Genomic DNA, 57,671 nt, shown 5'->3' with positions numbered 1-57,671 from the left:
AGCGGAGCAAGCCAGAGTGCGACATCAATCACACCAACCCCCAGCAATCGGCCCATAAACCGTATGTGACCCTACGGTATCACACGGTTGCACTTTACCACAATTCAAGCACTGCTCAAAAAATTAACGAAAGCTGACCAGGCCGCGTCTTGGGTGCCGAAACCCTCGGCTAGATTGCCGACCCAGTATGTGAAATGCATTACACGGAGGCGGGCAATTACGTGGTTGTTTGCAGCCGATGGTGCGGTACTTTCCACAAATGGAAGGGCGCTGTCCACCACGCGCTTTGTCAAGTGGCGGCTTATGTGGCAGGTTATCGACTGGCAGATTGCAGGAGCACGTTCGATGGAACAGCGCCGGTCATCGCAGACCTTCAAACGCAAGGAACTGGTCGGCAAGCTCAATCCTGTCGGTGTGTGCGCCTTCAAGGCCGCAGCCGACACCGCCAAACTGCGCGGCAATCCTTACGTCGAACTCGTCCACTTCATCGAGCAACTGGTGCTTTCCGACCGTTCGGATGTGCAAATGATAATCGCCGATGCGGGCGTGGATGCGAGCCGGCTCACGGCCGATATGACCCGCGCCGTCGACAAGCTGCCTTACGGCGCAACATCGATCGAGGAATTTTCCGACCATATCTTCCATGCCATCCAGGAAGCCTGGAACCTGGCAACGCTCGAGTTCGGCGTCGAGGAAGTCCGCAGCGCCCATATTCTCCTTGCCTGCCTGAAGACGCCGGTGCTGGAAGGCCTGCTATCGAAGATCAGCGGCGAGTTTGACAAGATCGACGCCGGCGCGGTCATCACGCGGTTCGCCGATGTGATGGAGGGCTCGCTCGAAGCCGGCGCAGGCATAGCGGTTGCCGCAGCCGAAACGCCGAAGCGGTCTCCGGGCGGGGATTCGGCGCTGGCGAAATACGCCACCGACCTGACCCAGCGCGCCCGCGACGGCAAGATCGATCCGGTCGTCGGCCGCGATCCGGAGATCAGGCAAATCGTCGATATCCTGATGCGACGCCGGCAAAACAACCCGATCCTGACCGGCGAGGCCGGCGTCGGCAAGACCGCGGTCGTCGAGGGCTTTGCCTTGCGCATTGCCGCGGACGACGTGCCGCCCACGCTGCAAGGCGTCAGTGTGCGCATGCTCGATGTCGGATTGATGCAGGCGGGTGCAAGCGTAAAGGGTGAGTTCGAAAAGCGGCTGAAGGCTGTCATCGATGAGGTGCAGTCTTCCGAAACACCGGTCATCCTGTTCATCGATGAGGCCCACACCTTGATTGGCGCAGGCGGCGCGGCTGGAACCGGCGACGCGGCCAATCTCTTGAAGCCGGCGCTGGCGCGCGGCGAACTGCGTACGATCGCGGCAACGACCTGGGCCGAATACAAGCAGCACATCGAGAAAGACCCGGCCCTGACCCGCCGTTTCCAGGTGGTCAAGATCGACGAGCCTTCGGAGGCGGTGGCCGTTCTCATGTTGCGCGGCGTGGCCGGCGTTCTGGAGCAGCACCATAAGGTGCAGATACTGGATGAGGCTATCGAGGCGGCGGTCGGCCTCTCGCATCGCTACATCCCGGCGCGGCAACTGCCTGACAAGGCGGTGAGCCTTCTCGACACCGCTTGCGCCCGTGTCGCCATATCACAGCACGCCACGCCGGCCGAGGTCGAGGATATCATGCGCCGCCGCCAGGCGCTGGAGGTCGAGCGCGGCATCATCGGTCGCGAGGCCGCGATCGGCATCGAGGTGAACGACCGGCAGGCACGGGTCGACACCGGGCTAGCCGAAACCGAAGTTGCGCTGGCCGCCGCGCAGCAGCGTTGGGACCGGGAAAAGGCACTCGTTGCCGAAATACTCGAACTGCGCGCCAGGCTGCGCGGCGAAGGTGTCCCGCTCGATGCGGTGGAGACGCCGGAGACCAATAGCGAAACGGCTGGCGCGGGCGCGGCTGAGACTCAGCCGCCCAAGAGCGAAACGCCCAAGACCAAACCGGCCAAGACCAAAACAGCCAAGGCCGATGTGGAGGGACAGGCGGCGACCGATGCCCCTCCACCCGATCCGGCCGCCGATCTCACCCGGCTGCGCGAACTGATGGCCGAACTGGCCGAGGCGCAAGGTGAGACGCCGCTGATCCTGCCGTCGGTCGACCGCAACGCCGTGGCGGCGGTGGTTCAGGATTGGACCGGCATCCCGACGGGGCGGATGCTGTCGAGCCAGACCGAAAAGGCTTTGCGGCTGGCCAGCACTCTGTCCGAACGCGTGGTCGGCCAGGATCACGCCATGGAAATGATCGCCAGGCGGGTGCAGACCAGCCGCGCCGGGCTCGGCGCGCCGGAAAAGCCGGTGGGCGTGTTCCTGCTCTGCGGCCCCTCGGGTGTCGGCAAGACCGAAACCGCATTGGCCTTGGCCGAGACGCTCTACGGCGGCGAGCAGAACCTGATCTCGATCAACATGTCCGAATTCCAGGAGGCGCATACGGTCTCTACCTTGAAAGGGGCGCCGCCTGGATATGTTGGCTACGGCAAGGGCGGCATCCTGACCGAGGCGGTCCGCCGCAAGCCTTATTCGGTGATCCTGCTCGACGAGGTCGAGAAGGCGCATCCGGACGTGCACGAAATCTTCTTCCAGGTCTTCGACAAGGGGATGATGGACGACAGCGAGGGCCGGCGCATCGATTTCAAGAACACGCTGATCCTGCTCACCTCGAATGTCGGCTCCGAAGTCATCATGGATCGGACCAGGAATGGCACGCTACGGGCAGGGCTCGACGATCTGGACACCGCGCTGCGCAGCCCGTTGCTGAAGGTCTTTCCAGCGGCCTTTCTCGGCCGGGTGGTGACCATTCCTTATTACCCGCTCTCGGATTCGATGATCGAAGCGATCACCCGCCACCAGTTCGCCAAGATCGCTCGCCGGCTGCGCGCGACCAACGACGCGGAATTGGTGATCGGCGATGGGGTCATGGACCTGGTCAAGGCCCGCTGCACCGAGATCGAATCCGGCGGACGGATGATCGATGCCATCCTGACCAACACGCTTCTGCCGGAATTGAGCCGTGGCGTGCTGAACCGGTCGCTCGAGGGCGAAAAGATGACGAAGGTGACGGTCGGCGCCTCCAAGGAGGGCTTTACCTACCACTTCGAGTAGCTTCAGGCGAATGTGGGGCCTCTAAAGGCTTCCTTGCAACCAGATCGCTCCTCGGAGGTTCTTGCTTTGATTCTAAGCAAGGGCGGCTTTCGATCGCCGCCAACAGGTAGCCAATTTATGGATGTCTCCATCGCCCAAGCAAAGGACGACAATATCAAGGCCGGCAAGAGCGGCTTGCTGCTCATCTCGGACAATTATGATGCCTTCGCCACGCGCGTTTTGGCGGCACGAAGCGCGGTTCGCACCCTAGACCTCATGTACTACCTCTGGCATGATGACCACACTGGGCGCCTGCTTCTGCAGGAAGTTTTCCGCGCCGCTCAGCGGGGTGTTCACGTGCGAATGCTCCTCGATGATGTGAACCCGCGGACGAACGATTCTGCGTATCTAGCGTTGAGCAGCCACCCAAATATCGATCTGAAGCTGTTCAATCCGAGCGGAGTCAGATCACGCGGCATCGCGCGCAGTATAGAAGTTCTCCTGCGGCTTTTTGCACTGACTCGCAGAATGCACAACAAGGCGTGGATCGCGGACGACAACCTCGCCATCGTCGGCGGGCGCAACGTTGGCGATGCCTACTTTGATGCTGCAGAAACCAATTTCCGCGACCTCGACGTGCTGATGCTAGGTCCCGCCGTGCAGCAAACCGCCCAAATATTCGAGGCCTTTTGGAATTGCGAAGACGCAAAATCAATTGCTGAGCTCGGCTCGGCCACGCAGATTACGAATGCCAATCTATTTGAAGGAAGTGAAGCTGATACAGAGTCACCGCTCTTGATCGGAATTGGTGATCGAGGGTCCATCGCAGAGTTCATCGCGGCCAGCAACGACGTCCATTGGGTGGAACGCGTTCGGGTGATTTCTGACCCTCCAGAGAAGGTTCGTGGCTGGAGACGTCGCAGTTGGCTGATGAAGGAGTTGCTCCCCATCATTCAGTCGGCGCGTTTTTGCCTGGAAATCGTCTCCCCCTATTTCATCCCCGGCAAAAGAGGGTCCGCGACCCTGTCGGATCTTGTCGGCAACGGTGTGGACGTCGCGGTTTTGACCAATTCCCTAGCAGCCACGGATGTCGCCGCAGTGCATGGAGCTTATGCGAACTATCGCAAGCGATTGCTCAGGAACGGCGTCAAACTTTTCGAGCTTCAGCCCTTCAGCCGGCAACCAAAGATCTCGGTATTCGGGTCCAAGGGTGCCAGTCTGCACACCAAGGCTTTCAGCGTTGACGACAAGACGGGCTTCGTCGGCTCCTTCAATTTTGACCCGCGGTCTGTATCTTTGAACTCGGAAATGGGCGTGCTTTTCGAGGATGAGAAGATGGTCGCTGAACTGCGGCACCGCTTCCAGTCAGAGATATCACCGGAAGCGAGCTATAGGCTCGAGCTGAGAAACAATGTGCTACACTGGCATGGCTGCGACGAAGGCAGACTCCAGAACTATATCCACGAACCCGAAGCGGGAATTCTTCGCCGTATCATGGCGACTTTGGTTCGCTGCCTTCCGATCGAGTCTCAACTCTAGAGGAAGCGCCCCGCGCCTTCGTCAGCCACTTCCACACGCAACTAACCTTTGACAGGAAGCAGGGGGCTTCGGCGAAGCCGCCCTTGGTTTTCGGAACATTTCCGGCACCGGTCCGAAGGGCTGCCGGACTTTTGCTCCCCAGCATCGAGCTGGTTGGTCTGGCGTGGCGATGGCCAAGCGCCAAAACATCGCGGTGCCTTTCGGTTCTATCGTGTCCGCAGGCTGAATGAACGCCTTGAATGGGATATTTTAGTTGCGGAAAATATCAATAAAATTAGTTAGTTTGATATAGTGACATCTCTGACGGCAGGCAAATTTTTATCGATGCCAACATCATTGTCGCACATATTGACGTTAAATTAACAGCGCGATATGGTTCGTTTGATCCGCAGGTACCCACTGCACTTGTATCACCGTTGCTCGTCGATCGTCGCTATGTCTGTCACCCTTGCCCCAGCCTGCAGGATTGCCTTGCAGTGCGCATCGCCAGTCGCTGAAAGAGGCGGTGACCATGCCCAGTCTGCTTGGAATCGATAACGGTCTCACGGTCACCAAGGCGGTGATCTTCGATGCCGATGGCACGCAGCTCTCCGTGGCGCGTCGGCGGGTGCCGCAGTCGATGCCCCATGCCCGCTGGGTGGAGCGCGACATGGCCGGCCTCTGGCAAGCGACCGCCGACGCAATCAAGGAGGCGATCGCCCTGTGTGGCCGCCCGGCAGACGACATCAGGGCGGTGGCCGCGACCGCGCATGGCGACGGTCTCTATCTGCTCGACAAGGGTCGCCGGCCGCTGGGTCCTGGGATCCTGTCGCTCGACAGCCGTGCCGGCGAGATCGTCGAACGATGGTCGGCGGACCGGGCCTTCGAAGACGCGTTGGCGCGCACCGGCCAGGCACCGCACGTCTCGGCGCCGTCGGCGCTGCTGGCCTGGATCAGGAAGAACCAACCCGACCGCTATGGCTGCATCGGGCATATACTGGCCTGCAAGGACTGGCTGCGCTTTTGCCTGTCGGGCACGATCGGCACCGACCGTACCGAGGCCAGCACCTCATTCACGGATTTCCGCACGCAGGACTACGCGCCGGAAGCGATGCGCATCTTCGGACTGGACGATCTCTTCGACGCGCTGCCACCGATGGCGCATTCGGCTGAAATCGTCGGCCACGTCACCGCCGAGGCCGCCGAAATGACCGGCCTTGCCAAGGGAACACCGGTTGCGTGCGGACTGCATGACGTGACCGCCTCGGCGCTTGGCATGGGCGGCCATGAGGAGGGCGTGCTCGCCATCGTCGCCGGGACCTATTCCATCAACGAAGTGGTCTCCCCGGAACCGCGCGTCGACCCGCGCTGGCTCTGCCGCAACGCCATCGACGCTGGTCGCTGGAACAACATGGCGATCTCGCCCGCCTCGACCGCAAACTACGACTGGTTTCTCGACACGTTCTGCCGCTCGGAGCAGGAAAAGACATCGGTCGATGTTGGCTCCATTCACGACTTGCTGGCGGCGGAGATCGACGCGGCGCTGAAGAAGTCCTCAACCATCCTGTTTCACCCCTATCTGTTCGGCTCCCCCTTTGGCGATGTCGCCAGCGGCAGCTTTGTCGGCCTGCATGGCTGGCACAATCGCGGCGATATGCTCAAGGCGGTTCTGGAGGGCATTGCCTTCAACCATCGCACCCATGTCGAAGCCTTGCGCGAAGGCTTTGCTATCAGCGAGATCCGCCTGACCGGCGGCGGCTCGCGCAATCCGGCCTTCGTCCAGATGTTTGCCGATGTGCTGAACGCCCCGGTTATCGTCACCTCGACCGACGAGGCGGCGGCCTTTGGCGCTGCCCTTTGCGCGGGTGCCGCGGTCGGCATGTTCGCGACGCCGCAACAGGGCTCCAGGCAGGTCGGAATGACGGCGCGCCAATACGAGCCAGTGCCGGCCTCGAGTGCTGTGTTCAACGAGCGTTTTTCCCTCTATGGCCGCATAGCCGGTGCGCTCAAGCCGCATTGGCCGGAGATCGAGAAGCTGGCGCGGCCAGACACTGGGGGAACCGCATGATCAAGGCCGACGAACGACGCGAAGAGATCGCCGACTATGTGATCAAGCTCGGCCAGGTGCGCATCGACGATCTGGTCGAGCATTTCGGCGTATCGCGCATGACCATCCACCGACACATCGACCGGTTGGCGCAGCAGGGTGTGCTGCGCAAGCTGCACGGTGCGGTGACGGTTCAGCCTTCCGGCCTCTATGAAAGCGCCTTCCGCTACCGGGTGACGGTCAACCGGGCCGAGAAGGATGCGCTGGCGCGGGCAGCACTCGATTATGTCGAGGCTGGCCAGGTGGTGATGCTGGACGATTCCTCGACGGCAAACGCCGTCGCCACGCTGCTGCTCGACGTCAAGCCGCTGACCGTCATCACCAACTCCGTGGCGACGGCGTCACTGCTGACCAATGTCGACGAACTCGATTTCATCTGTCTCGGGGGCCAGTACCACAGCACCTACAGCGCCTATATCGGTATCGTCTGCGAGAACGCCGTGGCGCAGCTGCGCGCCAATGTGCTGATCTGTTCGGCTTCGGCCATCACCGGAACCACGGCCTTCATCCAGGACCCCAATGTCGTGCGGGTCAAGCAGGCGATGATGGCCGCATCGGTCAAGCGCATTCTGCTGGTCGACCATGCCAAGTTCGACAGGATCGCCCTGCATGTCTTCGACGATCTGACCAGCTTCGACGTCGTGCTGGCGACCGAAGGCCTGGGGGATGCGCGGGCGCAAGCCCTCGAACGGGCCGGCGTAAGGCTGCGCATCGTCAAGACGAAAGCGCCATGAGCCCAGTTGAAGGAACATTTACGGAAAACCCCGCCGGGCGTTTGGCCGCCATGGCCGGGACCGGCGAGGTCGACGTCGTCATCTTTGGCGCCGGCATCAACGGAGCGGGGCTGTTTCGCGATCTGTGCGAGCAAGGCGTCAGCTGCCTGATCGTCGACAAGGCGGATTTCGGCTCAGGCACCAGTGCCGCGCCATCGCGGCTCATTCACGGTGGTTTGAAATATCTCGAAACCGGCGAGTTCGGGCTGGTGGCGCAGTCGACGCTCGAACGCAATCTGCTTTTGAAGAACGCGCCGCACTATGTCAGCCCGCTGCCGACCGTCATCCCGATCTTCTCCTGGAGCAAGGGCATGCTGGCGGCGCTGCGGACGCTGTTCGGCTCGACCAGCGCGCCGCGCAGCCGCGGCGCCATCCTGATCAAGGTCGGCCTGATGATCTATGATTTCTATGGCTCGCGAAACCAGGTCATGCCGCGCCACCGCATGGTCGGGCGGCGCCAGGCGCTCAGCGAGATGCCGGCGCTCAACCCCTCGATCGTCGCCACCGGCACCTATTACGACGCCAAGATAAGCCACCCCGAAAGGCTGGTGCTCGAACTGATCCTCGATGGGCTGGAGGCAAACGCGGCCTCGGCCAGCGCGAACTACACGGCGCTGGTGAAGTCCGCCAATGGCGTGCTGACCTTCCAGCCGGAAAACGGCGGGGCCTTTTCGGTGCGGCCGAAGCTGGTGGTCAATGCCGCTGGTCCCTGGATCGATGATGTCAACGATTTGCTTGGCGCGCCATCGAAGATGATCGGCGGCACCAAGGGCTCGCACATCCTGTTGAAAAACGACGAACTGGTCAAAAGCCTTGCCGGGCGCATGCTTTATTTCGAGGCCGATGACGGCCGTATCTGCCTTGTCTACGACTATCTCGGCCTAGCGCTGGTCGGCTCCACCGACATCAAGGCCGACAATCCCGACGAGGTGCGCTGCGGGCCTGACGAAGTCGAATACCTGCTCGACAGCGTCCGGACGCTGCTGCCGGGAATGGCGTTCAAGCGTGACCAGATCGTCTATGCCTATAGCGGCATCCGGCCGCTGCCGGCCTCGGATGCATCGCTGCCCGGGTTGATCAGCCGCGATCACTCGGCGCCGGTCGCCGAGCCGGACCGGAACAGACCTTTCGCGGTCATCTCGCTGGTCGGTGGCAAATGGACGACTTTTCGCGGCTTCGCCGAAGAAGTCGCCGACACCGTGCTCGGCCGTCTCCAGCGCAGCCGCAAGGTGACGACGCAGATGATGCCGATCGGTGGCGGCAGGAATTTCCCCGCCGATGCGGCAGCGCGAGCAGCCTGGCTGGCGCTGGCTTACTCGCAGACGGCTGCTGAGGAACGGCGTCTCGACGAGCTGCTGTCGCGATATGGCACCAGAGCCACGCAGATCGCCGGGCATGGGTCGGGCGATGAGGGTCGGCTGCCGGATTCGGCAAGCTACAGTTGGTCGGAAATTGACTACATCGTCCGCAACGAGTTCGTCGAACATCTGGCTGACATCGTCATGCGCCGCAGCACTCTGGCGATATCAGGTTCGCTGACAGGCCGGGATCTGCAGGAGATTGCGGCGATTGCCGGGCGGGCGCTGGGCTGGAGCGCCCAGCGCCTTGCAGAGGAAGTCGAGGCCGCAACTGTGGAGCTCGAGGGCCGGAACCTGATGCGGCTGGACTGATCACTCCGTCGCCGATGCTCTCCCCAAGGCAATTCGATCGGTTTGCCCATGGATTTCACGGCATCCACAAGTCACAGACAGATTGGGATTTTTCTTGTGGCCGATATTATCCATCAAAAACAAACATTTGATGCAAAGTAAGATGGTGATGATCTGTGCAATTCCGCTGGTGTCAGCAGGAGGTAACACAGATTGACGTTAAGTTAACACAACAGTATGATCGAGCAACATACCTACCTCCAAATAGGTCGATGTTGCCTGCCGAACGCCGGCAGGCCGGCATATCGGGGAGGGGCGAGGCCTGTGAATTCCCCGCAGGCGTATGCGCCAAATCCGGCGAGGGATTGACAGCGATGCAGAGATGTGAAAATTTTTGCACACAAAGATAATAATATCATCTCAGGGAGGAGATGGCTTGAAATCCGGCGGAACCGCTAACCGCGACCATGAATCCAGCCTCGCCACGCGCGCGGCCTGGCTTCACTATGCCGGGGGTCTCACACAGGCCCAGGTGGCCAAGCGGCTCGGCCTGACCAGCCTCAAGGCGCACCGGCTCATCACCAAGGCCAACCAGGACGGCCTGGTCAGGGTCTTTATCGATGGCGACGTCGCCGAGTGCGTGGAGCTGGAGCAGCGCCTGACCGCCGCATACGGGCTCGACTATTGCGAGGTGGTTCCGGATCTCGACCAGGAAGACCTGCCGCTGAAGGGACTGGGCATCGCCGGCGCGCAGTTCCTGAAGCGGGAGATCGATCGCGGCGAGGACATGCTGATCGGCGTCGGCCATGGCCGCACCCTTGCCGCAAGCGTCGAGTATCTGACGCGCACCGCCGCCGCCCATATCCGTTTCGTCTCGCTGCTTGGCGGTGTGACGCGCAAATTCGCGGCCAACCCGCATGACGTTATGCATCGGCTGGCCGAGCGGACCGGCGCACAGGCCTATGTGATGCCCGTGCCCTTCGTCGCCAACACTGCCGAGGACCGCGAGGTGCTGCTTGGCCAGCGCGGCATCAGCGATGTCTTCGACCTCGCAAGCCGGTCCGACCTGATGTTCGTGGGCATAGGGACCGCCGAGCGAGAAGCCTCGCTGGTCGCCACGGGCATGATCGAACATTCCGAAATCGATGAGGTCAAACGCGATGGCGGTGTCGGTGAGCTGCTCGCCCACTTCTTCGATGACAAGGGGCGCCCTGTGGAAACGGCGCTGTCGGAAAGAATTCTGGCGCTGCCGCGGGACCAGTTGAAAGGCCGCAGGATCGTCGCCGTCGCCGGCGGCAAGGTGAAAGTGCTCGCCATCAAGGCGGTGCTCGAAAGTCGTTATCTGAGCGGCCTGATCACTGATGAAAGCACCGCCCGTGCCCTTGTCGAACAAAACCAATCCAATGGTGCGAAGCGCCATGTGAACGGAGGATCGTCAAATGTGTGACAACGGCAGATCTGCCTCGCTGGCGGTTGCGTCATGAGCGCGAAGGCCGCCACCGCATCGACAAGGCCGGCATCGCCCGGCTTGCGCCGGGCATTTGCCGGCGCCGCGGTTGTCGTCCTGCTCGGCGCCATGGCGCTCGACACCAAGGTGGTCAGGATCGGCTCCGCCGGCGATGTCCGCAGTGCCGTGTTTTCCGCCGCTGACTACGGCAAGTCGGAATTTCCCAAGGTTCAGGCCGATGTCGAGGCGCGCGCCGTCGACGCGGTGACGGTGGCGACGGCGATCGCCAAGGACAGGGCAACGGCCGAGAAGGAATACGGCGTGCCTGCGGGCGTCGGACCGGTCATCTCGGTCAAGTTCACCGGCGTCGTCGGACAAGGAAAATCGGGCATCTACAAGGTCGCCGTCGAGGGCGTGCCCGACACGCTGATGATCCGCGTCCAGACGGGGCCGGCGATCAACGGCACCGAGCTTCGTGACGCCACCGGCAAGATCACATTCGGCCAGTTCACCAACCAGATCGAATACCAGGACGCCGGTTCCGCGCTTAACAACGAGATGAAGAAGGAAGTCCTGGCAAAGCTCGATACGAGCGCCTTGACCGGCAAGACCATATCGGTGGTCGGCGCGTTTAAGCTGGTCAACCCGAAGAGTTGGCTGGTCACTCCCGTGAGGCTGGATATCAAATGAAAGCGGCGTCCGGCACCGAGCCCGCGACTGGCGAAGCCGTGCTTTCGGCGCGCAACATCGTCATGTCGTATGGCGGCGTTCATGCACTCAAGGGCGTCAATTTCGACATCCATCGCGGCAAGGTCACAACGCTGTTCGGAGAGAATGGCGCCGGCAAGTCGACGCTGATGAAGATCTTGTCCGGCGTGGTCACGCCGACATCCGGCGACATCGTGCTCGACGGCAATCTCGTCAGTTTTTCATCATCCTCGGACGCGCGCGATCGCGGCATCTCGATCATCCACCAGGAACTCAGCCTGGCTCCGAATCTCAGCGTGCGCGACAACATCTTCATGGGCCGTGAACTGCGCACCAGGACCGGCCTCGACTTCGCCGAAGAATCGCGCCAGGCGCGCGCGCTGATGGCCGATCTCGAAGAGGACATCGACCCGATGACCCTGGTCGAGGATCTGCGCCTGGGCCAGCAGCAGATCGTGGAGATCGCCCGGGCGCTGTCGGTCGATTCGCGCATCCTCATCATGGACGAACCGACCTCGGCGCTTAGCGCAACAGAGGTTGAGGTGCTGTTCAAGGTGATCCGCGACCTGACCAGTCGCGGCGTCTCCATCGTCTATATTTCGCATCACCTCGAAGAAGCCCTGCAGATCACCGACTATGCGGTCGTCCTGCGCGACGGCGCGATAACGGCAACGGCCGAAGCCAAGGATATCGATCTCGAGTGGATCGTGCGCAACATGGTCGGCGAGAATTTCGATCTCGGCTCGCCACCGACCGGCCATGCGTTCGGCGGGGTCGCCTTGTCGATCGAGGATGTCAGCGTCGTCGACACCTCAGGCTCAGGCTATTCCGTCGTCGACCACCTGTCGCTGGACGTTCGGGCAGGCGAGATCGTCTGCATCTACGGGCTGATGGGCGCCGGGCGCACGGAATTGCTGGAAGCCATCGCCGGACGGGTGCCGATGGCGGGCGGGCGCGCGCTGCTGGAAGGCGAGGACGTCTCGGCCTTGAGCATAGCCCAGCGCATCGCCAGAGGGCTCGTGCTCGTCCCCGAGGACCGCCAACGCGACGGGTTGGTGCAGACGATGACCGTCGGCCGCAATCTGTCGCTCGCCAGCATCGAAGCGTTCGCCAGAGGGCTGTTTCTGTCCCGCTCCAGGGAGCGAGAGCTGGTCGAAGACTCGATCCGCAAGGTGACCGTCAAGACCGCTGGCGGCAACGCCATGATCGGATCGCTGTCGGGCGGCAATCAGCAGAAGGTGGTCATCGGCAAGATGCTGACGACCAATCCCAAGGTCATCCTCCTCGACGAGCCGAGTCGCGGCATCGATGTCGGCGCCAAGGCCGAGGTCTTCCGCTTGCTGAGCGAACGCGCCGCGCAGGGCCTGGCGGTCGTCTTCTCGACCTCGGAGGTCAACGAGTGCCTCAGCATTGCCCACCGCATCGTCGTCATGCGGCGCGGCAGGATTTCAGCCGAATTCGGCGCCAACGCCACCAAAGAGCAGATCATGGCCGCCTCCGGCGAAGCCGTGGTCGCCTGATCACCAGGAATTTCGGAGCCCAGACCATGACCGATGTCAGCCAGGCCAGAAAACAGTCCAGTCCAAGCGCGAGCGAAGGCTTCGATCTCGCCAAGTTGCTGCTCGAGGGCCGGGCCTTCTTTGCCCTGATCGTCATCATCGTCGTCTTCTCGATCCTGTCGCCCTACTACCTCTCGGTGGCGAATTTCCTGACCATGGCCTCGCATGTCGCCATCTTCGGAATTCTCGCGGTCGGCATGCTGCTCGTCATCCTCAATGGCGGCATCGACCTGTCGGTAGGGTCGACGCTGGGCTTGGCCGGCGTCGTCGCCGGCTTCCTGATGCAAGGCGTGACGCTGACCTGGCTGGGCATCGTTCTCTACCCGCCGGTCTGGGTGGTCGCGGTGATTGCCTGCCTGCTGGGCGCTGCTGTCGGGCTGATCAACGGCGTGCTCATCGCGCGCTTCAAGGTTCCGGCCTTCGTGGCGACGCTCGGCGTCATGTACATGGCGCGCGGCCTGGCGTTGCTGATGACTAGCGGCCTGACCTACAACAATCTCGGCGGCAAGCCGGAGCTGGGAAACACCGGCTTCGATGCGCTTGGCTTCAACCGCCTGTTCGGCGTGCCGACCGGCGTCGTGGTTCTCGCGGTCATCGCGCTGATCGGCAGCATCGTCCTGAACCGCACCGCTTTCGGGCGCTGGCTCTACGCCTCGGGCGGCAATGAACGCGCGGCCGAGCTGTCCGGTGTCCCGGTCAAGACCGTGCAGATTTCCGTCTATGTGCTGTCAGGCATCTGCGCCGCCATTGCCGGCCTGATTCTATCCTCGCAGCTGACGTCGGCGGGGCCGACCGCCGGCACCACCTACGAATTGACGGCCATCGCGGCCGTCGTCATCGGCGGCGCGGCGCTGACCGGCGGGCGCGGCAACATCCGCGGAACCCTGCTCGGGGCCTTCGTCATCGGCTTCCTGTCCGATGGTCTGGTGATCATCGGCATCTCATCCTACTGGCAGACAGTGTTCACCGGCGCCGTCATTGTGCTCGCCGTGCTCCTCAATGCCGTTCAGTATCGCCGCCGTAGCAAGCTCTCGGCTTCGACGGGCGGCCAACCGACTTCTCAGAAACGGGGGAAGGCCGAAACGGCCAATCCTGCCCAAGGGAAGACTGCCAGGTGACTGGCAGCAACACCGCGTAATCATTGGAGGAATGTACATGAAAACAATGCTGAAAAGTCTGCTCGCCGCCGCGATGGTCGTCGGGTTCACGGCCGCCGCGTCGGCCGCGGGCCTGATTTCGATCATCGTCAACGATCCGGCCAATCCGTACTGGCTGACCGAGGGCAACGTCGCCAAGGCCGAAGCCGAGAAGCTTGGCTATACGGCCAATGTCGCCGCCCACAAGGGCGACACCAACACGGAAAGCAATTTGATCGACACCGCCATCACCAATAAGTCGGTGGCGATCATTCTCGATCCGGCCAACGCCGACGGCTCTGTCGGCGCGGTGAAGAAGGCGATTGCCGCCAACATCCCGGTTTTCCTCGTCAACGCCGAGATCAACCAGGAAGGCCTCGCCAAGGGTCAGCTCGTCTCCAACAACGCGCAAGGTGCCGCTCTCGGCGCCCAGCAGTGGGTGCAGGCAGTCGGTGAAAAGGGCAAATATGTCGAACTGCTCGGCGCCCCGTCGGACAACAACGCCGCCACGCGCTCGAACGGTTACGCGACCGTGCTGAGCCAGTATCCGGATCTCGAAAAGGTTGCTTCGCAGGTCGCCAACTGGGATCGCACCCAGGGCCACGACAAGATGCAGAGCATGCTGCAGGCCAATCCCGACATCATCGCCGTGATCAGCGGCAATGACGAAATGGCTCTCGGCGCGGTTGCGGCACTGAAGGAAGCAGGCAAGCTGGCTGGCATCAAGGTCGGCGGCTTCGACGGCTCCCCGGACGCGGTTGCGGCGATCAAGTCCGGTGAACTGCAGTACACCGTGCTTCAGCCGGTCGCCATCTTCTCGGCCAAGGCCGTGCAGCAGGCGGACTCGTTTATCAAGACGGGCGCCACCGGTGCGGCGACCGAGAAGCAGCTGTTCGACTGCCTTCTCATCACCAAGGACAATGTCGACAAGTACACCGCACCCTTCGTGCTGTCGGAATGAAACCTGCACAGGGGGTGTCCTTGCGGACACTCCCTGCCTCTTCTACGAGATTGCCCTAGTGAACTGCCTTCGTAACCAACCGGAATTTGCGGCATGAAAGACCTGCTGATCGGCATCGACGCGGGAACGTCGGTGATCAAATCGGTCGCTTTCGATCTGTCCGGGCAGCAGCTCGCCATGACGTCGGTGCCCAACAGCTTCGTCACGCTGGAAGGCGGCGGCGCCGAGCAGGACCTCGATCAGACCTGGCACGACATGGCGCGGACCGTTCGCGATCTCGCGGCCAAGGTCCCCGACCTCGCACAACGAACCGCGGCGATTGCCATCACCGGGCAGGGCGACGGAACCTGGCTGATCGATGGCGACGGCTTGCCTGTCTCGCGCGCCTGGCTGTGGCTCGACGCCCGCGCCGGACACCTGGTGGACGAGATGCGCGCCGATCCCCGGGATCGCAGGCGATTCGAGCTGACCGGCACGGGGCTTAATTCCTGCCAGCAGGGTGCCCAGCTTGCCTTCATGAAAAAGAACAATCCGGACATGCTGGAGCGGGCGGCGACCGCACTGCATTGCAAGGATTGGCTCTACTTCAAGATGACGGGCGAACGCGCCACGGATCCGTCCGAAGGAACCTTCACCTTCGGTGATTTTCGGTCGCGCAGCTATTCCGACGAGGTCCTCGACAGTCTGGATCTGACGACGCACCGCCGCCTGCTGCCGCCCATGCTCGAAGGCACCACCGACCAGCATCCGCTGTCGCGATCGGCGGCAGCAGAGACCGGCCTGCTCGAAGGCACGCCGGTGGTGTTGGGTTACGTGGATATGGTCATGACGGCTCTCGGAGCCGGCCTCTATGATCCCTCAGGCAATGTCGGCTGCACGGTCATCGGCTCGACCGGCATACACACACGCTTTGCCGCCACTCCCGACGATGTCGTGCTGAACGGCGATGGCTCCGGCTACACGATCGCCATGCCTGTTCCGGGTGGCTATGCGCAACTGCAGTCCAACATGGCGGCGACGCTCAACATCGACTGGCTGCTTGGTCTGGCGCGCGACGTGCTCGCCACGGGTGGCGGCAAACCTTCTCATGACGAGTTGCTGAAGGCACTTGATGTCTGGGTGGAGGCGTCGGAGCCGGGATCGCTGATTTACCAGCCTTATATATCGATGGCCGGCGAAAGAGGGCCGTTCGTCGATCCTGATGCACGCGCGGGCTTTATCGGCCTTTCGGTCAAGCACGGCTTTGGCGATCTGGCGCGTGCCGTGCTCGAAGGGTTGGCCTTCGCCGCACGCGATTGCTACCAGGCGATGGGCACCGTGCCGAGCGAGATCCGGCTGTCGGGCGGCGCCGCGCGCAGCCCGTCTCTACGCCGCATCATCGCGGCGGCGACCCGGGCGCAGGTGCGCACCAGCAGCCGCCAGGAAGCCGGCGCTGCGGGCGCCGCGATGATGGCCGCGGTCGGGCTCGGCGTCTATGGCTCCATGGAGGACTGCGCGGCCGAGTGGGTGACGCCGCTTCTCGGCGACTGCGATGCCTATGACGAGGCGCTGTCGCAAACCTACGATGCGCTCTTCCCTTCCTTCGTCGCGGCGCACCGGGCGCTTCGGCCGGTGTGGAAGGGCATGGCGCACCGCACAGGAGCAAGATCTTGAGCAATACAACAGATGTCGTCGATCTCTTCGTGATCGGCGGCGGCGTCAATGGGGCCGGCATAGCGCGTGATGCGGCAGGTCGCGGGCTGTCCGTCATCCTGTGCGAAAAGGACGATCTCGCGCAAGGCACCAGTTCGCGCTCCGGCAAGCTGGTGCATGGCGGCCTGCGCTACCTCGAATATTATGAATTCAGGCTGGTTCGCGAAGCATTGATCGAGCGCGAGGTGCTGCTCGAGGCGGCGCCGCACATCATCTGGCCGATGCGCTTCGTCCTTCCGCACAGCCCGCAAGACAGGCCGGCATGGCTGGTCCGGCTCGGACTGTTTCTCTACGACCACCTTGGCGGCCGCAAGCGGTTGCCGGGGACAAGAACGCTGAACCTGGCGACAGCGCCGGAGGGGGCGCCAATCAAGGATGAATTCAAGCGCGGTTTCGAATATTCCGATTGCTGGGTCGACGATGCGCGCCTGGTGCTGCTCAACGCTCTGGACGCCAAGCAGCGCGGCGCAAGGGTGCTCACGCGCACAGCCTGTGTCGCGGCGCGCCGCGAAGACGGATTATGGTCGATCGACATGCAAGACGGTCGCACGGGTGCGGTAACGAAAGTCCGCGCGCGTGCGCTGGTCAACGCAGCCGGCCCCTGGGTCAACGACATTGTCGGCCGCGTCGCCGGGCAGAATTCCACCCGCAATGTTCGTCTGGTGAAAGGCAGCCATATCGTCGTGCCCAAATTCTGGGAGGGGCGGCAGGCCTATCTCATTCAGAACAACGACAAGCGGGTGATTTTCGTCAACCCGTATGAGAACGATCTGGCGCTGATCGGCACCACCGACATTCCCTACGAAGGCAGGCCCGAGGAAGTGGCGGCCGAGGCAAGCGAAGTCGACTATCTGATCAAGGTGGTCAATCGCTATTTCAAGCGGCAGCTGACGCCACAGGACGTGGTCTACAGTTTCTCGGGCGTGCGTCCGCTCTATGACGACAATGCCGACAATCCAAGCGCGGTGACGCGCGACTATATTTTCGAACTCGACGCCTCCAATGGCAACGCGCCGCTGCTTTCGGTGTTCGGTGGCAAGATCACCACCTTCCGCAAGCTGTCCGAACATGCGCTGGAAAAGATCCAACCGTTCTTTCCGACGATGAAGAAAGCCTGGACGGCCAAAATTCCCTTGCCGGGGGGCGACCTGCCCAATGCGGACTTCGAGCAGTTCCTGAGCGACTTACATGCCGAGTTTTCGTGGCTCGGCTCGTCGCTGGTGAAACACTACGCTCGAAGCTATGGCACCCGCGCCAGACAATTGCTGGCCGGCGCGCATAGCGAGGCGGATCTCGGCCGCCGCTTCGGGCCCGATCTGTATGAACGGGAGGCTAGGTTCCTGGTTGAAACCGAATGGGCCGGCACATCAGCCGATATACTGGAACGCCGCACCAAACATGGCCTGCATATCAATGCAGCCGAGCGCGAAATTTTCGAAGACTGGTTCGGTAACATCATGGCGACGGCAGACTGATGGCCTTCACGCTCTCCCTCAACACCAATCCACTGGTCAATCGCTTCGCCGATCCAGACGATTTGATCGATGCGATCGCCTATGGCATCGGCATCCGCGACGTGCAGCTGACGCATGAATTCGTCAATCCGGGTTGGCCGGCGGCGACGATTGCCAAATTCCTGCGCCGGTTCAACAGCGCCCTGGCGCGGACCGGCGTGCGGATCACCTCCGGCATGACCGGACCCTATGGCCGGCTCAACCATTTCGGCCACCCGGATGCCGATGTCCGGCGCTACTATGTCGACTGGTTCAAGACGTTTGCCGATATTTCCGCCGAACTTGGCGCGTCGGGCATGGGCACGCAGTTCGCCATCTTCACCTACAAGGATTTTGACGATCCGCAACGGCGGGCGGCATTGCTCGACACCGCGCTCGAATGCTGGCGCGAGGTGGCCGAGCACGCCAGGGCGGCGGGCCTGACCTACCTGTTCTGGGAGCCGATGTCGGTCGGCCGCGAGTTCGGCCACACGATCGAAAGCTGCATCACGCTGCAAGGCGCCATCGATGCTGCGAAGCTGCCCCTACCGATGAAGATGATGGTGGATATCGATCATGGCGACGTGACCTCGCCCGATCCCGCCGATACCGATCCCTATGCTTGGGCGAAAGCGTTTCCATTGCAGTCGCCGATCATCCACATCAAGCAGTCGTCCATGAACAAGGGCGGCCACTGGCCGTTCACGGCTGCTTACAACAAGGATGGCCGTATACTTCCGCAAAAGCTGCTGGATGCGGTTCGCCAGGGCGGCGGAACCGACAACGAAATTTGCCTTGAACTTTCCTTCAGGGAGAGGGAACCGGTGGATCATCAGGTTATCGAGATGATCCGCGAGTCGGTGGATTTCTGGGCGCCTCACATCGACAGTGGCCGCGACAGTCTCAAGCCTCGAGCCTGAGCGAATACGTCGCCCGAGAGCCGGCTTCGATGTCGGCCGCGAAAGTATCGAAGGAGAAAATGAATGGCCCCATATTGGGTCGGCACGAGCTGGAAGATGAACAAGACGCTGGCGGAGGCGTTGCAGTTCGCGGATGCGCTGGCGGCCTTCGTGCCTGACTTCGATCAGGCGATACAGCCTTTCGTCATTCCGCCATTCACCTCAGCGCGCCAGGTCAAGGCGGCGCTGGCCAAGACCCGCGTGAAAGTCGGCGCCCAGAACATGCATTGGGCCGACGCCGGCGCCTGGACGGGCGAGGTCTCGCCGGTGATGTTGAAGGATTGCGGGGTCGACCTGATCGAACTCGGCCATAGCGAGCGCCGCGAGCATTTCAGCGAAACGGATGCGACTGTCGGACTGAAGACGGCGGCCGCAGTCAGGCACGGCTTCGTGCCGCTGATTTGCGTCGGCGAGACGCTGGCTGAGCGTGAATCCGGCCGCGCCGAGGCGGTGTTGACGGCGCAGGTTCTCGGTGCGCTGCAAGAGCTGAGCGGCGATCAACTGAAGTCAGAAATCCTCTTTGCCTACGAGCCGGTCTGGGCAATCGGCGAGAAGGGCATTCCCGCAAGCGCCGACTATGCCGACAAGCGGCAGGCACTGATCAAGAAGGTCGCCGCCGACCGGTTGCCGGTTACCCCACCTGTGCTTTACGGCGGCAGCGTCAATCCCGGCAATGCGGCTGAGCTGATCGGTCAGCCGCATATCGATGGCCTGTTCATTGGCCGCTCGGCGTGGCAAGCGGAAGGCTATATCGACATTCTGAAAAAGGCGTCGGCCGCCATCGCGCGCTGACCCAGAGCAATTCCAGGAAAAGTGTAAAGCGGTTTTCCGTCCGGAATTGCGTCAAATCAAAGAGATAGAGACAAAAGCAAAGGAGTTTATTGTCATGAAGATCGCACTCGGAGCCGACAGTGCCGGCAAGCCGCTGCTCGACGTCATCGCCAAGCATCTCGCCAGCAAGCCGGAGCTGCAGGTCGTCGACCTCAGCCAGGCCGGATTCTACGCCGATATCGCCGCCAAGGTCGGTCACGAAATTCTCGACGGCAATTACGACCGGGCCATCCTGTTTTGCGGCACCGGCATCGGCGTCAGCATCTCCGCCAACAAGGTGCCGGGCATTCGCGCCGCGTTGACCCACGATACCTATTCCGCGGAGCGCGCCGCCAAGTCCAACAACGCCCAGATCATCACCATGGGTGCCCGCGTCATCGGTCCCGAACTGGCGAAATCGATCGCCGACGCGTGGCTGGCCTCGGAGTTCGATCCGAACGGCCCCTCTGCCGCAAACGTGCAGGCCGTCGACAAGCTCGACGCCAAGCGCTGAAAGGCGCAAGCGATCCGCTACGGAGCTAACTGGTCAAGGCGATCCGCATCGCCTCGATCACGGTGACGGCGGACGCGGCGCCCGGGTCCATATGGCCAAGCGAGCGCTCGCCGAGGCGCGATGCCCGGCCCTTGGTGGCAACCATCGCCTTGGTCGCTTCCGCGCCCGCCTTTGCAGCCTGCCCCGCAGCCTCGAGACTGCCCGCCAAACCCTTGCCGGAGGCCAGCGCTTCGCCCGCCGCATGCGCTGCCGGCGCCCATGCATCGATCATCGTCTTTTCGCCTGATACGGACTTGCCGCGATCCTGAATGCCCTTGGCCATGGCCTGGAACAGGGCAACCACGTCCGCGTCGTCAAGCGTCGTCTTGCCCTTGACGGCCGCCGCGCCACGCATGAAGGCGGTGGCATAGAGCGGGCCGGAGGAGGCGCCGACGGCGTTCAGGAACGACTTTGCCGCTGTGTTGAGCAAAGTGGTCGGATCGGTCGCGCCAGCATCCAGTGCGGCTACCGCATCGCGTGCCGCGGAGAATCCAAGCTCCATCGCAATGCCGTGGTCGGCGTCGCCGATAACCCCGTCAAGCGCGCACAGCCGGTCCCTGTCGGCTGACATGGCGGTTGCGATCGCTGCGAACATCGCAACAAGGCGGGCGGTGTCGATTGTCGTCATGCTATTGTCCCTTGACGAGGAGCAGATTTAGCCGGCGCGAAACATGGCGCAGTCGCAAGGGTGGTCCAGCATCGTCTGCAACTCGCCGTCCAGCCGATGCAGAGTGAGCGAGGCCCCGGCCATCTCGAGCGAGGTGCAGTAATTGCCGACCCAGCTTGCGTGGATGGACACACCTATGTCATCGAGCCTCTGCTTCACCCGCCGGTTCATAATGTAGAGTTCCATCAGCGGCGTCGAGCCCAGCGAGTTGACGAGCACCGCGACCTTGTCACCGCGCGTCGGCGCCATCTCGTCGAGGATCCTGTCCAGCATCTCGTCGGTGATCTCGTCGGCTGTTTTCAACTTTTCGCGCGCGATGCCGGGCTCGCCATGGATGCCCATGCCGATCTCCATCTCGTCCGACCCGATCTCGAAATTCGGCCGGCGGGTCTGCGGCAGCGAACAAGGCGACAGGGCCACGCCCATGGTGAAGGTATGGTCGTTGGCCTTGCCAGCGATGCGCTCGCATTCGTCGAAGGACAGCATCCGGTCGCAGGCGGCGCCAGCCGCCTTGAAGATGAAGAAATTGCCGGCGACGCCGCGCCTCTTGTGCCTGTCGCCAAGGGGCGCCGAGGCCACATCGTCGGTGCTCAGCACCGTGCGCACCTCGATGTCATCCATCGCAGCCATCTCGGCGGCCATGTCGAAATTCATCACGTCGCCGGCATAGTTGCCGTACATGAACAGGACGCCGGCGCCGCCGCTGACCGCCTTGGCGCATTCGAGGATCGGGTCTGGCGGCGGCGAGGCGAAGACGTTGCCGATGGCCGCCGCGTCAGCCAACCCCTTGCCGACGAAGCCGAGAAAGCTCGGCTCGTGGCCCGAGCCGCCGCCAATCACGAGGCCTACCTTGCCCAGGCGCGGTCCGTCGCGGGCGATGATGGAGCGTGGACTGCCGTCCACGCTCTTGAGATGGCGGGGATGCGCTGCCAGGATGCCTTCCAGCATCTCGTCGACGGCGCGGTTGCCGTCGTTGATGATCTTCTTGGTCTGCACCCGCATCCTCCCGATTTCGGTATTTTCGCAGATAATACCGGGTGTTACCGGGATTTCCACCCGGCAAGGAGCATTTCGTGCACAGAGGCGTTCCCGCCCGTCAGCACCTGGACGCAGGCACCGGCTGTTTCAGCCGCCGAGGCCGTCGCGGATGGCTGAGAAATAGCGATCGGTTCCGACCTGGCCGCCCTTGAGCGCAACCTCCAGTCCGTCGATCGCCTTGACGCGCGAATGGGCAACGCAAAGTGGGGAACCCGGCGAAGAGGGCAGCGGCATGCGAATTGTCAGGGCATCGACACCCATCTCGCCGAGTGCATGGCTCGACGTGTCGCCGCCGGCGATGACCACGCGCCGCAGGCTCTGTTCGATCGTCAGACCGCGAAGGATTTTGCCGAGGCCGCGGCCAAGCTTGTGGCGGGCGCCTTCCTGCCGGTCGATTTCGGCGCCCCTGTCGGCAGTGGGACCAAGCGCGGTGTAGAGGATGACGCTGTGCCCGGCTTGCAGACTGGCACGGCCGCTTGCCGTCGCGCGCGCGATCGCCTGCCCCGAAGCCTCCGAAACCAGTTCGACCGGATCGATTTCGATGCCGTCGAAGCCGTCGGTCAGGGCATGCCGGATCTGTCGTTCGGTGGTCGGCGAGCAACTGCCCGACATGACGGCTATCCGGTCGGCAACGCCCGGCGGCGTGAAGCCTGGTCCAGCGCTGACGATGTCATTCGACGCCCATTCGGCCAGCAACGCATACTCGACCCCGGACGAGCCGACGACAAAAGAACCGCCTGGCTTGCGGATGCGCCACAGCTCCTTGCCGGCCAGGGCCTGCGTTTCCAGATTGTCGACATCGACAAGCACGATGGCGGTGCCGTTTCCGGTCAGGCGATCGAACGCCGCCGACCGCGACGCGGACTGTAGCGTTGCGATGTCGACCAGCTCGGAGCTCAGGGCAGTCTGCCGCGACAGATGGATCAGCAGATCGGACTCATCCATCGGCGTTGTCGGATGGCGGCTCATCACCGGGTGGCGGTCGATGCGAAAATATTGGTCGCGATAGGCGGCGAACAGATGGCCGAAGGCGGTGTAGCGCTTGAGCTGCGGCGCGCCGACCAGCAGCGGCACGCTGTCCTGCGCGAAGACCGAGCGACCGATCTCGATGGCCCGGCCGATGCTGCCGATCGTCGGGCTGGAATCGAAGGTCGAGCAGACCTTGTAGTGGCAGATCGCGGCGTTGAACGTTTTCAGCCAGGCAAAGGCTTCGCGCAGATGCGTGTCCATCCATTGCGGCGTCTCGCTGCGGCTGGTGCCGGCCAGTCCGATCGCCTGGCAGTGCGCGAATCGCGACAGCAAGGCTGCGTCCGGCTGGCGCATGAACAGCACGGTCGGCACACCGCCGAGTTCGAGCGCCTCCATGACGTCGGTCGAGCCGGTCAGGTCGTCGCCATAATAGCTGAGAAGCAGGTCTTGCATGGCTTCAGGCTGCCTTGCCGTCGCCGAATTTTTCGATCGATCGCGCCAGTTCGGAATGGGTCAGGGCGAAGTCCGCTAGCGGAATGCCGTCGACGGCCGCTTGCCAGGCTTGCTGCACGGCACGCACGCCGGCCCCCGGGCCGTCCGGATGGCTGACGATGCCGCCGCCGCAGAGGTAAAGAAGATCGACCGTCCGGCCGGTCCGCCCATATGTCTCCGGCGCTTGGCCGCCCCACTGGCCGGAGCCCGCCACTGGCAAGGCGCAGTCCTCAGGCGAGAAGATCGGTGTCGTCACGGCCTTGAAGGATTCGACGAAAGAGTCATCCGGCTCCCAGTATTTCGAGGCGATGCCGTTGATCTGGAATTGGTCGACGCCGAGCAGCCGCCAGAACTGCTGCCAGACCTTGAAGTCCATGCCAAGACCCGGGTGACGGGTGAGGATGTCCCAGCCATTGCGATGGGCATGCAGCACCAGGCTGGAGCGCTTCCTCAGGAACGCCATGCCGCTGAACCCGATCGAATTGATGTTGATAACCGCGCAATTGCCGCCGGCCTTCGCCACCAGATCATGGTTGCGCATCATCTCGTCGGGGTCGGCGTGCGAGATGCCGAAGGCGTACATCACCTTCTTGCCGGTCTTCTGCTCGTGGTCGAGGATCAGCGGCATGATCGCCTTCACCCGTTCCGACAGGGGAGAATAGGCCGGGCTCATCAGCTTTTCATCATCCTTGATGAAATCGACGCCGGCGGCGATCAGTTCCGTCACCATTGCCGCCGTCTCGTGCGGCCGCAATCCGAGCGCCGGCTTGACGATCGTGCCGATGATCGGGCGGTCCGTCACATTGGTCAGCCGGCGGCTGCCGGCGACCCCGAACTGTGGGCCGGGATGTGCGCCGCGAAAATCCTCCGGCAGCTTCAGGTCGACGACGCGGATGCCTGTGAGGTCCTTGATCGAATAGGTGCCGCCGATGGCAATCGTCATCAGCGCTGCAAGGTCGGTGCCGATGGCATCGAACGGAAAGGCGATGTCGACATCCGCACGCCTGAACGGCCCGTTGCCGCCATCGGGGAGTGACGACCGCTCGGCGTCGGGCAGAGGCCGGATCGCCAGCACGCGTGCCGCCACCCGGGCCTTCAGCTCTTCGGTCTCGCCGGGCAGCGCGACGAAGGTTCCGGTCGACTGGTCGCTGGCGATCTTGGCCGCCAGCGCTTCGATGCTTCCAGGCGTTTCGATGCGATAGGTGAGGGTGATCATGGTCTGCTGTCTCAGGCCGAATGCATTCGAATAAAGTTCCCCGATCTCGAAATCTGGTATAATGAGTACATAAGTATTGCAAGCGATATCCTGCTCGCCAAACAAGGCTGGTTGACGGACAATCATTCCGGGAACCGCGTCAGCAATGCTAAATAGGGGCCGGTCAAGGGAGTGATTCGCGACGATGAACCGTTCGGAACCGATTGTCCGACGCAAGCTTTCCGACGAGGTCTTCTTGCGGCTGAAGCGTCTGATCACCAGCGGCGAGTTGATGCCGGGCGACGACATGCCTTCTGAGCGCGAACTGATGGAGCGCTTCGAGGTCGGCAGGCCGGCGATTCGCGAGGCGATGCAGGCGCTGAGCAATATGGGTCTGGTCGCGATCTCGCATGGCGAACGCGCCAAGGTGCTGCAACTGACCGCCAAGTCGATCATCAGGCAGGTCGATGGCGCCGCCAAGATCATCCTGTCGTCGTCGAAGGACACGCTTGAGCACCTGAAGACCGCGCGCATCTTCTTCGAGCGCGGCATGGTCAGGGAAGCCGCCGAAAAGGCTACCGCCGAGGATGTGCAGCGGCTCAGGGCAACCGTTGCCGAACAGCGGGGCTTTCGCGGCGACTCCGAGGCCTTCATATCCGCCGACATGAAATTCCATACCCAGATCGCGGCGATATCGGGCAACCCGATCTATGTCGCCGTCAGCGAGGCCATGCTTGGCTGGCTGAAGGAATATCACACCGAAATGCTAATCTGGACCGGCAAGGAACAGTTCACGCTGACCGAGCACGAAGAGATCATTGGCCGCATCGAGAAGAAGGATGCCGACGGCGCCGAGAAGGCGATGATCAAGCATCTCGAACGCTCGCGCGCCCTCTATGTGATGAATTCCGAAAAGTAACTTCAACCGATCCGGACGATCGCGTAAGGCGTCATCACGAGATGGTCCCGGCCAAAAGCTGAAATGTCGACCGGCACGTCGTCCGCCGTCAGGTTCGCCAGCCACACGACAGTTTCGCCCGAGGCCGAGCGCCCGGCCAGCGCCAGCACCTTGGTCTCATCGCTCGTCCTCGCCGTCACATGCGCAAGGCCGGCCAGTTCGCAAAGCCCCTTGATGGCCCTGAAGATCGGCCGGAGCGATCCTTCCGTGACGGGTTCCCCGGCTGACGCCAGCACGCCGAACGGTCCAGTGAAGCTGGAGAGCGTGAGCTGTTCCAGTCCGGCGGGCGCGACGCGTGCGGCATAGCCGATCGTCCATGCCGCCGCGAACAGGCCGGCATGGCGCGGATCCCGATCGGCCATGGCGATACGTTGTCCGCTTGGATTGGGTTTGGTCGCTCCGCCATAGGGGTTCTGGCGCATGGCAATCGTCGACGGACCGATCCGGTAGGGCTTTGCCCCGAAGATCGCCCGTGCCGATTGGGTGATGAAAGGCAGCGCCTCCAGCGATTGCATAATGCTGAGATCGTCGGCGGCATGCACGATCGGGCAGGTGCAATGGGTGACGAAATCGAGCTCCTCTGCCGGCACTCGCTTGCGGTTCAGCTCGGTGAAATAGCTGAACATGCCGCCACCGAGGCGGATATCGGGAAAGGCGCGCCGCGCGGCGGCGTAGACGTCTTCGAGCGGCGGGCATTCAGGCCACGTGCTGCCCGGCGGGGTCGACTGCCGGTCGACCGAAGGCGAGACGGCGATGGCCGAGAGTTTCAGCCCTGCTTGGCGCACCATGCCGGCGACGGCTGAAAGTTCAGCGTCGAGGTCGCCCGCGCCGGCAACGACGCATTCGAGGGTGGTTTCGGCCGTGTAGGCAGTTTCAAGTCGGGCGAAAGCGCACAAGGCGTCGAGCCTGTGGCCGCGCGTCGGATCGTAGTGAAACAGCAGCTGTTGCGGGCCAAGCGTCGACAGCAGCGGCAGGTTCGCCAGCGCCGTCTCGATATCGTCCGGATAGATGATCACGCCGACATCGGGCAGTGCCGGACCGAGCTCGCCGAGTTCAACGCGAACCGACTCGCCGGCCCCGGCGGCAGCCGGCGCTTTGCCTTCACCCGTGATACGCAGGCTGATCGTTTGGCGATTGGGCTCGCCGCCCCGCAGCACATAGGGCCACGGCAATGCCAGCGGCCGCACATAGGTCTTGTAGGAGGCGTCGGACCAGTTGCGCTGGTCCTCCATCTCGAACGTGTCGCCCTCCATCCGGCATTCGGCGCTGACGCCGGGCCGTACCCCGTGGGTGATCGCGCGTAAATCCTTGAAAGGCTGCCAGGGGTCGATCAGCATCGGAAGCTTGGTCGCCGCCACGCTGCCATCGGTGTGCTCGACCGTCACCGGGCTTCCAGCGAGGCCGGAGATCGGATGCAGGATGCAGAAGCCGCAGCGATTGGTTTCGAAATCGCTTTCGGGAAGGGCGTTGACGTCGAAGACCAGTCGGCCATCGGCGAAGCCTTTGATCGCAGCGTGGAAGCCGAGGCGCCTTCCGCCGGGTCCAATACAGCTTGCCGAATAGCTGACCGAGAAGGCGTCAGCGCCCTGGTCGATGACCAGACCGGTCAGTTCAGGCTCGTAGGTGCCCCAGTCGCGGTCGCGCACGATATAGGCAATGGCGCGCAGCACTTCGGTGCCGTCATGGCGGATGGTGCGCAGATTGCCGTTGACGAAGTCCGCGCTGAGCGCACCTGCGCTGAGCCTGACCGGCTCGGCCTCGTCGGAGCGCGTACCACAGAGGAGGAAGGCGTCGGCGGTCATTTCAGCAGCGCGTCGAGCTGCACCGGTTCGCGGCTCGCCGCCCCGGCATAGGCCGCCTCGACCAGCGCGAACGTTTTGAGGTTGTCGGCGCCCGAGGTTGCCGGTTCGACCCCCTTCGCCAGGCAGTCGACCCAGTGCTGCTGGATGGCGACGACGCTTTCCTGGATGTTGTGCCAGGGCCGCGACGCCCACGGCAGCAGCGACGGCGAAATGTCGGTGACCTTCGTACCGCTCTTGCCGGTGACGGTGAGCCGGTAACCCTGCGCCAAGCGGATCGTGCCGTCGCTGCCGTCGATCTCGATCAGCGTCTCCGGAAACGGCTCGGTGGCGAGTTTCGTCGCGTAGCTGCAGTCGACCACAGAGGTGGCACCGCTGTTGTGATCCATCAGCATCGTCGCGACGTCCTCGCCTGATATGCCGGGGTTGATGCGCGCCGTTCGCGTGGTGATGACAGACACGTCGCCGAGCAGAAAGCGGGCGATGTCGAGGATGTGGATGCCGAGGTCTTCGATGATGAAGCGCTTTCCCGTCGCCAGATAGGGCTGGCCGGAAAACACGTCATAGGCGGAGCGAAAGGAGATGCGCCCGAAGAAAGGCGTGCCGATCTCGACGCTGTCGAGCACGGCGCGCACCGCCTGGATCGGCGACTGCCAGCGAAAATTCTCATGCACCATCAGCGGCACGCCGGCTTCCACGCATGCCTTCACCATAGCCTTCGCATCGGCAAGCGTCGGCGCGAATGGCTTTTGGCAGATCGCCGGCACGCGATGGGCGGCCGCCATTTCGACAAGCGGACGATGGCTGGGCGCGGTGGTGGCGATATCGACGAAGTCGAGGCTTTCGCCGGCAAAAAGTTCCGCCGCATCGGTATAGCGCTTCGCAATGCCGAACTGGTCGCCGACGACCTTGAGCCGCTCCGGATCACGGTCGCAGATGGCGACGATAGAGGCGCCTGCTATGTCGCGCCAGGCATGCATCTGGTTGACGGCAAAGAAGCCGCAGCCGATCAGGGCTCCTCGCAATTCCGTCATGGTCAGCCCGCCTTCGCCATCTGCATCAGTGTCACCCGACTTTGCAGCCGGCGCTGCGCCTGGTCGACGACGACGGCAACGATGATGACGAGGCCCTTGATCACCATTTGCCAGAACGAGCTCACACCCATCATCACCAACCCGTCCGAAAGAATGCCGATGACGAAGGCGCCGACGATGGTGCCGCCGATCGTGCCGCGGCCGCCCGACATCGACGTGCCGCCGAGCACTGCTGCCGCAATGGCGTTGAGCTCGAAACTTTCGCCTGTCGCCGGATGCGAGGCCATCAGCTCGGACGAGATGATCAGGCCGACGATCGCCGCGCAGAAACCGGAGAACATATAGACGAACATTTTCACCATGTTGACACGGACGCCCGAAATCCGCGACGCCCGTTCATTGCCGCCGACGGCGAAGATGTGACGGCCGAGCGGTGTGTACTTAGCGAGATAGGCGGCTCCCAGTGCAACGACGATCAGGATCCAGATCGCCACCGGCAGGCCAAGCAGCCGGCCGGCACCGAGGAAACCGAAGCCGGTGGTGCCAAGCTCCGGCTTGCCGACGAGGTTGGGGAAGGTGCGGCCATCCGACGACAGCAGCGCCAGGCCGCGCGCGACATAGAGCACGCCGAGCGTGGCGATGAACGGCGCGACGTTCAGCCTGGTGATCAGCAATCCGTTGACGGCGCCGATCAATATGCCGACCGCCAGCGTGATCAGCGCGATCTCGAGGACGTTGAAATAGATGGTGTAGCCGATCTGCAGATCGATGCCGTTGAGCACGAGATAGCCGGCCACCATGCCGCACAGGCCGACGATCGAACCGACCGAAAGGTCGATGCCGCCGGTGATGATGACGAAGGTCATGCCCATTGCCAGGAACGCGTTCAGCGCCACGTGTTTCGACATCAGGATCAAATTGGCGGTCGACAGGAAATTAGGCGCCGCGATCGAAAAGAAGATCAGGACGGCGATGAGCGCGATGAAGGTCCTGAGCTTCATCAGAGTCAGCAGCACGGAGCCGCTGGAAGCGGAGGGAGTGACCGCCTTGGCTGGGATGTCAGTCATGCGCGGTGTTCTCCGTGTGTGGGGCCGGTCCGTGGCCAAGCGCCGATGCAGCGACGAGTGCCGCCTCTGTCGCCTCGGCGCGATCGAACATGCCGGTCAGTTTTCCGTTGCTCATCACCGCGATGCGGTCGGACAGCGCCATCACCTCATCGAGATCCGAGGTGGCGAACAATATCCCCAAACCGTCACGGGACAGTTTGCGCATGGTGCGGAAGACGTCGGCCTTGGCGCCGACATCGATGCCGCGGCTGGGCTCGTCCATCAACAGCACCTTGGGTTCGGTAAGCAGCGCCTTGCCGATCACCACCTTCTGCTGATTGCCGCCCGACAGCGAAGACACTTCCTGCGCCGGGTCGGCGACCTTGATCGCCAGTTCCCGCACCATCTGCGTCACCGCCTGCCTTTCGTCGGCGCCATGGATATGGTACAGGCGGGCAAATCGCGACAGACTGGCAAGCGTCAGGTTGCTGGCTACCGATAGGATCGACACCAGCCCTTCGCGCTGGCGGTCTTCGGGGATCAGCGCCAGGCCGCGCCGGATGCGCCGCGTCGTGTCGCGCTCCTTGACCTTAATGCCGCCAATGAAGATCGCGCCCGTCGAATGGCCGTGGCGGCCCATGATGCAGTCAAACAATTCGCTGCGACCGGCACCCATCAGGCCGTAGATGCCGAGGATCTCGCCGGCGCGCAACGACAGCGAGACATGGTCGACGGCAAGCCCGCCAGTGGCACGCGGCAGGCAGATCTCCTCGGCGCGGAATATCTCCTCGCCCGGAAGATGGCCGTCGGCCTTGGCGAAGTCCTTGGCGTCGGAGCCGATCATCTGGCGAACGATCCACTGCGTGTCGACGTTTTTCATCTCTTCCTGGCCGGTGATGCGGCCGTCGCGCAGCACGGTGATGTAGTCGCCAATGCGGATCAGTTCTTCCAGCCGGTGCGAAATGTAGACGATCGCCACACCGCGCGCCTTGAGGTCGGCAATCACCTTGAACAGGATCTCGACCTCCGCAGCACTCAGCGCCGAAGTCGGCTCGTCCATGATGAGGATGCGCGCGTCGAGCGAAACGGCCTTGGCGATCTCGACCAGCTGCTGCTGTCCGATGCGCAGATCCTCGACCAGCATGTCGGGCCGTATGCCCGCTTGCAGTCGTTCTAGCAATTCCGCCGCGCGGTTTTCTTGTTCCTTGCGGTCGATCTTGCCAAACCGGTTGGTGATCTCCCGGGTTGCGAAAATGTTCTCGGCAACGCTCATGTTGCCGAACAGGTTTAGCTCCTGGAACACCATGCCGATGCCGCGGTTTACCGCATCGCCGGATGACGAGAAGGAAACCTCTTCGCCCTCGAGCAGGATGCGACCGGCTGTCGGTCGTTCGACACCGGCGATGATCTTCATCAGCGTCGACTTGCCGGCACCGTTTTCGCCGACCAGCACGTTGACCGAGCCCTTGCGCACCTCGAAATTGGCGCGCTTAACCGCGACGGTGCCGGAGTAGACCTTGGAGACGTCCTCCAGCTTCAGGATGATTTCGCGCTCCCTGGCCGCGCTCATGGTTTCGGCCCGATCTCTGCCTCCGCAGGCGTCACCAGCGGCAGATCCTGGCCGCTGCCCAGCGTATAGGCGCCCACCACCTTGGCGCTGCGGCCTTCCAGCGCTTCGCGCGGCAGCTTGGCCAGCACGGTCTTGTCGACGTAGCTGTTGAACGCCTTGCCGAACTGGGCGAAGTCGATCTGGTTGGTGAAGTCGTTGAACTGGATGAAGTCCAGGCTGTCGCGCAGCGCCGTCCCGCGCACCGCCGGTCCGATCTGTACCCGCGCATCAGCCTTGCCGTCGCCGTCCACATCGACATCGATCGTCGCCGCGCGGGACTGCGTGTTCGCCGCGACGATCATGCCTTCCAGGCGAACCGCGAAAGTCCACGGCGAGTTCGCCTGCTTGTTCGGATTGCCGTATTTGGCGCCGGCGGCCGCGGCATCGGTCGTTGCCAACGCGTGAACCTCTGGAAACGGTCCGGCCTTCTGCTGGAGATAGGGCACGACCTTTGCCGCCCAGATCTCCTCGACCATCTTGTCAGGATTGAAGGCGGGCGCGTTGCCGGCGTCTCCCGATTTCGTAGGCAGAATCTTGCAGGCGGTCAGGCTGATGCCGACCATCACGGCTAGGATCGGCCAGTTCGGCTTGGTGTTCAGCATGGCGGCCTGTCGGTCAGCATCGTGGGCGGCCCACGGAAAATGGCGGCGAGGGGCGACCCCAGGGTTCGCCCCTCGCTATTCGTCTCACGCTAGCTCAGTTCGTCAGCGCGAAGGTCTCCAGCTTGGCGGCATTGTCGCCATTGACCAGAACGCAGTCCATCAACTGCTTTTCCTTGGCCGGCGATTTCTTGTTCTTGATGAAGTCGTTGGCCTGCTCGACCGCCATCTGCGCCTGCGCGAAGGCCGGCTGCAGCACGGTTGCCTTGATGCCGCCCGACGTGATGGAGTCGCGCACGTCGTTCGATCCGTCGAAGCCGACGACGATGACATCCTTGCGGTTCGCCGCGGCAAGTGCCGCATAGGCGCCCATCGCCATCGTGTCGTTGCCGGAGATGACGCCCTTGATGTCGGGGTTGGCCTGAAGGATCGATTCCATCTTGGAATAGGCTTCCGTCTGGCTCCAGTTGGCCGACTGCTGGGCGACCATCTTCAGGTCCGGATAGTCGTCGATGACGTCGTGATACCCCTTGGAGCGAATGCCGGCATTGGTGTCGGATTCCTTGCCGACCAGCTCGACGAAATTGCCTTTCTCGCCCATCAGCTTGACGAATTCCTGCGCGCCGAGCTGGGCGCCCTGGTAGTTGTTGGAAACGATCTGCGCGACGGCGACGCCGGTGGCGTTGATCTCGCGGTCGATGAGGAAGGACGGAATGCCTGCGTCCTTGGCCTTCTGCACAGCGGCGACGGTAGCGTCGGCGCCGGCATTGTCGAGGATGATCGCCTTGGCCCCACGGCCGATCGCCGTGTCGATCAGCTCGGACTGCTTGTTGGCGTCGTCGTCATGGACCAGCACCAGCGCCTCGTAGCCGAGTTCCTTGGCCTTGGCCTCGGCGCCGACGGCTTCCGCCTTGAAGAACGGATTGTCGTGCGAGGGCGTGATGATGGCGATGAGATCCGCCGCGTAGGCGGGAACGGCCGTGCCAAGCGCCAGCATGCCGGCGAAAGCCGCAAGCGTCATTCTGCGTGTGAGTTTCATGAAGTCCTCCCGTTTGAAAATTGCCTTGGTCAACCAAGGCCTCTGTCGGCATCCGAATTCGTCAGGCAGCGCGGGCGGCGGATCGCCCTCGGGCTAAAGAGCCGTTTGCCGGCTTCCCCTCCACGGGTCGTTGCTCCCCAGCCATCTCCCATTCGCCCAGGCTTGGAACTCCCTGCGAAACCCTGTCGATCCGAGCCAATGAACAGCTAAGCCAACTGGTATGATGAGTCAACAACAAATTCAGGTGATATGTACCTGATGAGCGGCGACAACCGACCGTCGGCAACGGTACGCCGACGCGTCGAGGCGCTGCGGCAAGCGCCTGTCGTTTCTTCAGGTGATGCGCTGAATGCTGGCGGCGATCTCTTCCGGCTCGAACACGCGTTTCCAGTCGTCACGCATCAGCACCGGCTTGCCGAACTCGATCGCCTTGTTGCAGGCGTCCGAGAAAACGCCCTTGGTCTCGCCGAAGATGACGGCGCCGAGCACGTTCATATGGCCGAGCAGGAAGTCGAGCGCCGCCTGCTTGTCGACGCCGCGTGCCACGACCTCGTCGACGGCTTCCTTCATGACCACCAGCAGCGAGGCGCACACAGTCTCCGAAAGGCCGGGTTCCAGCAGCGCCATCTGGTCGACGGTGACGCGGTGCGAACGCATGACCGGCGCCCAGATGATTTTCGCGATCGCCTCACCCTTTGTGTAATCCTCTTCCGGTCCCTGCATCAAGGCGCTGACCATATGCTGCTTGGCCTTGACGCCGCCGAAATAGTCCTTCTTGGCCGCCATGTCTGTCTCGTCATTGAAGATCGGTGGATGGCAGGGGTGAGTGACGAAATAGGTGAGGTCCGGCCGCTTCGGCAGATGGCCGGCGAAGGGTGCCGCCGCGTCGAGCACCACCACCATCGTGCCTGATACCAGCTTGCTCTCGATACTGGTCGCCACCTTGCCGATATGCGTGTCGGGAACGGCCAGGATCACCACATCGGCACCCTTGAGCGCTTCGTCGGCACTGACCGTATCGAACCCAAGTCCGGTTTTCAGCCGTTCGCGGCCGGCATCGCTGACCTCGACATGGCGTATCGTGTAGGGCGATCCGCGAAAATTGGTCGACAGGCGGTAGCCCATTTTTCCGCCGGCACCGAACAGCGCAATCGTTGTCATCTGGTCACTACTCCTGATCTCAATCGACGGTGTCGCCCGTCGTCAACTTATTAAGTGGTATAATCACACTACCAGATTTTGGCAATCCGATAATGGGTGAATGCGTGCAAGTCATGGCTGCCGGTCTCCCGCCGGCACCGCGGCGTCGCCGCCTGTCGGCTCGACCGGCGCTCGCCGTATCATCGCCTGTCGTCCGGCAAGTGCCAGCACGAAGATGACGACGATGCCCTGCACGATGTCCTGGGCGCCCGGAGGCAGGCCGATGATCTGCATGGTGGTGACGATCAGGATCAGCAAGATGCTGGCGAACAATGTGCCGACGGCGGTTGCAGAGCCGCCGAAGATCAATGTTCCGCCGAGCACCACCGCTGCGATCGACTGCAAGAGGTAGGGCTGGCCCATTTCGAGGAAGGCCCCGCCGATATAGGCGCCGAGCAGCAGTCCGTTGAGCGACGCCAGCACCGACGAGATGATGAAGGCCGATGCGATCACTGGGCCGGTCCTGATGGCGGCGAGCCGCGCGGCAGTGCGGTTCTGGCCGACCGCCGACAACAGCTGGCCGAACACCGTGTAGCGCAGCACGAAGGAGGTTGCCGCCACACCTGATATGGCGATGACGGCCATGACCGGCACGCCGGAAATGCGGCCCGATGCCAGGTATTTCAGTGCCGGGCTGACGGTGAAGCCCGAGATCGCACGGTTCGACAGCAACGTCGCGGTGGCCAGCACATAGCCGGTCGCCAGCGTAGCGATGATGGCCGGGATGCCGAGCCCGACGACTAGCAGCGAATTGAGCGCCCCGACCGCAAGGCCGAGCAGGATCGCGGCGGCAACGCCGATGGCGAGATTGGCATCCTCGCCCTTGATGGTGAGCAGCGCGACGAAGGCGCTAAGCGTGATCACCGAGGCAACCGACAGGTCGATGTTGCCGCGGCCGGTCGTCACCACGAACATCTGGCCGATGCCGACGATCGTCAGGAAGGACGCCGACAAGATGATGCCCGACAGGCTGGACAGACTGAAGCGATTGGTGACGATCGACAGCACCAGCCACAGAAGCAGCACGCCGATCGCCGCCCAGATCCAGCGGTTTCTCTGCGACCAGAGGCTAAAGGCGGTCAGGGCGTTCATTGTTCGCTCCTGCGGTCGGCGGTCAGGCTGTGCAACGTCAAAAGGGCGATCAGGATCAGGCCTTGCGTCGCGGCGTTGAAATCGCTGCTGACGTTCAGCGTGCCGAGCAGCGCGCCGATCAGCGACAGCGTCACCGCCCCGGCAACGGCGCCGACCGGCGAGATGATGCCCCCCAGCAGCGAGCAGCCGCCCATCACAGCGGCGGCGACGCTGAGCAGCGTGAACGAATTGCCGGAGTTGATGTCGCTCGCAGTGTTGATCGCCGTCAGCGACAGACCGGCTGCACTCGCAAACAGCCCTGCAATCAGATAGCGCACTAGCGCGTAGCGTGTTGGCGACCATCCCGAACGGATCATCGCCGTCGGGTTGTTGCCGAACCCGCGCAGCACCACGCCGAGCGGCAGCCGGTCGATGACGAAGACGATCAGCGCGACGGCCGCGATGAGGATGATAGAGGTGGGCACGAAGCCGAGCGACCAGCTGAAGAGCGCCGACAGCCATTCCGGGCTGGCCCCGCCGGGCGTCGGCTGCAGCGCATAGCCCAGCCCCACCCAGATGAAGGAGGCGCCGAGCGTGACGACGATGGCTGGGATCTTGCGCGCCTGGATCACCCCGCCAAGCCCGGCATAGGCGGCGAGCGCCGCCACCAGTGCCAGAGCGCCGAGCCATGGCTGGTCGTAAAGCAGCGTGGCGCTGAGCACGCTGACGAGGCCGGCAAAGGCGCCGACGCCGAGGTCGATCTCGCTGCCGCCGACGATGAACATCTGCGCCGCCGTCACCAGCACCAGCGACAGTGCCGGCATCAGCAGTAGATCGAGCCCGAAGATCGAGGCGACGGCGGGATTGGCTGAGATCATCACGGTCAGCACGGCGGCGAGGCCGATGAAGGGCGCTGCATCCACCAGCCTGCGGCCGAGCCTTGCCGCTGGCGCGTCCTTGTGTCGGGCAGTTGCGTGCCTGTCCGCCGGTTGGGCGAAGGATGCGCCGACAACAGCCGATTCCGTGATCGCATCGCCGGCGAGTTCCCTGACGATGCGTCCGCCGGCAAAGACCAGAACGCGATCGCAGGCCAGCAGTTCGGCATCCTCGGTCGTATGCCAGACCAGTGCGCGGCCGCTGCGCGCGATCTCGTTGCACAGCCGGTAGAAATCCTGCTTGGTGGCAATGTCGACGCCGCGCGTCGGGTCGTCGAGCAGGATGATCGGGGTGTCGGCGACCAGCGCTCGGGCGACCAGCGCCTTTTGCTGATTGCCGCCGCTGAGTTCGGTGATGTTGGACTGGAAGCGGCTGTCGTCCAGCCGCAGTTTGCTGGCGGCACCAGCGGCCATCTCGCGGTTGGCGCGATCGGAAACCAGGCCCAGCGCCGGGCGGCGGGCCAGTGCGCCGATGCTGATGTTTCCTAGCACGCTCCACAGCGGGAACACGCCTTCCTTCTGCCGGTCTCCGGCGATGAAGCCGGCCTGCGCATGTCTTGTGACCGTGCCGTTTTGCTTGGCGTGGGGACTGAAGATCCCATGCAGCAGCTCCTTCTGCCCGCTGCCTTCGAGGCCGGCCAGCCCGACGATCTCGCCGCGCACGATCTCGATGTCGCGGCCGAGTTCTGATGTCAGCGGGCCGGAGAGCCGCACCAGCACATCCTGGGCGGAGGCGGTGGAGACGGCGTGCTGGTGCACCGGATTGGCATCGCCGCCCATCAACTGCACCAGTCCGCCGATCGAGGCGTCCGCGACCTCGCCCTGCCACGCGGTGCGGCCGTTGCGCAGCACCACGATCTCGGTGGCGATGTCGATGATCTCCTGCAGCTTGTGGCTAATGAAGATGAAGGCAAGCCCTGCCTTCGCCCGTTCGCGAATGAAGGCTCTCAGTTGCTTGGAGCGGTCGAGATCGAGCGACGATGTCGGCTCATCGAGCACGATCAGCCTGACGCCGGGCGTTGCCGCGGCGCGCGCGATCTCCACCATCTGCCGTTCGGCGATGGAGAGGTGGCCGACTTCGGCGTCGGCATCGATGCCGTTGCCTGGAAAGACAGCGTCGAGTGCTGCGCGGGCCCGAGCCCTGTAAACCGTTCTCCACCCCGGTCGGGCCGCCGCATCCTGAGGCGTTTCCAGAAAGAAATTCTCGGCGACCGAAAGGTTGGCGCAGAGCGAAAGCTCCTGATGCACCATGCGGATGCCTTGCCGCTGCGCCTCGGCGGTGCCGTAGTCGGCGAAGTTCACCTGTGCGTCGGCGAAGGAAATCGAGCCTAGGGTCGGCCACATCGCGCCGCACAGGATACGCATCAGCGTCGATTTTCCAGCGCCGTTGCCGCCGACCAGCCCGATCACATTGCCGGCACCGACGCAGAGGTCGATCCCTGCGTTGGCGAGCGTCGGGCCAAAGCTCTTGGTTATCCCGGTGAGCGAAACGACACTTTGCCGGACGGGGGCGGCAAGCGCCGCCAACGCGGCCCTGTCCTGATCGGCGACGGCAGACTGGGACATTCGTCCTCCGTTTCTTCGACGGCGACGATCGGGCGGTGCTCCGGCACCGCCCGATCCTGTAGCGCTGGTTCGCGTTACTTGCTCAGCAGGTTCTGCTTGACCCAGTCCAGCGAATAGCTTGGGCTGATGATCTGGCCGCCTGGCAGCTTGGCGTATTCCTTGAGGTTGCCGGCATCGACCGTCGCCACCGGCATGATCATCAGCTTGGGCGCCTGGGCGCCTTTCAGCAGCGACAGGCCGAGCCAGAAGGCAGCACCGCCGATGCCTGGCGTGGTGTTCATGGACACAGTCTGGTAGCCGTTCTTGGCGTTCTCATCCGCCCACCATTTGACGAAGTCGGTGCCGCCGCCGCCTTCGATGATCGGCATCTTGCCGGCGTAGTCGCCGCCATACTGAACGAAGGCCTGCGCGATGCCGACATCGTCGCTGCCGCCCTGGCCAAGCACGGCGTCGACGTGCGGCAATGAGGGCAGCACATTGGCGATCGCCGCCTGCGCTACCGAGGCGGTCGCCTGGCCATAGACGGTCGCGACCACCTTGATATCGGGATACTTCGCCAGCACCGACTGCTGCGCGTTGAACATGTCGTTGTCGGGCGCCGAGCCCTTCACGCCGCGCACCTGCAGGATGTTGCCCTTGCCGCCGAGCATCTTGAAGACGGCCTCGGCCTGGGTGGCCTTGTAGCCCTTGAAGTCGAAATTGAGCTGGTAGTTGCAGGGCGCCGAGGCCACCGAATCGAAAGAGATGACGATGATGCCGGCTTTGCAGGCCTTTTCGATGATGCCATTGACCGCCGTTTCCGAGGCGGCATCGACGGCGAGTACGTCGACCTTCTTGAGGATCAGCTCCGCGATCTGGCTGTTTTGCTGCGCCACCGACCCATCGCCGTTCATGACGATATAATCGGCGATCTGCCCGGCGGCCTTGGCTTCCTTGGCGGAGGCTTCGAACGCTTCCACCATCTGGTGCCGCCAGGTGTTGCCATAATAGGCGTTGGCGAGCGCGATGACCGGCGCGTCCGGTGATGCCATTGCCGGCAACACGGCAACGCCTACCATTGCGGCGCCGGCGAGCGCCGCCACAGTTACAAATCTCATGGTATTTCCTCCCAAAAACACGATCGGCTTGGCTTGCCACACGAGCACAGCGTAACCTCCAGAGACACGCTATGTGAGGTACATATTATACCAGCATACCAAATAGGCAAGCGCCGGCAATGTCATTGCCGCGCATCGCCTGTTGTTGCGGCCGCTACCTTGATGGAATGGTAATTCGTGATGGCTTTCTGCGGCGGCTTACGAGCCGCTCTTTGGACAGAAGCCGTGAGACCGGGGAGTTCGAGCACTACTTCAAAAGATCGGCCAGCACGTCGAAAGCGGCGTCGATGTCGGCGCGGACTGCGGCCCTGACGGCTTCCACGTCCCGGTTACGCAGTGCCGCGAACATCTCCTGGTGGTGTTCGTTGGCGGTCGAGTAGTTTCCCGAATCGTGCAGCATGTTGAAGTAGGGGCTGATCTGCAGCCAAAGGTTCTCGATGATGTTGAGCATGTTCTCGGAACCGGCCGCCCGATAGATCGAGAAATGAAAGGCGTAGTTGGCGCGCAGATAGGATTTGACGTCGCCGGCGGCATTGGCCTGTTCGAGCGCATCCAGATGCTGGCGCAACTGCGCTACGGCCTGGTCGTCCATGCGCTCCGCCGCCCATGCGGCCGCGATCGCCTCGATCTCGAACCGGACACTCCTGAGGTCGATGAGGCGCGCGCGACTGAGTGCCGGAATGCCGATCGAGCGGCCTGAAACCACCATCAGCGCGTTGGCTGCCGTCAGGCGCCGCAGCGCTTCCCTGACCGGCATCGGGCTGACGCCAAAAGCATCGGCAAGGCTCTGAACCGTTACCATCTCGCCCGGCACGATGCTGCCGTCGAGGATCAATTCGGTGACATGGCGATAGACCCTGTCCTGCAGGGTTTCCCTGGACAGGGGTGTGATCTCGACCCCTGGCTTTCTGTACGCCGATCGAGCCATCTCCCGTCAACCTTCCCGCCCAAGGGCGACGCTACCGCCAGAGCAATTCCAGGAAAAGTGTGAAACGGCTTTCCGTCCGGAATTGCGCCGAAGCAAAGAGGCAGAATGGTTCCGCGTTTCACAGAGACGCGGAACCACTCTGGTGTCCGGAATGCAAGGTTCAACATGCCGCGTCAAGCGCTCAGACCCCTGGTTTTGATATTAAGCGATTTCATCATTGATCTTTGATCAAATAGTGTTACGGTCGCCGGCATCGAATGGCAAGGGTTACGTTCGTGCCCTTGGGAGGCATTCGGTCGTTCGGATCGGGAGGAGTTTCATATGGGTATCGGATTGAAAGTCCGGCGGCTCGCGCTGCTGGCCGGCATGGCTTTATGCGCCCTTGGGCTGTCGGGCGCGCAGGCAGCCGAGAAGCACAAGATTTTTCTCAGCATGAGCTACATCGGCAATGATTGGCAGGCGGAGGCGGCCAACATGGTCAAGGCCATGGCCGCTCACAAGAGCCTGGCCGACAAGGTCGACCTGCAGGTCCAGGTCGCCGGGCCGAATGCGCAACGCCAAATTCAGCAGATCAACGCAATGGTGCAAAGCGGCGCCGAGGCGATCGTCGTGTACCCGATCTCGCCGACCGCGCTCAATCAGGTCGTCAAGAATGCCTGCGACAAGGGCGTGAAGGTCTTTGCCTACGACGCCGAGATCACCGAGCCATGCGCCTACAACGTCCACATCGACCAGTTGGAAGCGGGCAGGGTGACCGCCGAATGGCTGGTCAAGAAGCTCAACGGCAAGGGCAACATCATCGCCGTCACGGGTGTTCCGGGAACATCCGTCGATGATCAACGGACAAAGGCCGCCAAGGAAGTCTTCGCCAAATACCCTGACATCAAGATCGTCGGCGAGGCTGTCGGCATGTGGAGCCAGGCGGTTGCCCGCACCGAGCTTTCGAAGATCCTGGGCACCCGCAATTGGGACGACATCAACGGGCTGTGGATGCAGGTCGGCTGCTTCACCGCCAACTCGATGCAGCTCGAGGCCGGTAAGAAGACCAGCGAACTCCTGCCTTGTGCCGGCGAAGGCTCCAATGGTGGTCGCATCCAGATGCTGCCGGAGGGGACCGAAGTCGAAGGTGCGGCGCCGCCCTATGCACCGGCAGGCGCGCAACGCATTTCCTATGCCTCGCCGCCTTATTCCGGCGCGCTGGCGCTGAAGCTTGCCGTCGAGGCGATCGAAGGCAAGGACGTGCCGAAGACCACTATCCTGCCGCTGCCGGTCGTCACCAATGAGACGATCAAGCTGTGCGACGAAGGCACATGGGCGGAGATGAAGGCAGGCTGCAACGCCTTCAAGCCGTCGCTGGTCTCCAATCCCGGCTGGTTTGCCTCGATCTTCTCGGACCAGGCACCCGAGGTCGGCCTGGCCGCTGCCCTCGTCGGACAGCCTGAAGACTGAGCCTCCCAAGGCGATCGCGACGATGCGCGGACAGTCTTGTCCGCGCATCGTCTGCCCCAAGCTCGGCGATCGAGGACAATGACAGAACACTCCAAGGTTCCCGCCATCGAGATTGACGGCATCAGCAAGGCGTTCGGCCCGACCGTCGCGCTGGACGGTGTGTCGTTCGAGATCGCGCCCGGCAGCGTCCATGCGCTGCTCGGTGAAAACGGAGCCGGCAAGTCGACGCTGGTGAAGCTGCTGTCCGGGCTGGTCCGGCCAAGCGAAGGCCATGTCCGTGTCTTCGGCAAGGAGATCGCTTACGGCGCACCGCGCGCAGCACACGCGCTGGGCGTGCAGACGGCGTTCCAGGAGATGACCCTGGTGCGCGATCTTTCCGTCCTCGACAATATGCTTTTGCCGTACGCTCCCGTCGGCGTCTCCGGCCTGATCCGCCGCCGTGCCGCCCGCAAGGCTGTCCGCCGCCACATCGACGATCTCGGTTTTTCCGTCGATCTCGATGCCGAGGTGAGCGAGCTCGAGCTTTCGGTGCGCCAGAAGATCGAAATCGCGCGTGCCGTCTACCGCAAGCCGCGCATCCTGCTGCTCGACGAACCGACCTCGACGCTCGCCGGCCGCGACGTCGAATGGCTGGGTGATATCATCGCCAGGCTGAAGGCGGCGGGCACCACCATCGTCTTCATCACCCATCGCATGCGAGAAGTCCGCGCCTTTTGCGAGATGCTGACGATCCTGAGAAACGGCCGCCACATCGTTACCGCGCCGGTTGCCGACGTCTCGGATGGCGACGTCATCGAAAAGATCATCGGCCGCAGCATCGAGCAGACCTTCCCGCCCAAGCCCGACGGCGCCCAGGCCTTCGGTCCGCCGGTTCTGGGCGTGCGCGACCTCAAGGTCGGGCGCAAGCTCGACGGCGCCGGCTTCGACCTGCGCAAAGGCGAGATCCTAGGTGTTGCCGGATTGCAGGGCATGGGCCAGCAGGATCTGTTTCTGGCCTGTTTCGGCATGGCCGAAATCACTCGCGGCCACATCCTCGTCGATGGCCGCAAGGTCTGGTTCGGCTCGCCCGCCGATGCCTTGCTGCCCAACATGGCGATCGGCCTGGTGCCCGAAGATCGCAAATCCGAAGGCCTGTTCCTGAAACTGTCGGGCAGCCAGAACGCCACGCTTCCCGTGATATCGCGCTTCACACGGCTAGGCCTTGTCGACGCGCAGGCCGAAACCCGCTCCGTCGAGGCGGCATTCGCCACTGTCGAGGTCGACCGCCGCGCGCTGTGGACGCGGGCCGGCGCGTTTTCCGGCGGCAACCAGCAGAAGATCGCCATCGCCAAATGGCTGGTGGCGCAGAGCCGCATCCTGCTGTTGTTCGATCCCACCCGCGGCATCGATGTCGGCACCAAGCACGAGCTTTATGTGATGATGCGAAACTACGTGGCTTCGGGCGGTTCGATCCTGCTGCACTCGACGGAGATTCCCGAACTCGTCCACCAATGCGACCGGGTCCTGGTTCTCTATGACGGGCGCATCGCGGCCGAACTCGAAGGCGACACCATCACCGAGCCGGCCATCATGCGCCCAGCGCTCGGGCATGCTGGGGAAGCCGCATGAGCAGCGCAGCGGTTTCATCTCCTGTTTCGGGCGGCTTCGGTCTGCGCCGTGCGCTGATGCGCAACCGCGGCGCGCTGATCGCCGCGATCGTCCTGGCGATCCTGCTTTTCGTCGTCGACTGGATCAGCGCCGGTCCGCTGACCTATTTCGATGTGTCGTTCCTGTCGAGCGGTGGCGCGACCTCCGCGCTCGCGGCGATCGGCCAGACCATCGTGATCCTGTCGGGCGGCTTCGACCTGTCCGCCGGCGCGGTGATATCGCTGGTCAATGCCGTGCTGGCATCGAGCATGGACCCGATGGCGCCAGGCGCCAGCATCATCTTGTGGACCGCCGTCGGCATCGGCGTCGGCATGGCGGTGGGCGCGTTCAACGGCTTCTTCATTGCGGTGCTGCGCATGCAGCCGATCGTGGTCACGCTGTCCACCATGTTCATCCTGCAAGGCGTGACGCTGCTGGTGATGGACAAGCCCGGTGGCTTCGTGTCCCCCGATCTCGGCACATTCTATCTCGGTGACGCGATCACCGGCTGGCTGCCGATGCCCCTGGTGCTGATCGGCGTCGTCCTGCTCGCCTGGTTCTGGCTGAAGGGAACCCGCTTCGGCACCGCACTTTATGCGGTCGGCAGCGATACAGAGTCGGCCGCTTCTGTCGGCATCAATGTCGTGCTCGTGCGCTTTGCCGTCTATGTCATCGCCGGCGGCTGCTATGGCCTGGCCGGCGTGTTCATCAGCGCCCAAACCGGCAGTGGCGATCCGCTGGTCGGCAATCCGCTGCTTTTGTCGATGTTCGCGGCGGTCGTCGTCGGCGGTACGCGCCTCGGCGGCGGACAAGGCGGCCCGGTGGGTTCTGTCTTCGGCGCCTATATCCTGATGATCGTGGTGAACATCCTGCTGGTGCTCAATGTGTCGGCCTATTATTCGACGATCGCCGAAGGCACCATTCTCGTGCTGGCCGCACTTGCCGGCTCCATCTCCCACGCATCGGTGCTTGCCGTGCAATTGCGCGCCGCGCGCGCCCGGCTTGCCGCCTGGCGCGCCGGCATATTGCCCTCGCAGCTCGAGCGCGTGGACAGGCGTCTCAAGATCGCCGAGCCATCGCATGGCCAGCGCAGTCCGGCATCGCCGCGCCCTGCCTTCCATCTGCGCAACGCGGAGACGCTGCGCTATGCGCTGCCGGCCTATGTCTGCCTGCTGGTCATCGTGGTTGTCACGCAGATCTGGCTCGGCCGCGCCATCCTCAATCCGGGCTACTGGAATTCGCTGCTCGTGCTGTCGTCCTTCCTCGCCGTCCTGGCGCTCGGGCAGGGAACCGTCATCCTGACCGGCGGCCTCGACCTCTCCGTGCCGTGGACGATCGGTATCTCCGGCATCATCCTGGCCGGCATGGTCAACGGCTCCGACGCGGCGCTTGTCTACGCCTTGCCGGTCGTGCTGATGATGGCCTGCGCCATCGGCTTCGCCAATGGCTTCGGCATCGTCTATCTCGGCATCTCGCCGATCGTCATGACGCTTGCCACCAACGGCATCCTGCAAGGCTGCGCGCTGCTTTATTCGCAAGGAACGCCGGCCGGATTTTCATCACCGATGCTGCGCTGGTTCATGACGGCCAGGCTCGGCGGCCTGCTGACGCCGATCGTCCTGCTGATGGTCGTCTTTGTCGTGGCGGCAGTGCTGCTGCTCGGCCGCACGCCGTTCGGGCGCAGGGTGTACGGCATCGGCAACGGGCTGCGCGCGGCGCGCTTGTCGGGCATCGGCGTCGAGCGCACACTGATCCTGGTCTACATGCTCTCGGCCGTCTGCGCGGCTGTTGTCGGCATCATGCTGACCGGTTTTTCCGGTCAGGCGAGCCTTGGCATGGGCGACGACTATCTGTTGCCGTCGATCGCCGTGGTGGTGGTCGGCGGGGCGTTGATCACCGGCGGGCGCGGCCACTATCTCGGCATGCTTGGCGGGGTGTTGTTGCTGACGGCGTTGCAGATGCTGCTGGCCGGCACCACGCTTCCCTATGCCACAAGGGCAATTCTTTACGGGCTGGTCGTTCTGGGCGCCGTCATGGCGCTGCGCGAACGGCGGCTGCAATGAGAAGGACAGGACGATGAGCACAAGGGCGCCGGCATCGGCGGACGACTTTCTGACCGGGCTGAAAGGCCAGCGCGTGCTGGTGACGGCAGGCGCCGGCGGTATCGGTTTTGCCATAGCCGACACGCTGTCGCGGCTCGGCGCCCGCATCGTCGTCTGCGACGTTTCCGATGAGGCGCTGGCCGCCGCTCCCGGCAAGATCGATCTGGTCGCCGCTGTGAAGGCGGACGTTTCGCGCGACGAAGATGTCGACCGGCTGTTCGAGGCTGTGAAGGAAAAGCTCGGCGGACTCGACGCGCTGATCAACAATGCCGGCATTGCCGGGCCGACCGGCGGTGTCGACGAGATCGAGCCGGCCGACTGGCGGCGCTGCATCGACATCTGCCTGACCGGCCAGTTCCTGTGCGCCCGGCGCGCCGTGCCGCTGATCAAGGCGGCGGGCGGCGGCTCGATCGTGTCGATGTCGTCGGCGGCGGGCCGCCATGGCTACGCCTTCCGCACGCCCTACTCGGCGGCCAAGTTCGGGGTCATCGGTTTCACGCAGAGCCTCGCCAAGGAGCTTGGGCCGCATGGCATCAGAGTCAACGCTATCCTGCCCGGCATCATCGAGGGACCGCGCATCGAAGGTGTCATATCGGCACGCGCCAAGCAGGTCGGCATCAGCCACGAAGAGATGACGGATCGCTATCTCCAGAATATCTCGCTGCGCCGCATGACCAGCCCCTATGATGTCGCTGCGATGGTCGCTTTCCTGCTCTCCGATGCGGGGATCAACATTTCCGGCCAGTCGCTCGGCGTCGACGGCAACGTCGAAACACTTTGAGGAGCCTATCCATGGCCAATGTCGCGATCGTCGGAAGCGGGTTCATCGGGCGGGCCTGGGCGATCAGCTTCGCCCGCGCCGGCCATAATGTACGGATGTGGGACCAGTCGCCGGCCGCGACCGGTGGCGCCCGCGACTATATCGCCGGCGTGCTCGGCGATCTCGCCGCGAACGACCTGCTGCGAGGACAGGCGATCGACGCCGTGCTTGACCGGATCACCATTGTCGCCGAGCTGGCAGAGGCGCTGGCTGGTGCGGCCCATATTCAGGAGAACACGCCTGAAAACCTCGAGGTGAAGCGGGAGGTGTTTTCCCTGATTGACAGACTTGCCGATCCGCAGGCAGTCATCGCCAGCTCCACTTCGGCGCTGTTGCCGTCGAAATTCACCGACCATCTGCAGGGCCGGCATCGCTGTCTGGTCGTGCACCCAATCAATCCGCCCTATCTCATTCCTGCGGCCGAGGTCGTGCCGGCACCGTGGACTTCTGCCGAGACGCTCGAGAGGACTCGCGCCTTCCTCATCGACGCCGGCCACGCGCCGCTGGTGATGAAGCGCGAGCTCGACGGCTTCATCATGAACCGCCTGCAAGGGGCGTTGCTCGAAGAGGCTTTCCGGCTCGTCGCCGACGGCTACGCCAGCGTCGAGGATGTTGATATCGGCATCCGCGACGGGCTTGCGCTGCGGTGGTCGTTCATGGGTCCGTTCGAGACCATCGATCTCAATGCGCCTGGCGGCGTGCGCGACTATGTCGAGCGCTATCAGTCGATCTATTCGAACATTTTTCCGCAGATGCTGCGCCGCGTCGACTGGGCGGGCGAGGTGATGAAAACCGTTGAGGCCGACCGGCGCGAACGCCTGCCGCGCGAGAGTCTCGGCGAACGGCAGGTGTGGCGCGACCGCAGGCTGATGGCGCTGGCGGCGCACAAGAAAAAATCGGATCAGGAGTACGGACAATGAGCGAAACCAGCCGCAAGACCGGCGCCCCGCAGACCAGGGGCAAGGTCATCATCACCTGCGCGGTGACGGGCGCCATTCACACGCCGACCATGTCGCCTTATCTGCCGATCACGCCCGACCAGATCGCGTCGGAGGCGATCACCGCGGCCGAAGCCGGTGCCGCGATTCTGCATCTGCATGCCCGCGACCCGGAAACCGGCAAGCCCGACCAGACGCCCGAGGCCTTTGCCCGCTTCCTGCCGCGCGTCAAGCAAGGCACCAACGCCGCCATCAACATCACCACCGGCGGCAGCCCCTACATGAAGGTCGAGGAGCGCGTGCGCCCGGCCGCCCAATTCAAACCCGAAGTCGCCTCGCTCAACATGGGTTCGATCAATTTCGGGCTCTATCACCTCGCCGACAAATACGAGACCTTCAAGTTCGACTGGGAAAAGCCGCATCTGGAAGCGACGCGCGATCTCGTCTTCCGCAATTCGTTCAAGGACATCGAGTACATTCTGGCGACTTGCTACGACAACGGCACGCGCTTCGAGTTCGAGTGCTACGACATCGCCCATCTCTACAACCTGTCCCACTTCGCCGACCGCGGGCTGGTGAAGCCGCCTTTCTTCGTGCAGTCGGTGTTCGGGTTGCTTGGCGGCATCGGCACCCATCCCGAAGACGTCGCGCATATGAAGCGCACCGCCGACCGGCTGTTCGGCGACCAGTTCCGCTGGTCGGTGCTGGGCGCCGGCGCCAGCCAGCTCCGCATCGCCGCGCAATCGGCGGCGCTTGGCGGCAACATCCGCGTCGGGCTGGAGGACAGTCTGTGGGCGGGCAAGGGCAAGCTTGCCAAATCGAACGCCGAGCAGGTCTTGCTGGCCCGCAAGATCATCGAGGGGCTCGGCATGGAAGTGGCGACGCCCGACGAGGCGCGCGAGATCCTGTCATTGAAGGGCGGCGACAAGGTCGCTTTCTGACGCCGCCAGACCAATCGCTGCGTGACGCCAATACCCGAGGAGGACGGCATGAAGATCGAAGTCGTTGTGGACGTGAAGACTACGCTGGGCGAGGGACCGCTGTGGGATGTCGAACAGGAGCGCCTGTACTGGATAGACAGTTTCGACGGACGCGTGTTTCGGGCGACCTCCGACGGGCGCGAGATACGGTCCTGGGACGTGCCGATGAAGATCGGCTCGATGGCGCTGCGCAAGGACGGCAACGGTGCGGTGGTGTCGCTGCAGCGCGGCTTCCATCTGCTCGATTTCGCCACCGGCGATGTGACGCTGATCCACGACCCGGAGCCGGACAAGCCGATGAACCGGCTCAACGACGGCAAGGTCGACCGGCGCGGCCGCTTCTTCGCCGGCTCAATGGATACGATGGAAGAGGGGCCGTCCGGCGGCCTCTACAGGCTCGATCCGGATTTCTCCGTCACCCGCATCGATTCCGGCATCATCTGCTCCAACGGTCCATGCTGGAGCCCCGACGACCGTACCTTCTATTTTGCTGACACCTGGACCGGCGAGATCTGGGCCTATGATTATGATATTGCCACCGGTGCCGCCACCAACCGGCGCACCTTCGTGCGTGTCGACACCAGCCGGGGCGGTGCGGCTGACGGCTCGACTGTCGATGCCGAGGGCTATCTGTGGAATGCGCTGGTCTATGACGGCCGGCTGGTGCGCTACGCGCCGGATGGCAGCATCGACCGCGTTATCGACATGCCGGTCAAGAAGATCACCAGCGTCATGTTCGGCGGACCGAAGCTCGACACCCTCTACGTCACCTCGATGGCCAAGCCGCCGCTGCCGCGTTTTCCCGGCGACGGCGTTTTGCGCGGCAGCCTGTTCGCCATCACCGGCCTTGGCATCAAGGGCGTTGCTGAACCACGCTTCGGTGGCTAACGGTAGGAAGCATTGAGCCAGCCTCCGAAGCCGGTTTGATCAGTGCAACAGGCTGTTGGCCGCAGCGGTCAAGCACGGTTTCGTGCTGCTGATTTAAGTTCGAGAGACGCTGGCTGCACGGGCGCGTCTAGTCCGATTTCGCAAGGCTCGAATTGAACTTGCGGCGGGCGTTTTCCAGATGCTCGCGCATCGCTCGGCCGGCCGCCTCCGGATCATGCTGCTCGATGGCTTCGAATACGTTTTTGTGGCCGGCAAAGCTCCTGCGGTTCTCGACTTCGGTGTTGGCCATGTGGATGCGCTGGTTGATCAGCCATTCCACCAGCGCTTCGTGCGCGGCGAGGAAGATCGGGTTGCCGGGAATCGCGGTCAGCACCCGGTGAAAGGCGACATCGGTGACGGCGAAGGCACGGGCGCGCGGAATGGCGCGTTCGTTCTCGGCAAGTGCCGCCGCAAGCGCCTCGACCTGTTCGCGCGTCGCCACCTCGGCGGCATGGCGCGCGATCGAGACTTCGAGAAACAGCCGCAACTGCTCGAAATGGCCAATACCGTCGGGCTGGTCCATCAACAGATGCGCCGTGCCGGTCAGTTGCTCCAGCATGTTGCGCGGCGTCGGCCGCGTCACCTTTGGCCGCTCGCCGCTGTTGATGCGCACCAGTCCCATTTTCTCCAGCGCAAACAGCGCTTCGCGCACCGAGGGGCGGCCGACATCGAACATCGACATCAGGTCGCGCTCGGACGGCAGCGAGGCGCCGACCGGATAGACCTCGTCGCGGATCATCTCCTCCAGGCGGAGGCGGACTTCATCGGACAATTTTTTTCGAACCGGCATATTGTGCATGGTCTACCTTTTAAGCTATTAGACCAGTCGCCGCAAGTGAGGACTTGCGGGACGGAAGGGTTGGAGGAGGCCGCCGCCAGCCGATGGTGCGGCGGTCGGCGCGACAGACGAGGGTCTGACGCGGGAGCAGGCCTGGAGCAGGGGCATCGCCCCGATTTCGGCCGGCGGAAAGCAACGGGAGGAGAATTCCATGAGACGACTGTTGATGAGCCTTGTGCCGGCGCTGGCGTTGATGTTTGCCGCCGTGGCCGCCAAGGCCGAGGGAGGCGGCACGTTCCGTTCCGCCATGCGCACCGGCTGCATCGAGATGGGCACGCTGCACACCACCTGCGGCCACCGGCTGGACGAGACGGTGCTGCAGGGCCTCGTCCACATCAAATGGACAGGCGACGGCGTGCAGCCGATGCTGGCCGAAACCTGGAAGACGCCGGATGGCGGCAAGACCTATGTCTTCAGCCTGCGCCATGGCGTCAAATGGCATGACGGCACGCCCTTCACCGCCAAGGATGTAGTGTTCAGCCTCAACCTTTATGCCAACCCCAAGGTTGGCTCGCCCTGGGCGCAGAAGCTCGGCGCAGTGGCTGGGTACAAGGCTTTCCAGGATGGCTCGGCCTCCTCGCTTGCCGGGGTCAAGGCGATTGACGACATGACCGTCCAGATCGAACTCGACAGCGCCAAGCCGCTATGGGTCGAGCTGCAGCTTATCGCCATCAGCATCTTTCCCGAACACATTCTCGGCAAGGTCGCGCCCGGCGACATCAAGGGCAACGCCTTCTGGGTCAACCGCGTCGGCACCGGTCCGTTCATCTGGAAGAAATACGAGAGCGACCAGTATGTCGAGGTCGACCGCAATCCCGATTATTTCCTCGGTGCGCCCAAGCTCGACCGCATCATCTACCAGATCTACAAGGACGTGCCGCCGATCATCGCCGCACTCGAGACGCAGGAGGTCGACGCCATGTCCTATGAGGGCGGCGGCGTGCCCATCTCCGAACTCGCCCGGCTGCAGAAACTCGACTACCTGACGGTGCTGCCGAAATTCTCCGCCGGCCTGCCGACCTACCTGCAGTTCAATCTGGAGAACAAGCGCTTCGCTGACGTGCGCGTGCGACAGGCGATGCTCTACGCCATCGATCGCAAGGCGATCATCGAGACGGTCAAGCAGGGCGCCGGCGAGCTTCTAAACACGCTGTTCCCGCAAGATTGGGCGCGCGCCAAGGATCTCGAGCCCTACGACTACAATCCCGACAAGGCCAAGCAGCTGCTTGCCGATGCCGGCTGGGACGCCAGCCAGCAGGTGGATTTCATCTACTATTATTCCGACCAGATGAACGTCGACACCGTCACCGCCATCCAGAGCTATCTGGCCGCCGTCGGCGTCAACATTGAACCGCGCCTGCTCGATCCGGCGGCGATCAACCAGGTCTATGCCGACGGCAGCTTCCAGATGGGCTTCTTCGCCAACGGCATGGGGCTCGATCCCTCGCTGGGCTCGCCGCTGGTGGTCTGCGGCGCCAAGCCGCTCGGCTTTGGCTACTGCAACCCCAAGGTCGACGAACTGTTCAACAAAGGGCTGGAATCGAACGATCGCGCGGTGCGCGCCGAGAGCTACCAGGAAGCCTCGCGTATACTCAACCAGGAGCTGCCAAAGGCCTGGCTGTGGAACGAGGTGCGGCCACTGGCTTTCAACAACCGCATCGTCGGCCTGCCACAGCACTTCAAGGAACAGCCGCTCGTGATCTTCAACCACCCCGTCTACAACGAAGTCGAGAAGTGGGAAGTGGCGAAATAGGCCCCTGCGTAGACGTCCTCATCGGTGGGGCATCAGCTCTGGAACCTCATGCCCCATCGCCTCAACAGCCGCCTTCAACGATAGGAGAGGCCGGTGCTCAGCTATCTCCTGCGAAAGCTGCTGCTCAGCATCCCTGTGCTGTTCGGCGTCACTGTCATCGTCTTCGGCATCGCGCACGCCATGCCGGGCGACGCCGTGCTGGCGATGATCACGGCGGAGGCGCCATCGAGCGAGGCTCTGATCGCGATGCGTCGCGGCGAACTCGGCCTCGACCAGCCACTCTACGTCCAATACCTCAACTGGATCGGCCAGATCCTGCACGGCAATCTCGGCCGCTCCTTCGTCAATGGCCGCAGTGTCGGCGACATCATCGGTGAGCGCCTGCCGATGACGCTGGAACTGATGGGGGTGGCGCTGCTCGTCGCCTTCATCATCGGCACCACGCTGGGGGTGATCTCGGCGCTCAGGCAATACCGGCTGACGGACTATTCGCTGACGCTGGGCGGTTTCGTCGGCGTGTCGATCCCGGATTTCTTCATGGGATTGCTGCTCGTCTACGTCTTTGCGCTGGAACTGCGCTGGCTGCCGTCGTCGGGCATTTCGACGGCGGGCGACAGCTTCTCGCTCGTCGACAATCTCAGGCATCTGATTCTGCCGGCTGCCGCACTCGCGCTGTTCCGCGCCGCGATCTTCATGCGCTATGCCCGCGCCGGCATGCTCGAAGTACTGAACCAGGACTATATGCGCACCGCCAGGGCCAAGGGCTTGCGGCCCAGCACGATCACGTTACGCCACGGCCTGCGCAACGCGCTGATCCCGCTGGTCACCGTCTTCGGGCTGACCTTGCCGACCCTGTTCGGCGGCTCGGTGGTGATCGAGACCATTTTCCAGTGGCCGGGCATCGGCCTGATGTTCATCGATGCGGTGGTGAACAGGGATAGCCCTGTGATCATGGGCTATGTGCTGATCACCGCCATCATCGTGATGCTGGCCAACCTCGCGACCGACCTTGCCTACAGCGTGCTCGACCCTAGGGTGAGCTATGACTGACGCCACCGCCGCCGACTTGACGATTGCCTCCGGCGCCTCGCGCGGCCTGTGGAGCGAGGCAGCGCGCCGCTTCCTCAACCACCGCCTGGCGACGCTGGGGCTGGTCATGCTCGCCATCGTCGTGCTCGCCTGCGCACTGGCGCCGCTGATCGCGCACTATGGCCCCAACGACATCGACCTGCGCGGCCGCAATCAGCCGCCGGGCGGCGGCCACTGGCTGGGTACCGACGGCACCGGCCGCGATATCTTTGCCCGCATCCTTTATGGCGGTCGCATCTCGCTGACGGTCGGCTTCGTCGCCGTGGCAATCTCGGCGGCCATAGGCATTTTCATCGGCTGCGTCGCCGGCTATTTCGGCGGCAAGGTCGACCTCTTCCTGATGGGCCTGATCGACATGGTGCTGACCTTTCCGCGCCTGGTCATCATCATCGCTTTTGTCGCCGCGGTCGGACCCAGCATCCTCAACACCATGGTGGTCATTGGCCTGCTCAGCTGGCCGTCCATCGCCCGGCTGACGCGTGGCGAGATCCTGGCGCTGCGCAACCAGGAATTCGTCCTCGCCGCGCGCTCACTCGGCACCTCGCCCTCGGTCATCATCCTCGAGCATATCCTGCCCAATGTGCTGAGCCCGATCCTGGTGGCGATCACGCTCGACGTTGCGACAGTCATCCTGCTCGAGGCCTCGCTGTCCTTCCTTGGCCTCGGCGCGCAGGCGCCGGCTGCCAGCTGGGGCAACATGCTGCGCGATGCCCGCACGCTGTCGATCCTTGAGAGCCAGCCCTGGATGTGGATCCCGCCCGGCGCGATGATCGCGGTCGCCGTGCTGAGCATCAACTTCGTCGGCGACGGCCTGCGCGACGCGCTCGACCCGCAGCACATCATGGGCGGGAGCACGAAATGATGGGCGCCGACGCACTTGCCATCGACGGGACCGCAAAGTGGATCGGGCAGCAAGCGGTGCTTTCCGTTCAGGGGCTGAGCGTCGAGTTCGGGCCTCGGGACAGTTCCGTCTATGCCGTCAACGACGTCTCCTTCGAGCTTGCCGAAGGCGAGTCGCTGGCCATCGTCGGCGAGAGCGGCTCGGGCAAGTCGGTCACCGTGCAGACGCTGATGGGGCTGATCCGCAAGCCGCCGGGCCGCGTCACCGCAGGCCGAGCGCTGTTTCGTGGCCGCGATCTTCTGGCCATGCCCGACAGCGACTTGCGCCAGATACGCGGCCGCGACATCGCCATGATCTTCCAGGATCCGATGTCGTCGCTGAACCCGGTGCTGAGCATCGGCCTGCAATTGACCGAGGCGCTGCGCGAGCACCAGGGGTTGAATGAGGCCGAGGCCGAACGTCAGGCGCTCGACATGCTGGACCTCGTCGGCATCGCCAACGCGCCGCAGCGCATGCGTGCCTTTCCACACCAATTCTCGGGCGGGCAATTGCAACGTATCGGCATCGCCATGGCGCTGGTCTGCAAACCGTCGATCCTGATCGCCGACGAGCCGACCACGGCCCTCGACGTCACCATCCAGGCGCAGATCGTCGAACTGGTGGTGCGCCTGCAAAAACAGCTCGGCATGGCGATCATCTGGATCAGCCATGACCTCAGCCTTGTCGCCGGCTTCGTCGACCGCGTTGCGGTGATGTATGCGGGCTCGATCGTCGAACAAGCACCGGTCGATGAGCTGTTTTCGGCGACGACACATCCTTACACGATCGGCCTGTTGAACTCGATTCCGTCGCTGACTGCGGCAAACACCAGGCTGGTGCCGATCAAGGGCGCGCCACCCAACGTCACTCTGCCGCCGACATTCTGCGCCTTCGCGCCGCGCTGCGATTATGCCGAGGTGCGCTGCCGCGAGCAGAGACCGCCGCTGGAAACGCTCGGCGCCGGCCACACCACCGCGTGCTGGCGCTGGCGAGAGGTGGCACGATTACCGCGCACGCCGGCAGCCGCATCAAGCGCGGCACCGGCAGCGGCGCCCAAGCAGGAACCGCTGCTTGTCGTCTCCGATCTCAAGGTGCATTTCCCCATCCGACGCGGTGTGCTCAAGCGGCAGGTCGGCGCTGTGCACGCGGTTGATGGGGTCAGCTTCGAGGTGCTGCGCGGCGAGACGCTGGCGCTGGTCGGCGAAAGCGGCTGCGGCAAGTCGACGACCGGCCGCGCCGTGCTCGGCCTGGAGCGCCCGAGCGCCGGCAGCGTCCTCTTCGAGGGCAGGGACTATGCCGGCGCGACAGGCGATGAGCTCAAGCAGCGCCGTCGCGACATGCAGATGGTTTTCCAGAACCCGTTCGGCTCGCTCAATCCGCGCATGACCGTCGGGCGCATCATCGGCGAGGGGCTGCGCGCCCAGAAGATCGGCACCCGGGCGACGCGTGACGTCCGTGTCAGCGAATTGCTGGCACTGGTCGGCTTGCGGGAAGCGCTGCGCAACCGCTACCCGTTCGAACTCTCCGGCGGCCAGCGCCAGCGCGTCGGCATTGCCCGCGCGCTGGCAGCCAATCCGAAATTCATCATTGCCGACGAGCCGATCTCGGCGCTCGACGTCTCCATCCAGGCGCAGATCGTCAACCTGCTCGACGACCTCAAGGCGCGCCTCGGCCTGACCTATCTGTTCATCGGCCACGATTTGTCGATGATCCGCTATCTCAGCGACCGCGTCGCGGTCATGTATCTGGGCCGGATCGTCGAGATCGGCACCACAGCAGCGGTGTTCGGCAGTCCGCTGCATCCCTATACAAGCGCGCTGCTGTCGGCGATCCCGGTGCCGGACCCCAAGGCTGGCGGCACACGCCGGCGTATCGTGCTCGGCGGTGGCGTACCCGATCCGTCGAAGCCGCCGCCCGGCTGTCATTTCCATCCGCGTTGCCCGATGGCCACCGACATTTGCACCAGGGCAGACCCGCAGGTGCGCGATTTCGGCTCTGGCGTCTCCGGCCAGCATCTCGTCGCCTGCCATCATGCCGGCGATGCCACCCCATGACTCTCCTGGAAAGGCCGAGGATCCCCAAATGACCAAGGAATTGGCGGGCATGTATGCCGCCCTGATGACCGGACTGAGCGATGCCGGCGAATTCGATCCGCAGCGCCAGCGCAACATCAGCGACTATGTCCTGCGCCAGGGCCTGGCGGGACTCTATGTCGGCGGCAGCAGCGGCGAATCCGGCCTGCTGACGGTGGACGAATTGCTGGTTCAGCAAGAGGTGGTGTTCGCTGGCGCCACAAGCACCGGCGTCAGGCTGATCGCCCATGTCGGCATGCCGAACCTGCGCGATTCCATCCGTCTGGCGCGGCAGGCGCAAAAGCTCGGCTATCACGCGCTGTCGGCGCTACCGCCGCATTCCTATCCGTTCTCCGACGAGGAGGTCTTTGGCTATTACCAGGCGCTGGCGGCGGCAACGGATCTACCGCTGATCGTTTACGAAATCCCTTTGCGGACCGGCCGGCCATTGCCGCTCAGCCTGCTGGTGCGGTTGCTGGATCTGCGCAATGTCGTCGGCATCAAATACACCTCCACCGACCTGTTCAAATATTCGCTGCTGCGCAAACGGCAGCCGCAAAAATTGTTCTACTATGGCTTCGACGAAATCTATGCCGCCGCCGGCATGCTTGGCACCGATGGCGGCATCGGCACCACCTACAATCTGCTTGGCAGGCTGTACGTGGCGGTGGATCAGGCGATCCGTGCCGGCGACCTGGCCCGAGCGAAAACACTGCAGATGGTCTCGCAGGACTTCGTCGAGGTGCTGCTGGAAACCGGCGTGCTGCCGGGCATGAAAGCGGCCTTCCGCGTCATCGGCGTCGATTGCGGCCCGACCCGTGCCCCAATGGCGCTGGCTGTCGCCGATGCCGAGGACAGGATGCGCGCGGTTCTCTCCCGCCCGGCGGTGAAAGAGTGGCTTGCGTGAGAAGCGTCAGCGCGACGGCCATGCGGCCGCGTGAAGATTGGGGCGGCTCCTCACCCAATGACACTATGAGCGGCGGTCAACGGATCACTGGCCAAAGAGATCCGGACGGGCGACGTTGAGCCGCTGCACCGTGCCCAACACTTCGCGCAGATGCCGCCATGCGCGCGCCTGCCTGTTTTGCCTCGCCGATTTCCACGGCCTCGAGGATCGCCAAATGCTGGGCGAGCAGCGTTTCCAAGTATCCGGGCTCGGGCAGGCTCAGATAGCGCACACGGTCCATCTGCAGCTTGACCACCTGGATCACCCGCCAGCTCTTGGGCAGGCCGGCCTCTTCGCACAGGTTGCGATGGAAGGCCTCGTCGAGTTCGAGGAACAGCTCGCGGTCGCCCTCGGCCACCGCCTTGGCCTGCTGGGCAAGGTTCACCCTGCCTGCCGCGATCAAGCCGCCGGAGCCGTGGCCGTCCAGTCTCTGCACGACGGAGACCTCGAGCGCCTCGCGAATGAACTGCGCTTCCTCGACGTCGCTCACCCGGATCGGCGCGACGAAGCTGCCGCGCTGCGCCAGGATGTCGATCAGCCCTTCATCGGCAAGCCGGAGGCGATGGCCGGCTGCGGCGCGCCGAGGATGGCGTGCAGGTTAGCGGCCACGTTCGGTCGGGCAAGTCTCGAAAATGATGCTGAATGTGTGCGTATACGGGCATACTTATAGCCACTCGGGGAGTCTTCGGTTCCGCTGGCACCATGTGAACGGGAGCGTCGGTTGCGAGGATTTGCGGAAAGCGTGATGCAGGGACCGCGGACCGTGGCCGAGCAGGTCGCCAATGTCCTGCGCGAGGCCATTGCCAATGGAACCATCAAGGCAGGCACTCCGCTGCGCCAGGACGAGGTGGCCGAGCAGCTCGGCTTCAGCCGGATGCCCATTCGTGATGCCCTTCGCCAGCTTGAAGCCGAGGGCATTGTTTCCATCCACCCGACAAAGGGCGCGCAGGTCGCCCGGATGGACAGCGTCGAGATCAGTGAAATCTACGCCCTGCGCGAACTGCTCGAAAGCGAGGCGCTCCGGCTCTCGGTACCCAGCCTCGCCGACGAGAAGCTCGATGAGGCGGAACAGGTGCTCGATCAGATCGATGCGGAGCGCAATGTCGGCCGTTGGGGGCCCTGAACGGGGACTTTCATCTGGCTCTCTACGACGCCTGCGGCAACCATCGACTGCTCAGCCTGATCGAGGCCCACCACAATGCAGCCGATCGCTACGTCCGCATCCTGCTGTCGAACCTGGACTATCGCAACCGCTCGCAGACGGAGCATCGCGACCTGCTGGCCGCCTGTCGGCGGCGCGATGGCGACAAGGCCACAAGAATTCTGAGGCAGCATCTGCGCGAAGGAAGCGAGACGCTGGTCAGCGCAATCAGGGAAGATGGCCTGTCGCGAAAATCCTGACGGCGTGGCTCACGGGCATTGCGATGGGCTTCAGCCCTGCGCCGGCCTGCGTTCGACGATGTAGATGTGGTCGGCCGCGAGCACCACGTCACCGCGCTGGTTGATCACCTCGCAGCGCTCGAT

Annotated in this window: 49 protein-coding genes (2 of these 49 cut by a window edge); 30 read left to right on the top strand and 19 right to left on the bottom strand. The window is 63.4% G+C overall.

Annotated elements, in window-relative coordinates:
* Positions 1–32: the beginning of a type VI secretion system protein TssA gene (gene tssA, locus ASD12_RS02895; RefSeq protein ID WP_056581937.1), read on the bottom strand. 1,141 nt of this gene lie to the left of the window's left edge; the window shows 32 of its 1,173 coding nt (coding positions 1–32); it begins with the start codon at positions 30–32; its stop codon lies off the left edge, out of view.
* 313 nt (positions 33–345) lie between these two features.
* On the opposite strand from tssA, the gene tssH reads away from it, so the two are divergent.
* The 15 genes from tssH to ASD12_RS02820 all read left to right on the top strand — a co-directional run bounded on the left by tssH (position 346) and on the right by ASD12_RS02820 (position 20,446).
* Positions 346–3,141 (top strand): type VI secretion system ATPase TssH, encoded by a 2,796-nt coding sequence (gene tssH, locus ASD12_RS02890; RefSeq protein WP_056581789.1) that lies wholly within the window; start codon positions 346–348, stop codon positions 3,139–3,141.
* 117 nt (positions 3,142–3,258) lie between these two features.
* Positions 3,259–4,659, top strand: coding sequence for a phospholipase D family protein (locus ASD12_RS02885; RefSeq protein WP_056581788.1), 1,401 nt, complete (start codon positions 3,259–3,261; stop codon positions 4,657–4,659).
* Positions 4,660–5,170: 511 nt separating this feature from the next.
* Complete coding sequence (locus tag ASD12_RS02880; protein ID WP_056581787.1) at positions 5,171–6,706, top strand: FGGY-family carbohydrate kinase; 1,536 nt, start codon at positions 5,171–5,173, stop codon at positions 6,704–6,706.
* Entirely contained in the window at positions 6,703–7,479 is a 777-nt protein-coding gene (locus tag ASD12_RS02875; RefSeq protein ID WP_056581786.1) for a DeoR/GlpR family DNA-binding transcription regulator, read from the top strand. The genes ASD12_RS02880 and ASD12_RS02875 overlap by 4 nt, the downstream gene beginning before the upstream one ends.
* 50 nt (positions 7,480–7,529) lie before the next feature.
* Positions 7,530–9,188 carry a glycerol-3-phosphate dehydrogenase/oxidase gene (locus tag ASD12_RS02870; RefSeq protein ID WP_162252208.1) on the top strand — a complete coding sequence of 553 codons (1,659 nt, stop codon included), beginning with the start codon at positions 7,530–7,532 and terminating at the stop codon, positions 9,186–9,188.
* Between the two features lie 415 nt (positions 9,189–9,603).
* The gene (locus ASD12_RS02865) at positions 9,604–10,614 is read left to right on the top strand and encodes a sugar-binding transcriptional regulator (RefSeq protein WP_056581784.1); all 1,011 of its coding nucleotides are present in this window, start codon (positions 9,604–9,606) and stop codon (positions 10,612–10,614) included.
* Between the two features lie 33 nt (positions 10,615–10,647).
* Positions 10,648–11,304, top strand: a complete 657-nt coding sequence (locus tag ASD12_RS02860; protein WP_056581783.1) for a DUF2291 domain-containing protein — start codon at positions 10,648–10,650, stop codon at positions 11,302–11,304.
* The gene (locus ASD12_RS02855) at positions 11,301–12,842 is read left to right on the top strand and encodes a sugar ABC transporter ATP-binding protein (protein WP_056581782.1); all 1,542 of its coding nucleotides are present in this window, start codon (positions 11,301–11,303) and stop codon (positions 12,840–12,842) included. The genes ASD12_RS02860 and ASD12_RS02855 overlap by 4 nt, the downstream gene beginning before the upstream one ends.
* A gap of 26 nt (positions 12,843–12,868) precedes the next feature.
* Positions 12,869–13,999: an ABC transporter permease gene (locus tag ASD12_RS02850; RefSeq protein WP_056581781.1), complete on the top strand. Its 1,131-nt coding sequence runs from the start codon at positions 12,869–12,871 to the stop codon at positions 13,997–13,999.
* Between the two features lie 31 nt (positions 14,000–14,030).
* Positions 14,031–14,978, top strand: coding sequence for a D-ribose ABC transporter substrate-binding protein (locus tag ASD12_RS02845; RefSeq protein ID WP_056581780.1), 948 nt, complete (start codon positions 14,031–14,033; stop codon positions 14,976–14,978).
* Between the two features lie 93 nt (positions 14,979–15,071).
* Positions 15,072–16,631 (top strand): FGGY-family carbohydrate kinase, encoded by a 1,560-nt coding sequence (locus ASD12_RS02840; RefSeq protein WP_056581779.1) that lies wholly within the window; start codon positions 15,072–15,074, stop codon positions 16,629–16,631.
* A complete protein-coding gene (locus tag ASD12_RS02835) occupies positions 16,628–18,145 on the top strand; it encodes a glycerol-3-phosphate dehydrogenase (RefSeq protein ID WP_056581778.1) in 1,518 nt (505 codons plus the stop codon). Before ASD12_RS02840 ends, ASD12_RS02835 begins: the two co-directional genes overlap by 4 nt.
* Positions 18,145–19,083 carry a TIM barrel protein gene (locus ASD12_RS02830; RefSeq protein WP_056581777.1) on the top strand — a complete coding sequence of 313 codons (939 nt, stop codon included), beginning with the start codon at positions 18,145–18,147 and terminating at the stop codon, positions 19,081–19,083. Before ASD12_RS02835 ends, ASD12_RS02830 begins: the two co-directional genes overlap by 1 nt.
* Before the next feature lie 63 nt (positions 19,084–19,146).
* A complete protein-coding gene (locus ASD12_RS02825; protein ID WP_056581776.1) occupies positions 19,147–19,914 on the top strand; it encodes a triose-phosphate isomerase in 768 nt (255 codons plus the stop codon).
* Between the two features lie 94 nt (positions 19,915–20,008).
* Complete coding sequence (locus ASD12_RS02820) at positions 20,009–20,446, top strand: RpiB/LacA/LacB family sugar-phosphate isomerase (protein WP_056581936.1); 438 nt, start codon at positions 20,009–20,011, stop codon at positions 20,444–20,446.
* Positions 20,447–20,471: 25 nt separating this feature from the next.
* On the opposite strand, the gene dhaL is transcribed toward ASD12_RS02820, so the two are convergent.
* The 4 genes from dhaL to oiaX all read right to left on the bottom strand — a co-directional run bounded on the left by dhaL (position 20,472) and on the right by oiaX (position 24,867).
* Positions 20,472–21,113 (bottom strand): dihydroxyacetone kinase subunit DhaL, encoded by a 642-nt coding sequence (gene dhaL, locus ASD12_RS02815; protein WP_056581775.1) that lies wholly within the window; start codon positions 21,111–21,113, stop codon positions 20,472–20,474.
* Between the two features lie 27 nt (positions 21,114–21,140).
* Positions 21,141–22,148 (bottom strand): dihydroxyacetone kinase subunit DhaK, encoded by a 1,008-nt coding sequence (locus ASD12_RS02810; protein ID WP_056581935.1) that lies wholly within the window; start codon positions 22,146–22,148, stop codon positions 21,141–21,143.
* A gap of 129 nt (positions 22,149–22,277) precedes the next feature.
* The gene (locus tag ASD12_RS02805; protein WP_056581774.1) at positions 22,278–23,612 is read right to left on the bottom strand and encodes a four-carbon acid sugar kinase family protein; all 1,335 of its coding nucleotides are present in this window, start codon (positions 23,610–23,612) and stop codon (positions 22,278–22,280) included.
* Positions 23,613–23,616: 4 nt separating this feature from the next.
* On the bottom strand, positions 23,617–24,867 hold the full coding sequence (oiaX, locus tag ASD12_RS02800; protein ID WP_056581934.1) for a 3-oxo-isoapionate-4-phosphate decarboxylase OiaX: 1,251 nt from the start codon (positions 24,865–24,867) through the stop codon (positions 23,617–23,619).
* A gap of 184 nt (positions 24,868–25,051) precedes the next feature.
* On the opposite strand from oiaX, the gene ASD12_RS02795 reads away from it, so the two are divergent.
* Positions 25,052–25,765 carry a transcriptional regulator NanR gene (locus ASD12_RS02795; RefSeq protein ID WP_056581773.1) on the top strand — a complete coding sequence of 238 codons (714 nt, stop codon included), beginning with the start codon at positions 25,052–25,054 and terminating at the stop codon, positions 25,763–25,765.
* A gap of 2 nt (positions 25,766–25,767) precedes the next feature.
* Here ASD12_RS02795 and ASD12_RS02790 read toward each other — a convergent pair whose 3' ends face one another.
* The 11 genes from ASD12_RS02790 to ASD12_RS02740 all read right to left on the bottom strand — a co-directional run bounded on the left by ASD12_RS02790 (position 25,768) and on the right by ASD12_RS02740 (position 39,727).
* On the bottom strand, positions 25,768–27,606 hold the full coding sequence (locus ASD12_RS02790; protein ID WP_056581772.1) for a hypothetical protein: 1,839 nt from the start codon (positions 27,604–27,606) through the stop codon (positions 25,768–25,770).
* Positions 27,603–28,637, bottom strand: coding sequence for a Gfo/Idh/MocA family oxidoreductase (locus ASD12_RS02785; RefSeq protein WP_056581771.1), 1,035 nt, complete (start codon positions 28,635–28,637; stop codon positions 27,603–27,605). The genes ASD12_RS02790 and ASD12_RS02785 overlap by 4 nt, the downstream gene beginning before the upstream one ends.
* Positions 28,638–28,639: 2 nt before the next feature.
* On the bottom strand, positions 28,640–29,704 hold the full coding sequence (locus tag ASD12_RS02780; RefSeq protein ID WP_056581770.1) for an ABC transporter permease: 1,065 nt from the start codon (positions 29,702–29,704) through the stop codon (positions 28,640–28,642).
* Complete coding sequence (locus tag ASD12_RS02775; protein ID WP_056581769.1) at positions 29,697–31,253, bottom strand: sugar ABC transporter ATP-binding protein; 1,557 nt, start codon at positions 31,251–31,253, stop codon at positions 29,697–29,699. Before ASD12_RS02775 ends, ASD12_RS02780 begins: the two co-directional genes overlap by 8 nt.
* The gene (locus tag ASD12_RS02770; RefSeq protein ID WP_056581768.1) at positions 31,250–31,894 is read right to left on the bottom strand and encodes a DUF2291 family protein; all 645 of its coding nucleotides are present in this window, start codon (positions 31,892–31,894) and stop codon (positions 31,250–31,252) included. Before ASD12_RS02770 ends, ASD12_RS02775 begins: the two co-directional genes overlap by 4 nt.
* 94 nt (positions 31,895–31,988) lie before the next feature.
* On the bottom strand, positions 31,989–32,930 hold the full coding sequence (locus ASD12_RS02765; protein WP_024502459.1) for a D-ribose ABC transporter substrate-binding protein: 942 nt from the start codon (positions 32,928–32,930) through the stop codon (positions 31,989–31,991).
* A gap of 333 nt (positions 32,931–33,263) precedes the next feature.
* The gene (locus ASD12_RS02760) at positions 33,264–34,091 is read right to left on the bottom strand and encodes a phosphogluconate dehydrogenase C-terminal domain-containing protein (protein ID WP_056581767.1); all 828 of its coding nucleotides are present in this window, start codon (positions 34,089–34,091) and stop codon (positions 33,264–33,266) included.
* Positions 34,092–34,202: 111 nt separating this feature from the next.
* The gene (locus ASD12_RS02755) at positions 34,203–35,222 is read right to left on the bottom strand and encodes an ABC transporter permease (RefSeq protein WP_056581766.1); all 1,020 of its coding nucleotides are present in this window, start codon (positions 35,220–35,222) and stop codon (positions 34,203–34,205) included.
* Positions 35,219–37,702 (bottom strand): ATP-binding cassette domain-containing protein, encoded by a 2,484-nt coding sequence (locus ASD12_RS02750; protein ID WP_056581765.1) that lies wholly within the window; start codon positions 37,700–37,702, stop codon positions 35,219–35,221. Before ASD12_RS02750 ends, ASD12_RS02755 begins: the two co-directional genes overlap by 4 nt.
* 74 nt (positions 37,703–37,776) lie before the next feature.
* On the bottom strand, positions 37,777–38,799 hold the full coding sequence (locus tag ASD12_RS02745; RefSeq protein WP_056581764.1) for an ABC transporter substrate-binding protein: 1,023 nt from the start codon (positions 38,797–38,799) through the stop codon (positions 37,777–37,779).
* A gap of 247 nt (positions 38,800–39,046) precedes the next feature.
* Positions 39,047–39,727, bottom strand: coding sequence for a GntR family transcriptional regulator (locus ASD12_RS02740; protein ID WP_056581763.1), 681 nt, complete (start codon positions 39,725–39,727; stop codon positions 39,047–39,049).
* A gap of 321 nt (positions 39,728–40,048) precedes the next feature.
* On the opposite strand from ASD12_RS02740, the gene ASD12_RS02735 reads away from it, so the two are divergent.
* The 7 genes from ASD12_RS02735 to ASD12_RS02705 all read left to right on the top strand — a co-directional run bounded on the left by ASD12_RS02735 (position 40,049) and on the right by ASD12_RS02705 (position 48,530).
* Positions 40,049–41,176 carry a sugar ABC transporter substrate-binding protein gene (locus ASD12_RS02735; protein WP_056581762.1) on the top strand — a complete coding sequence of 376 codons (1,128 nt, stop codon included), beginning with the start codon at positions 40,049–40,051 and terminating at the stop codon, positions 41,174–41,176.
* 78 nt (positions 41,177–41,254) lie between these two features.
* Positions 41,255–42,784, top strand: coding sequence for a sugar ABC transporter ATP-binding protein (locus ASD12_RS02730; RefSeq protein ID WP_056581761.1), 1,530 nt, complete (start codon positions 41,255–41,257; stop codon positions 42,782–42,784).
* Positions 42,781–44,865 (top strand): ABC transporter permease, encoded by a 2,085-nt coding sequence (locus tag ASD12_RS02725; protein ID WP_056581760.1) that lies wholly within the window; start codon positions 42,781–42,783, stop codon positions 44,863–44,865. The genes ASD12_RS02730 and ASD12_RS02725 overlap by 4 nt, the downstream gene beginning before the upstream one ends.
* Before the next feature lie 13 nt (positions 44,866–44,878).
* On the top strand, positions 44,879–45,685 hold the full coding sequence (locus ASD12_RS02720; RefSeq protein WP_056581759.1) for an SDR family oxidoreductase: 807 nt from the start codon (positions 44,879–44,881) through the stop codon (positions 45,683–45,685).
* A gap of 11 nt (positions 45,686–45,696) precedes the next feature.
* On the top strand, positions 45,697–46,644 hold the full coding sequence (locus ASD12_RS02715) for a 3-hydroxyacyl-CoA dehydrogenase (RefSeq protein WP_056581758.1): 948 nt from the start codon (positions 45,697–45,699) through the stop codon (positions 46,642–46,644).
* Complete coding sequence (locus ASD12_RS02710; RefSeq protein WP_056581757.1) at positions 46,641–47,603, top strand: 3-keto-5-aminohexanoate cleavage protein; 963 nt, start codon at positions 46,641–46,643, stop codon at positions 47,601–47,603. The genes ASD12_RS02715 and ASD12_RS02710 overlap by 4 nt, the downstream gene beginning before the upstream one ends.
* A 48-nt stretch (positions 47,604–47,651) precedes the next feature.
* Positions 47,652–48,530, top strand: a complete 879-nt coding sequence (locus tag ASD12_RS02705) for an SMP-30/gluconolactonase/LRE family protein (protein WP_056581755.1) — start codon at positions 47,652–47,654, stop codon at positions 48,528–48,530.
* A 127-nt stretch (positions 48,531–48,657) separates the two neighbouring features.
* On the opposite strand, the gene nanR is transcribed toward ASD12_RS02705, so the two are convergent.
* Positions 48,658–49,359 carry a transcriptional regulator NanR gene (gene nanR / locus ASD12_RS02700; RefSeq protein ID WP_348271704.1) on the bottom strand — a complete coding sequence of 234 codons (702 nt, stop codon included), beginning with the start codon at positions 49,357–49,359 and terminating at the stop codon, positions 48,658–48,660.
* Positions 49,360–49,558: 199 nt separating this feature from the next.
* Here nanR and ASD12_RS02695 point away from each other — a divergent pair, with 199 nt between their 5' ends.
* From ASD12_RS02695 to ASD12_RS02675, 5 genes are all read left to right on the top strand, one after another.
* A complete protein-coding gene (locus ASD12_RS02695) occupies positions 49,559–51,160 on the top strand; it encodes an ABC transporter substrate-binding protein (protein ID WP_082525201.1) in 1,602 nt (533 codons plus the stop codon).
* 93 nt (positions 51,161–51,253) lie between these two features.
* Positions 51,254–52,210: an ABC transporter permease gene (locus ASD12_RS02690; RefSeq protein WP_056581749.1), complete on the top strand. Its 957-nt coding sequence runs from the start codon at positions 51,254–51,256 to the stop codon at positions 52,208–52,210.
* Positions 52,203–53,111, top strand: coding sequence for an oligopeptide ABC transporter permease (gene opp4C / locus ASD12_RS02685; protein WP_056581747.1), 909 nt, complete (start codon positions 52,203–52,205; stop codon positions 53,109–53,111). Before ASD12_RS02690 ends, opp4C begins: the two co-directional genes overlap by 8 nt.
* Entirely contained in the window at positions 53,108–55,183 is a 2,076-nt protein-coding gene (locus tag ASD12_RS02680) for a dipeptide ABC transporter ATP-binding protein (protein ID WP_200953677.1), read from the top strand. The genes opp4C and ASD12_RS02680 overlap by 4 nt, the downstream gene beginning before the upstream one ends.
* A gap of 28 nt (positions 55,184–55,211) precedes the next feature.
* Entirely contained in the window at positions 55,212–56,108 is an 897-nt protein-coding gene (locus ASD12_RS02675) for a dihydrodipicolinate synthase family protein (RefSeq protein ID WP_056581745.1), read from the top strand.
* 76 nt (positions 56,109–56,184) lie between these two features.
* Here ASD12_RS02675 and ASD12_RS02670 read toward each other — a convergent pair whose 3' ends face one another.
* Entirely contained in the window at positions 56,185–56,637 is a 453-nt protein-coding gene (locus ASD12_RS02670; protein WP_056581742.1) for an FCD domain-containing protein, read from the bottom strand.
* Positions 56,638–56,910: 273 nt separating this feature from the next.
* Between ASD12_RS02670 and ASD12_RS35690 the strand changes: the two genes are divergently transcribed.
* Together ASD12_RS35690 and ASD12_RS35685 are read left to right on the top strand one after the other, a co-directional pair.
* Entirely contained in the window at positions 56,911–57,270 is a 360-nt protein-coding gene (locus tag ASD12_RS35690; protein WP_274533694.1) for a GntR family transcriptional regulator, read from the top strand.
* Complete coding sequence (locus ASD12_RS35685) at positions 57,258–57,548, top strand: FCD domain-containing protein (RefSeq protein ID WP_280139531.1); 291 nt, start codon at positions 57,258–57,260, stop codon at positions 57,546–57,548. The genes ASD12_RS35690 and ASD12_RS35685 overlap by 13 nt, the downstream gene beginning before the upstream one ends.
* A gap of 30 nt (positions 57,549–57,578) precedes the next feature.
* On the opposite strand, the gene ASD12_RS02660 is transcribed toward ASD12_RS35685, so the two are convergent.
* Positions 57,579–57,671 carry the final stretch of a MaoC/PaaZ C-terminal domain-containing protein gene (locus ASD12_RS02660; RefSeq protein WP_056581932.1) on the bottom strand. It continues 363 nt past the right edge of the window, so 93 of the gene's 456 nt are visible here — the last part of the coding sequence; its start codon lies beyond the right edge, outside the window; its stop codon occupies positions 57,579–57,581.

Source organism: Mesorhizobium sp. Root102, assembly GCF_001425625.1.
Lineage (GTDB): Bacteria > Pseudomonadota > Alphaproteobacteria > Rhizobiales > Rhizobiaceae > Mesorhizobium.
Note: the sequence above shows the minus strand (reverse complement) of the source record. Positions and strands in the feature narration are given on the sequence as shown.

Excerpts from the sequence above, each read along its gene's own strand:
- ASD12_RS02760 (WP_056581767.1), bottom strand. The coding sequence starts at position 34,091 with ATGACAACGATTGCGCTGTTCGGTGCCGGCGGAAAAATGGGCTACCGC.
- ASD12_RS02885 (WP_056581788.1), top strand. The coding sequence starts at position 3,259 with ATGGATGTCTCCATCGCCCAAGCAAAGGACGACAATATCAAGGCCGGC.
- dhaL (WP_056581775.1), bottom strand. The coding sequence starts at position 21,113 with ATGACGACAATCGACACCGCCCGCCTTGTTGCGATGTTCGCAGCGATC.
- ASD12_RS02825 (WP_056581776.1), top strand. The coding sequence starts at position 19,147 with ATGGCCCCATATTGGGTCGGCACGAGCTGGAAGATGAACAAGACGCTG.
- ASD12_RS02870 (WP_162252208.1), top strand. The coding sequence starts at position 7,530 with ATGGCCGGGACCGGCGAGGTCGACGTCGTCATCTTTGGCGCCGGCATC.
- ASD12_RS02855 (WP_056581782.1), top strand. The coding sequence starts at position 11,301 with ATGAAAGCGGCGTCCGGCACCGAGCCCGCGACTGGCGAAGCCGTGCTT.
- ASD12_RS02785 (WP_056581771.1), bottom strand. The coding sequence starts at position 28,637 with ATGACGGAATTGCGAGGAGCCCTGATCGGCTGCGGCTTCTTTGCCGTC.
- ASD12_RS02725 (WP_056581760.1), top strand. The coding sequence starts at position 42,781 with ATGAGCAGCGCAGCGGTTTCATCTCCTGTTTCGGGCGGCTTCGGTCTG.
- ASD12_RS02755 (WP_056581766.1), bottom strand. The coding sequence starts at position 35,222 with ATGAACGCCCTGACCGCCTTTAGCCTCTGGTCGCAGAGAAACCGCTGG.
- opp4C (WP_056581747.1), top strand. The coding sequence starts at position 52,203 with ATGACTGACGCCACCGCCGCCGACTTGACGATTGCCTCCGGCGCCTCG.
- ASD12_RS02710 (WP_056581757.1), top strand. The coding sequence starts at position 46,641 with ATGAGCGAAACCAGCCGCAAGACCGGCGCCCCGCAGACCAGGGGCAAG.
- ASD12_RS02730 (WP_056581761.1), top strand. The coding sequence starts at position 41,255 with ATGACAGAACACTCCAAGGTTCCCGCCATCGAGATTGACGGCATCAGC.
- ASD12_RS02770 (WP_056581768.1), bottom strand. The coding sequence starts at position 31,894 with ATGCTGAACACCAAGCCGAACTGGCCGATCCTAGCCGTGATGGTCGGC.
- ASD12_RS02695 (WP_082525201.1), top strand. The coding sequence starts at position 49,559 with ATGAGACGACTGTTGATGAGCCTTGTGCCGGCGCTGGCGTTGATGTTT.
- ASD12_RS02820 (WP_056581936.1), top strand. The coding sequence starts at position 20,009 with ATGAAGATCGCACTCGGAGCCGACAGTGCCGGCAAGCCGCTGCTCGAC.
- ASD12_RS02795 (WP_056581773.1), top strand. The coding sequence starts at position 25,052 with ATGAACCGTTCGGAACCGATTGTCCGACGCAAGCTTTCCGACGAGGTC.
- ASD12_RS02875 (WP_056581786.1), top strand. The coding sequence starts at position 6,703 with ATGATCAAGGCCGACGAACGACGCGAAGAGATCGCCGACTATGTGATC.
- ASD12_RS02780 (WP_056581770.1), bottom strand. The coding sequence starts at position 29,704 with ATGACTGACATCCCAGCCAAGGCGGTCACTCCCTCCGCTTCCAGCGGC.
- ASD12_RS02680 (WP_200953677.1), top strand. The coding sequence starts at position 53,108 with ATGATGGGCGCCGACGCACTTGCCATCGACGGGACCGCAAAGTGGATC.
- ASD12_RS02765 (WP_024502459.1), bottom strand. The coding sequence starts at position 32,930 with ATGAAACTCACACGCAGAATGACGCTTGCGGCTTTCGCCGGCATGCTG.
- ASD12_RS02805 (WP_056581774.1), bottom strand. The coding sequence starts at position 23,612 with ATGCAAGACCTGCTTCTCAGCTATTATGGCGACGACCTGACCGGCTCG.
- ASD12_RS02790 (WP_056581772.1), bottom strand. The coding sequence starts at position 27,606 with ATGACCGCCGACGCCTTCCTCCTCTGTGGTACGCGCTCCGACGAGGCC.
- ASD12_RS02860 (WP_056581783.1), top strand. The coding sequence starts at position 10,648 with ATGAGCGCGAAGGCCGCCACCGCATCGACAAGGCCGGCATCGCCCGGC.
- ASD12_RS02850 (WP_056581781.1), top strand. The coding sequence starts at position 12,869 with ATGACCGATGTCAGCCAGGCCAGAAAACAGTCCAGTCCAAGCGCGAGC.
- ASD12_RS02745 (WP_056581764.1), bottom strand. The coding sequence starts at position 38,799 with ATGAGATTTGTAACTGTGGCGGCGCTCGCCGGCGCCGCAATGGTAGGC.
- ASD12_RS02830 (WP_056581777.1), top strand. The coding sequence starts at position 18,145 with ATGGCCTTCACGCTCTCCCTCAACACCAATCCACTGGTCAATCGCTTC.
- ASD12_RS02845 (WP_056581780.1), top strand. The coding sequence starts at position 14,031 with ATGTACATGAAAACAATGCTGAAAAGTCTGCTCGCCGCCGCGATGGTC.
- ASD12_RS02705 (WP_056581755.1), top strand. The coding sequence starts at position 47,652 with ATGAAGATCGAAGTCGTTGTGGACGTGAAGACTACGCTGGGCGAGGGA.
- ASD12_RS02720 (WP_056581759.1), top strand. The coding sequence starts at position 44,879 with ATGAGCACAAGGGCGCCGGCATCGGCGGACGACTTTCTGACCGGGCTG.
- ASD12_RS02775 (WP_056581769.1), bottom strand. The coding sequence starts at position 31,253 with ATGAGCGCGGCCAGGGAGCGCGAAATCATCCTGAAGCTGGAGGACGTC.
- ASD12_RS02715 (WP_056581758.1), top strand. The coding sequence starts at position 45,697 with ATGGCCAATGTCGCGATCGTCGGAAGCGGGTTCATCGGGCGGGCCTGG.
- tssH (WP_056581789.1), top strand. The coding sequence starts at position 346 with ATGGAACAGCGCCGGTCATCGCAGACCTTCAAACGCAAGGAACTGGTC.
- ASD12_RS02840 (WP_056581779.1), top strand. The coding sequence starts at position 15,072 with ATGAAAGACCTGCTGATCGGCATCGACGCGGGAACGTCGGTGATCAAA.
- nanR (WP_348271704.1), bottom strand. The coding sequence starts at position 49,359 with ATGCCGGTTCGAAAAAAATTGTCCGATGAAGTCCGCCTCCGCCTGGAG.
- ASD12_RS02675 (WP_056581745.1), top strand. The coding sequence starts at position 55,212 with ATGACCAAGGAATTGGCGGGCATGTATGCCGCCCTGATGACCGGACTG.
- ASD12_RS02750 (WP_056581765.1), bottom strand. The coding sequence starts at position 37,702 with ATGTCCCAGTCTGCCGTCGCCGATCAGGACAGGGCCGCGTTGGCGGCG.
- ASD12_RS02740 (WP_056581763.1), bottom strand. The coding sequence starts at position 39,727 with ATGGCTCGATCGGCGTACAGAAAGCCAGGGGTCGAGATCACACCCCTG.
- ASD12_RS02880 (WP_056581787.1), top strand. The coding sequence starts at position 5,171 with ATGCCCAGTCTGCTTGGAATCGATAACGGTCTCACGGTCACCAAGGCG.
- oiaX (WP_056581934.1), bottom strand. The coding sequence starts at position 24,867 with ATGATCACCCTCACCTATCGCATCGAAACGCCTGGAAGCATCGAAGCG.
- ASD12_RS02735 (WP_056581762.1), top strand. The coding sequence starts at position 40,049 with ATGGGTATCGGATTGAAAGTCCGGCGGCTCGCGCTGCTGGCCGGCATG.